The organism is Rhodococcus sp. YL-1 (assembly GCF_001942025.1).
GTDB classification, from domain to species: Bacteria; Actinomycetota; Actinomycetes; order Mycobacteriales; family Mycobacteriaceae; genus Rhodococcus_F; species Rhodococcus_F qingshengii.
This window is the reverse complement of record NZ_CP017299.1, coordinates 5,375,147-5,432,136: the sequence shown is the minus strand read 5'-3', so window position 1 is coordinate 5,432,136 and position 56,990 is coordinate 5,375,147. Positions and strand designations below refer to the sequence as shown.

The 56,990-nt window shown below is 62.6% G+C and carries 54 protein-coding genes (1 of these 54 cut by a window edge); 32 read left to right on the top strand and 22 right to left on the bottom strand.

The features are described 5' to 3' along the window. Window positions 1–191, top strand: partial view of a hypothetical protein gene (locus BH682_RS36800; protein ID WP_223304610.1) — the 3' portion only. 4 nt of this gene lie to the left of the window's left edge; only the last 191 of its 195 coding nucleotides appear in the window; its start codon lies off the left edge, out of view; the stop codon is at window positions 189–191. A 74-nt stretch (window positions 192–265) separates the two neighbouring features. Next, a complete protein-coding gene (locus BH682_RS25190; RefSeq protein WP_058037626.1) occupies window positions 266–544 on the top strand; it encodes a hypothetical protein in 279 nt (92 codons plus the stop codon). Window positions 545–678: 134 nt separating this feature from the next. On the opposite strand, the gene BH682_RS25185 is transcribed toward BH682_RS25190, so the two are convergent. Together BH682_RS25185 and BH682_RS25180 are read right to left on the bottom strand one after the other, a co-directional pair. Continuing rightward, complete coding sequence (locus BH682_RS25185) at window positions 679–2,055, bottom strand: NAD-dependent succinate-semialdehyde dehydrogenase (RefSeq protein WP_039973099.1); 1,377 nt, start codon at window positions 2,053–2,055, stop codon at window positions 679–681. A gap of 99 nt (window positions 2,056–2,154) precedes the next feature. Beyond that, window positions 2,155–3,468 (bottom strand): YhgE/Pip domain-containing protein, encoded by a 1,314-nt coding sequence (locus BH682_RS25180; protein WP_063315745.1) that lies wholly within the window; start codon window positions 3,466–3,468, stop codon window positions 2,155–2,157. A gap of 171 nt (window positions 3,469–3,639) precedes the next feature. On the opposite strand from BH682_RS25180, the gene BH682_RS25175 reads away from it, so the two are divergent. The 9 genes from BH682_RS25175 to BH682_RS25135 all read left to right on the top strand — a co-directional run bounded on the left by BH682_RS25175 (window position 3,640) and on the right by BH682_RS25135 (window position 13,547). After that, window positions 3,640–4,272 (top strand): DUF4178 domain-containing protein, encoded by a 633-nt coding sequence (locus tag BH682_RS25175; RefSeq protein ID WP_050654601.1) that lies wholly within the window; start codon window positions 3,640–3,642, stop codon window positions 4,270–4,272. After that, window positions 4,269–4,769, top strand: coding sequence for a DUF2617 family protein (locus BH682_RS25170; RefSeq protein WP_063315746.1), 501 nt, complete (start codon window positions 4,269–4,271; stop codon window positions 4,767–4,769). The genes BH682_RS25175 and BH682_RS25170 overlap by 4 nt, the downstream gene beginning before the upstream one ends. Continuing rightward, window positions 4,757–5,173 carry a DUF4247 domain-containing protein gene (locus tag BH682_RS25165; RefSeq protein ID WP_037128670.1) on the top strand — a complete coding sequence of 139 codons (417 nt, stop codon included), beginning with the start codon at window positions 4,757–4,759 and terminating at the stop codon, window positions 5,171–5,173. The genes BH682_RS25170 and BH682_RS25165 overlap by 13 nt, the downstream gene beginning before the upstream one ends. After that, the gene (locus tag BH682_RS25160; RefSeq protein ID WP_042448576.1) at window positions 5,170–5,673 is read left to right on the top strand and encodes a DUF350 domain-containing protein; all 504 of its coding nucleotides are present in this window, start codon (window positions 5,170–5,172) and stop codon (window positions 5,671–5,673) included. Before BH682_RS25165 ends, BH682_RS25160 begins: the two co-directional genes overlap by 4 nt. Then, window positions 5,673–7,247, top strand: coding sequence for a polyamine aminopropyltransferase (locus BH682_RS25155; protein WP_007729559.1), 1,575 nt, complete (start codon window positions 5,673–5,675; stop codon window positions 7,245–7,247). Before BH682_RS25160 ends, BH682_RS25155 begins: the two co-directional genes overlap by 1 nt. Window positions 7,248–7,397: 150 nt before the next feature. Further along, complete coding sequence (locus BH682_RS25150; protein ID WP_063316036.1) at window positions 7,398–8,951, top strand: acetolactate synthase large subunit; 1,554 nt, start codon at window positions 7,398–7,400, stop codon at window positions 8,949–8,951. Window positions 8,952–9,000: 49 nt separating this feature from the next. Beyond that, the gene (locus BH682_RS25145) at window positions 9,001–9,678 is read left to right on the top strand and encodes a GAP family protein (protein WP_030537205.1); all 678 of its coding nucleotides are present in this window, start codon (window positions 9,001–9,003) and stop codon (window positions 9,676–9,678) included. 18 nt (window positions 9,679–9,696) lie between these two features. Next, the gene (locus BH682_RS25140; protein WP_075834443.1) at window positions 9,697–11,589 is read left to right on the top strand and encodes an SEC-C domain-containing protein; all 1,893 of its coding nucleotides are present in this window, start codon (window positions 9,697–9,699) and stop codon (window positions 11,587–11,589) included. 35 nt (window positions 11,590–11,624) lie between these two features. After that, entirely contained in the window at window positions 11,625–13,547 is a 1,923-nt protein-coding gene (locus BH682_RS25135) for an SEC-C domain-containing protein (protein WP_223304609.1), read from the top strand. Between the two features lie 36 nt (window positions 13,548–13,583). Here the strand turns inward: BH682_RS25135 and BH682_RS25130 are convergent, their stop codons facing one another. Continuing rightward, on the bottom strand, window positions 13,584–15,014 hold the full coding sequence (locus BH682_RS25130; protein ID WP_063315748.1) for a coniferyl aldehyde dehydrogenase: 1,431 nt from the start codon (window positions 15,012–15,014) through the stop codon (window positions 13,584–13,586). Between the two features lie 109 nt (window positions 15,015–15,123). Here BH682_RS25130 and BH682_RS25125 point away from each other — a divergent pair, with 109 nt between their 5' ends. The 5 genes from BH682_RS25125 to BH682_RS25105 all read left to right on the top strand — a co-directional run bounded on the left by BH682_RS25125 (window position 15,124) and on the right by BH682_RS25105 (window position 20,826). After that, window positions 15,124–15,921, top strand: coding sequence for an enoyl-CoA hydratase (locus tag BH682_RS25125; protein ID WP_003939812.1), 798 nt, complete (start codon window positions 15,124–15,126; stop codon window positions 15,919–15,921). Between the two features lie 45 nt (window positions 15,922–15,966). Next, window positions 15,967–17,487 (top strand): acyl-CoA synthetase, encoded by a 1,521-nt coding sequence (locus BH682_RS25120; RefSeq protein ID WP_047272099.1) that lies wholly within the window; start codon window positions 15,967–15,969, stop codon window positions 17,485–17,487. Between the two features lie 120 nt (window positions 17,488–17,607). Beyond that, entirely contained in the window at window positions 17,608–18,774 is a 1,167-nt protein-coding gene (locus BH682_RS25115) for an acyl-CoA dehydrogenase family protein (RefSeq protein ID WP_042923971.1), read from the top strand. Window positions 18,775–18,816: 42 nt separating this feature from the next. Beyond that, complete coding sequence (gene fabG / locus BH682_RS25110) at window positions 18,817–19,557, top strand: 3-oxoacyl-ACP reductase FabG (RefSeq protein ID WP_003940214.1); 741 nt, start codon at window positions 18,817–18,819, stop codon at window positions 19,555–19,557. A 72-nt stretch (window positions 19,558–19,629) separates the two neighbouring features. Beyond that, window positions 19,630–20,826: a CaiB/BaiF CoA transferase family protein gene (locus BH682_RS25105; RefSeq protein WP_007729534.1), complete on the top strand. Its 1,197-nt coding sequence runs from the start codon at window positions 19,630–19,632 to the stop codon at window positions 20,824–20,826. Window positions 20,827–20,831: 5 nt separating this feature from the next. Here BH682_RS25105 and BH682_RS25100 read toward each other — a convergent pair whose 3' ends face one another. Continuing rightward, window positions 20,832–22,052 carry an acetyl-CoA C-acetyltransferase gene (locus BH682_RS25100; RefSeq protein WP_007729531.1) on the bottom strand — a complete coding sequence of 407 codons (1,221 nt, stop codon included), beginning with the start codon at window positions 22,050–22,052 and terminating at the stop codon, window positions 20,832–20,834. A gap of 310 nt (window positions 22,053–22,362) precedes the next feature. Between BH682_RS25100 and BH682_RS25095 the strand changes: the two genes are divergently transcribed. Further along, window positions 22,363–23,553 (top strand): acyl-CoA dehydrogenase family protein, encoded by a 1,191-nt coding sequence (locus BH682_RS25095; protein ID WP_007729528.1) that lies wholly within the window; start codon window positions 22,363–22,365, stop codon window positions 23,551–23,553. Between the two features lie 64 nt (window positions 23,554–23,617). On the opposite strand, the gene BH682_RS25090 is transcribed toward BH682_RS25095, so the two are convergent. After that, the gene (locus tag BH682_RS25090) at window positions 23,618–25,288 is read right to left on the bottom strand and encodes a chitobiase/beta-hexosaminidase C-terminal domain-containing protein (RefSeq protein WP_042448556.1); all 1,671 of its coding nucleotides are present in this window, start codon (window positions 25,286–25,288) and stop codon (window positions 23,618–23,620) included. A 182-nt stretch (window positions 25,289–25,470) separates the two neighbouring features. On the opposite strand from BH682_RS25090, the gene BH682_RS25085 reads away from it, so the two are divergent. After that, a complete protein-coding gene (locus tag BH682_RS25085; RefSeq protein WP_007729523.1) occupies window positions 25,471–26,361 on the top strand; it encodes a LysR family transcriptional regulator in 891 nt (296 codons plus the stop codon). On the opposite strand, the gene BH682_RS25080 is transcribed toward BH682_RS25085, so the two are convergent. Then, on the bottom strand, window positions 26,295–27,239 hold the full coding sequence (locus BH682_RS25080; protein WP_054188394.1) for a LysR family transcriptional regulator: 945 nt from the start codon (window positions 27,237–27,239) through the stop codon (window positions 26,295–26,297). The genes BH682_RS25085 and BH682_RS25080 overlap by 67 nt on opposite strands. Before the next feature lie 187 nt (window positions 27,240–27,426). Between BH682_RS25080 and BH682_RS25075 the strand changes: the two genes are divergently transcribed. From BH682_RS25075 to BH682_RS25050, 6 genes are read left to right on the top strand one after another with little or no spacing between them, the layout of a single operon-like run. Next, the gene (locus BH682_RS25075) at window positions 27,427–28,986 is read left to right on the top strand and encodes a long-chain-fatty-acid--CoA ligase (protein ID WP_075834441.1); all 1,560 of its coding nucleotides are present in this window, start codon (window positions 27,427–27,429) and stop codon (window positions 28,984–28,986) included. Continuing rightward, window positions 28,983–30,029 carry an MBL fold metallo-hydrolase gene (locus BH682_RS25070; RefSeq protein WP_075834439.1) on the top strand — a complete coding sequence of 349 codons (1,047 nt, stop codon included), beginning with the start codon at window positions 28,983–28,985 and terminating at the stop codon, window positions 30,027–30,029. Before BH682_RS25075 ends, BH682_RS25070 begins: the two co-directional genes overlap by 4 nt. Before the next feature lie 37 nt (window positions 30,030–30,066). Further along, window positions 30,067–30,828, top strand: a complete 762-nt coding sequence (locus BH682_RS25065) for a crotonase/enoyl-CoA hydratase family protein (RefSeq protein ID WP_075834437.1) — start codon at window positions 30,067–30,069, stop codon at window positions 30,826–30,828. Further along, entirely contained in the window at window positions 30,825–31,637 is an 813-nt protein-coding gene (locus tag BH682_RS25060; protein WP_075835472.1) for an enoyl-CoA hydratase/isomerase family protein, read from the top strand. The genes BH682_RS25065 and BH682_RS25060 overlap by 4 nt, the downstream gene beginning before the upstream one ends. 30 nt (window positions 31,638–31,667) lie before the next feature. Next, complete coding sequence (locus BH682_RS25055) at window positions 31,668–32,570, top strand: LysR family transcriptional regulator (RefSeq protein ID WP_007729501.1); 903 nt, start codon at window positions 31,668–31,670, stop codon at window positions 32,568–32,570. A 3-nt stretch (window positions 32,571–32,573) separates the two neighbouring features. Continuing rightward, a complete protein-coding gene (locus BH682_RS25050; protein WP_003939949.1) occupies window positions 32,574–33,470 on the top strand; it encodes a LysR family transcriptional regulator in 897 nt (298 codons plus the stop codon). On the opposite strand, the gene BH682_RS25045 is transcribed toward BH682_RS25050, so the two are convergent. The 5 genes from BH682_RS25045 to BH682_RS25025 form a co-directional block, all read right to left on the bottom strand. Next, complete coding sequence (locus BH682_RS25045) at window positions 33,467–34,372, bottom strand: NAD(P)H-dependent flavin oxidoreductase (RefSeq protein ID WP_256933533.1); 906 nt, start codon at window positions 34,370–34,372, stop codon at window positions 33,467–33,469. The genes BH682_RS25050 and BH682_RS25045 overlap by 4 nt on opposite strands. A gap of 53 nt (window positions 34,373–34,425) precedes the next feature. Then, window positions 34,426–36,081: a class I adenylate-forming enzyme family protein gene (locus tag BH682_RS25040; protein WP_172827034.1), complete on the bottom strand. Its 1,656-nt coding sequence runs from the start codon at window positions 36,079–36,081 to the stop codon at window positions 34,426–34,428. A 41-nt stretch (window positions 36,082–36,122) separates the two neighbouring features. Beyond that, window positions 36,123–36,887, bottom strand: a complete 765-nt coding sequence (locus BH682_RS25035) for an SDR family NAD(P)-dependent oxidoreductase (protein ID WP_007729494.1) — start codon at window positions 36,885–36,887, stop codon at window positions 36,123–36,125. A 54-nt stretch (window positions 36,888–36,941) separates the two neighbouring features. Then, the gene (locus BH682_RS25030; RefSeq protein ID WP_030537190.1) at window positions 36,942–38,072 is read right to left on the bottom strand and encodes a thiolase family protein; all 1,131 of its coding nucleotides are present in this window, start codon (window positions 38,070–38,072) and stop codon (window positions 36,942–36,944) included. 134 nt (window positions 38,073–38,206) lie between these two features. Further along, window positions 38,207–39,670, bottom strand: coding sequence for an MFS transporter (locus tag BH682_RS25025; RefSeq protein ID WP_190287647.1), 1,464 nt, complete (start codon window positions 39,668–39,670; stop codon window positions 38,207–38,209). A 195-nt stretch (window positions 39,671–39,865) separates the two neighbouring features. On the opposite strand from BH682_RS25025, the gene BH682_RS25015 reads away from it, so the two are divergent. Further along, window positions 39,866–41,023, top strand: a complete 1,158-nt coding sequence (locus tag BH682_RS25015) for an acyl-CoA dehydrogenase family protein (RefSeq protein ID WP_003940617.1) — start codon at window positions 39,866–39,868, stop codon at window positions 41,021–41,023. A gap of 66 nt (window positions 41,024–41,089) precedes the next feature. On the opposite strand, the gene BH682_RS25010 is transcribed toward BH682_RS25015, so the two are convergent. From BH682_RS25010 to BH682_RS25000, 3 genes are read right to left on the bottom strand one after another with little or no spacing between them, the layout of a single operon-like run. Next, window positions 41,090–42,310: a CoA transferase gene (locus tag BH682_RS25010; protein ID WP_075834435.1), complete on the bottom strand. Its 1,221-nt coding sequence runs from the start codon at window positions 42,308–42,310 to the stop codon at window positions 41,090–41,092. Window positions 42,311–42,341: 31 nt separating this feature from the next. Beyond that, the gene (locus BH682_RS25005) at window positions 42,342–43,340 is read right to left on the bottom strand and encodes a MaoC family dehydratase (RefSeq protein ID WP_073513349.1); all 999 of its coding nucleotides are present in this window, start codon (window positions 43,338–43,340) and stop codon (window positions 42,342–42,344) included. Then, on the bottom strand, window positions 43,337–44,212 hold the full coding sequence (locus tag BH682_RS25000) for an HpcH/HpaI aldolase/citrate lyase family protein (RefSeq protein ID WP_064687745.1): 876 nt from the start codon (window positions 44,210–44,212) through the stop codon (window positions 43,337–43,339). Before BH682_RS25000 ends, BH682_RS25005 begins: the two co-directional genes overlap by 4 nt. Window positions 44,213–44,412: 200 nt before the next feature. Between BH682_RS25000 and BH682_RS24995 the strand changes: the two genes are divergently transcribed. From BH682_RS24995 to BH682_RS24975, 5 genes are all read left to right on the top strand, one after another. Further along, window positions 44,413–45,564 carry an acyl-CoA dehydrogenase family protein gene (locus tag BH682_RS24995; RefSeq protein ID WP_003940468.1) on the top strand — a complete coding sequence of 384 codons (1,152 nt, stop codon included), beginning with the start codon at window positions 44,413–44,415 and terminating at the stop codon, window positions 45,562–45,564. 31 nt (window positions 45,565–45,595) lie between these two features. Continuing rightward, a complete protein-coding gene (locus BH682_RS24990) occupies window positions 45,596–46,342 on the top strand; it encodes a GntR family transcriptional regulator (protein ID WP_042448526.1) in 747 nt (248 codons plus the stop codon). Window positions 46,343–46,409: 67 nt separating this feature from the next. After that, window positions 46,410–46,862, top strand: coding sequence for a MaoC family dehydratase (locus BH682_RS24985; protein ID WP_003940415.1), 453 nt, complete (start codon window positions 46,410–46,412; stop codon window positions 46,860–46,862). Window positions 46,863–46,902: 40 nt separating this feature from the next. Then, a complete protein-coding gene (locus tag BH682_RS24980; protein WP_063315757.1) occupies window positions 46,903–48,099 on the top strand; it encodes an acetyl-CoA C-acetyltransferase in 1,197 nt (398 codons plus the stop codon). Window positions 48,100–48,159: 60 nt separating this feature from the next. Further along, window positions 48,160–48,549, top strand: coding sequence for an ArsR/SmtB family transcription factor (locus tag BH682_RS24975; protein ID WP_003940184.1), 390 nt, complete (start codon window positions 48,160–48,162; stop codon window positions 48,547–48,549). A 7-nt stretch (window positions 48,550–48,556) separates the two neighbouring features. Here the strand turns inward: BH682_RS24975 and BH682_RS24970 are convergent, their stop codons facing one another. The 3 genes from BH682_RS24970 to BH682_RS24960 form a co-directional block, all read right to left on the bottom strand. Continuing rightward, window positions 48,557–49,054, bottom strand: coding sequence for a hypothetical protein (locus BH682_RS24970; protein ID WP_003940625.1), 498 nt, complete (start codon window positions 49,052–49,054; stop codon window positions 48,557–48,559). 111 nt (window positions 49,055–49,165) lie between these two features. Beyond that, on the bottom strand, window positions 49,166–49,816 hold the full coding sequence (locus BH682_RS24965) for a pyridoxamine 5'-phosphate oxidase family protein (protein ID WP_063315758.1): 651 nt from the start codon (window positions 49,814–49,816) through the stop codon (window positions 49,166–49,168). A gap of 17 nt (window positions 49,817–49,833) precedes the next feature. Beyond that, window positions 49,834–50,787, bottom strand: coding sequence for a DNA-3-methyladenine glycosylase family protein (locus tag BH682_RS24960; RefSeq protein ID WP_042448519.1), 954 nt, complete (start codon window positions 50,785–50,787; stop codon window positions 49,834–49,836). A 45-nt stretch (window positions 50,788–50,832) separates the two neighbouring features. On the opposite strand from BH682_RS24960, the gene BH682_RS24955 reads away from it, so the two are divergent. After that, window positions 50,833–51,384 carry a ribonuclease H family protein gene (locus BH682_RS24955; protein ID WP_075834433.1) on the top strand — a complete coding sequence of 184 codons (552 nt, stop codon included), beginning with the start codon at window positions 50,833–50,835 and terminating at the stop codon, window positions 51,382–51,384. A 5-nt stretch (window positions 51,385–51,389) separates the two neighbouring features. Here BH682_RS24955 and BH682_RS24950 read toward each other — a convergent pair whose 3' ends face one another. The 3 genes from BH682_RS24950 to BH682_RS24940 form a co-directional block, all read right to left on the bottom strand. Further along, window positions 51,390–52,388: an MDR family oxidoreductase gene (locus BH682_RS24950; RefSeq protein ID WP_042923998.1), complete on the bottom strand. Its 999-nt coding sequence runs from the start codon at window positions 52,386–52,388 to the stop codon at window positions 51,390–51,392. 80 nt (window positions 52,389–52,468) lie between these two features. Continuing rightward, window positions 52,469–53,602, bottom strand: a complete 1,134-nt coding sequence (locus BH682_RS24945; protein ID WP_003940612.1) for an oxidoreductase — start codon at window positions 53,600–53,602, stop codon at window positions 52,469–52,471. Between the two features lie 4 nt (window positions 53,603–53,606). Beyond that, the gene (locus tag BH682_RS24940) at window positions 53,607–54,134 is read right to left on the bottom strand and encodes a nuclear transport factor 2 family protein (protein WP_050654616.1); all 528 of its coding nucleotides are present in this window, start codon (window positions 54,132–54,134) and stop codon (window positions 53,607–53,609) included. A gap of 125 nt (window positions 54,135–54,259) precedes the next feature. Between BH682_RS24940 and BH682_RS24935 the strand changes: the two genes are divergently transcribed. After that, entirely contained in the window at window positions 54,260–55,165 is a 906-nt protein-coding gene (locus BH682_RS24935; protein ID WP_190287646.1) for an amidohydrolase family protein, read from the top strand. 22 nt (window positions 55,166–55,187) lie between these two features. Here BH682_RS24935 and BH682_RS24930 read toward each other — a convergent pair whose 3' ends face one another. Beyond that, window positions 55,188–55,931: an SDR family NAD(P)-dependent oxidoreductase gene (locus BH682_RS24930; RefSeq protein ID WP_030537180.1), complete on the bottom strand. Its 744-nt coding sequence runs from the start codon at window positions 55,929–55,931 to the stop codon at window positions 55,188–55,190. Between the two features lie 26 nt (window positions 55,932–55,957). Beyond that, window positions 55,958–56,896, bottom strand: a complete 939-nt coding sequence (locus BH682_RS24925) for a 3-oxoacyl-ACP reductase (RefSeq protein WP_007729451.1) — start codon at window positions 56,894–56,896, stop codon at window positions 55,958–55,960. Window positions 56,897–56,990 lie beyond the last annotated feature (94 nt).

Below are 56,990 nucleotides of genomic sequence, written 5' to 3'. Positions count from 1 at the left end.
CGACAATCGAGACGTTCGGCTCGTTCAACGCTGCTGTCCTGGCAACCACCAGATACGTGCAGGCCGCTCCGTACGGCGTCGTCGGCCCGCTGCTGAGACCCGGAAGGATCGTGACGTCGACTACGTCCGCGGACGCTGAAGTCGCGGAACAGATGGCTGCACTCGCGCAGAGGCAGCGGCGACTACGGTAGTTCGAGCGATTCGTGAAAGTGTCATACCAGCAGGTCGGTTTTATCTGGGTGGGTGTTACAGGCAGACTGACCGGATGCGCGCACTTCACGTTCTGCTGGCCGGCTTCGGCTTCCTGCTGGGGTTCCTGATTATTGTTGTCTCCGGCCTGATCGAGTGGGCGTCCTTCGCCTCCCGAACCGATTTCGCCTTCGTCGGTGACTCCGCCGTGTCGGTTGGTGTTTCCAACGAGGCGATCTACACCGCCGTCGCTGCTCCACTGGTGGGTGCACTGTTGGGCTGGGGGTCAGCTGTCATCGCGACGAGGTTCGGGTGGAGCCTCACTCGTGGGGGTGCCACGCCGGCAAGCGAGTGACCAGGCAGCGGACCCGCTTGCTGGTCCGTGGGTTATGAGGAAAGGCCCCGACCTCCATCGAGGTCAGGGCCTTTCTTTGCGCCGAGCTACTTCTGTGTCGAGCTACTTCTGTGTCGAACTACTTCTGTGTCGAACTACTTCTTCGAGACGCGGAGCAGCTTCTTGTTGACGAACTCGTCCATTCCCCACGGACCCAGCTCGCGGCCGACTCCGGAGCGCTTGACTCCGCCGAAGGGCAGACCGGGCAACGTCGTTCCGTGCTCGTTGACGAACGCCATTCCCACGTCGAGATCTGCAGCGACCGACCGGGCGGAATCGAGATCGCTGCTCCAGACGGATCCGCTCAGGCCGTAGACCGACGAATTGGCAAGTTCCACAGCCTCGCTGGCCGACTTGACCTTGTAGACGACTCCGGCAGGTCCGAACAGTTCTTCGCTGTAGGCCCGCATGTCCGGTGTCACGTCTGCGAGCAATGTCGGTTGAACGTAGGCGCCCGGGCCGTCGATCTTCTTTCCACCGGTCAGCAGCGTGGCACCCTTGGACACAGCGTCGTCGATCTGCTCGATCAGAGTATCTGCCGCGCTCTGCGAAGAGAGTGGACCCAACACTGTGGATTCGTCCAACGGGTCACCGGCAGTGACGGATTCGAAGGACGTCGCCAACTTGTTGGTGAAGTCGTCGTAGAAATCTTCGGTGACGATGAAACGCTTGGCCGCGTTGCAGGCCTGGCCGGCATTGGACAGACGTGCCTTGGTTGCGGACTTGACGGTGGCATCCATGTCGTCGGAATCGAGGACGATGAACACGTCTGATCCGCCGAGTTCGAGGACGACCTTCTTGAGATTGCGTCCGGCAGTTTCGGCGACGCTGGTTCCGGCGCGTTCGCTGCCGGTCAGTGACACACCTTGAACTCGGGGATCGGCGATCATGTCCGCGATCTGCTCGTTGGTCGCGAAGACGTTGACGTAGGCGTCGTCCGGCAATCCGGCTTGTCGCAGAATCTCTTCCATCAGCAGCGCCGACTGCGGACAGTTCGATGCGTGCTTGAGAATGATCGTGTTACCGAGCATCAGATTCGGTGCCGCGAAGCGGGCGACTTGGTAGTACGGGAAGTTCCACGGCATGACGCCGATGAGAGCGCCGATCGGTCGCCGGTACACAACCGACTCCTCGGCCCCGGGAACGTCGAGTCGTTCTTCCTCGAGCAGTGCCGGACCGTGGTCTGCATACCACTGATAGATCGCGGCCGAGAGTTGTACTTCGCCCTTGGCCTCGCGGACCGGCTTACCCATCTCCAAGGAGATCATTCGGGCCAGTTCGTCTGCGCGCTCTGTGTACAGTTCGGCGGTCTTGCTCAGGACTGCCGCACGCTGCTGTGGCGCACTGTTGCGCCAGGTCAAGTAGCCGCGATGCGTGTTCGCAAGTGCGGCTTCAACTCCGGCGTCATCCAAAGTATCGAATTCCCTGACGGTTTCACCTGTCGCGGGATTGACTGTTTTGTAATTAGCCATAGTTGTACAACGTGCGGAAGGGGCTCGAAGATTCCCGAAACGCGCAATCACATTGAATCGGCTCAACAGGTTTCGATCAAATCCCGGCTGGGTACCATGTCACGCCACCTTGGGACGATGGGTGCGCTCGTAGCCCTTGCGGTCGTAGAAACGGGTGGTCACGATGCCGAGTACGACGCCGATCAGTAGCCCCACCAACGTCATCCAGACGGCATGCAGCAGGCCTGCCTCACCGCGTGCGCCGAAGAACAGGATCGATCGCGTGCCCATGTAGATCTGGTGCATCGGCTCGAATTGCGCCAGCCAGGCATACAACCTGGGGCTGGCTTCGAGGGGGATGGTGCCACCGGACGAGGGCAGCGCGAGAATGACGAACACGAACAGGTTGATCAACATGCCCAACGAGCCGAACGCGGCCATCACCGACATCGCCGTGATGCCCACCGCTGTGATGACCAGCGCGCCGTACTCCCACAATGCAAGCCCGTGAGTGACCGGCATTCCGAGGGCGCGACTGATCCACTGGAACAACGCGGAGACTATGCCGGACAACACGATCATGAATGCCCATTTGACGAGCAGCGTTCGAAACCTGTTGATACCCACAACGTCGTTCTGAACGAAGAGTGGACCGAATTCGGTAGGCGCGTATCCGAGCATGCCGTCCACCAAGGAATTGACCACGGTTGCTCCGGTGAATCCCGCAAGGACCAACAGCAGCGCGAAATAGAATGCCACCAAACCGAATCCGGTTCCGTCGGGAAGTGGATCGTGGGCAACCGTGAGTACGTTCACCGGGTTTTCGAGCAGCAGGCGGCTCGCTCCGGAGATCTGGGCTCCGGTGCCTCCCGCTTCCAACTGCGCGGTGACAAGGGCGGTGAGTTGCTCGCCCATGTTCTTGTTGACCGAGGCGAGGGCTGTGGTTCCGATCGACTGGACCAGCGATGCCGAGACGGAACCGGCGCGAGGATTGGTGTAGATCGTGATGATCGGTTGCTCTACGTCACCGGCGACGACGCTGGCCTCCGCCAGGATGATCGTCCTCTTCGTGAAATCACTGGGAATCACGATCGCGCCGTACAGCGTGCCGGAGCTCAACCGCGATTGGGCTTCGGCGATACCGATCTGCTGCAGGTCGATCTTCTGGTGGTCGATTCCGCTTTCGAGGCCGGCGACGATGTCGTTTCCGAAGTTCTTGCGGTCGGCGGGGTCGCCACCGGGGAGGGTGTCGCCCTCGTCCTGGTTGACCAGGGCGATCGGGAACTGGTCCAGGTGTTTCTTGGGGTCGAGTATTCCGCCCATGTACAACGCTGCCAGCGCAGACATCAAGAGGGTGACCACTATCAATGGTGTCAACCAGAATCGTGGTGTGTGCATGACGGTGCGGGCAGACGGCTCCGTGTTCTTGCTCATCGTCAGTCGACCGGCTTTCGTTCGCGCGGAGTTCCTCGGGCTGAGCGTAAACGCAAAGGTGCGCCGGGGCAGTCTTTCGATCTGCCCGCGGCGCTGGAGACCTGTCCGGTCGGCGACAGGCCGGATTGCCGGCAGTCTCATCCGAAAAGGCTGAGAACGGATCGGTAGGGTATGGCCCGCGGCAACCCTGCCGAGACGATTTCGGAGAAACCGTTGACCAACGTGCTGATAGTTGTCCTGATACTCGTAGTGATCGCTGCCGTCGTGTTTGTGGTCCTGCGTGGACGCCAGGGCAAGCCGAATGCTCGCGTCGACCCGCTCGCCGACTATCCCGAGGTGTACGACCCCCACAAGATCGGGGTCGGCGACATCATCACGTACGCGGGTATCGACCATGTTGTTCGAGGGACCATCACGCTCGACGAAGAGGGGTACATCTGGCGTGAGCACCTTCTCGACGGTTCGACCGGTCGTCGTTGGTTGACGGTCGAGGACGACGAGGGCGAATTGGAGATGACTCTCTGGATGCGTCGAGAAGGAACCAACCTGGTCCCGAACGGCGACGTCATTCTCGACGACAAGGTTCACCGCAAGATCGAAAGTGGAACGGCGAAGTTCACGGCCGAGGGTACGACGGGTACGGCCCCTTCCGGCTCGATGGAATACGCGGACTATGCGACCGCCGACAAGACCGGCCTGATTGCATTCGAGAAGTGGGCGCGCGGACAGTCGTGGGAGGTTTCCACGGGACGGGCGGTCACTCGCAGCGAACTCACTGTCATCCACTCGGGCCCCCCGGAATGAGCCTGTATCTACTCGACGTGGAGCCGACCGACGTGGATGCCTCGGCACTGGGGTTGGTACTGGGAGCTCCTGCGCCACCGACCCTCGCCGAGTTGGTGATCGGAACTTCCGACGCGACGCTGACCCTCGGAGTGCTGGGGGCTTCGCACGTGGTGACGGCCTGGGCGTCGGGAAAGAAACTGACCGAACAGGTTTCGTGCGATGCTCTTGCAGTCGGCGGTGAACTACTGCCCGCAGTGGAGTCCACGCAAAACTACCGGTTCGAGTCTTCCTCACTGGTGATGGACCGGGTCGAATTCGACTCGGAAGCTGCGTCGTTGAAAGAGTCCGCCGGCCACGACGGTTGGATCTGCGGATCCTTTCCCGGTGACGACACGGCTTTGACCGCTTTGTATGGCGTGCGAGACCGCCAGGGGTGGAGTTGGCAGAGTTGGCATTTGTACCCGGGGGAGGGGACAGGAGTGATCGTGAAGACACGCAGCAGGTGGCAGCCGTGAGGGGGCGGACGTGGTTGGCTCCGGTGATGCTGGCGGCCGCAATTGTCTTGTCGGCGTGCGGTGGTGGAGCCAAAGACTTCATCGCGGACAACTATTCCAAGACGTCCCAGGATGGCGACGTCGTGTTGTACTCGTCGAAAGATCCAGTGGGCACGACCGTCTCACGGATTGTCGACGCGGACGAACCAGCGGCGCGAAGTGCTGACGGCGGCAACGAATACCTGCGCTACGACGACGACATCGTCACTGTCAGTTCGGCTTCGGGCGGTGGCAGCACCATCAAGGTAGAGGACATCGACGGCACGTATCGCAGCGGCGGATACGCGTACCTGGGACCGGGCTTCAACCCGGGATCCCCGGCGGGTGGAAGCAGTGGCAGCGGCGGCTCGGGTAGTGCCAAATGACGGTAATGCTCAATGAGAAGGAGAACGGCGTGACGAACATCTTTGCATCCACTTCCGTCGAGATCGGGACGGTGGATCCGGCATTGCTCGTCGGGGGCGTTCTCGGCACCCTCGCCTACTTCGTCGTCGGTGCAGCGGTTCTGGCGACGGGATTCCTGGTCCTCGACCTCATGACACCCGGAAATCTCCGCCACCAGGTTTACGTCGACAAGAACCCGAACGCTGCGATTCTGTTGGCCTCCAATCATCTTGCGCTGGCGATCATCGTGGTGACGGCAATCCTGACCAGTTCGGACGGCTTTGCTCAGGGACTCGCCGACTCCGCGGTGTACGGACTGTTCGCGATCGTGTTGCAAGCGATCGCGCTGCGATTGATGAACGCATTCCTTCCCGGCAAGTTGGTTGCGCTGGTGCAGGATCCGAAGATGTGTGGCGCCGCGTGGGCTGTGGGTGTGAGCTTGCTGTCCATCGGTTTGGTGAACGCCGCAGCGCTCACCTGATGGTTGCCGCTGATCCCGATGTGACAGTTGACGAGCGTTCGACGATGCTCGGCCCGCGTGCACGCGTCCTTCTCCTTGCGGCTGTTGCGGCGTGCGCTGCGTGTGGCCTGATCTACGAGCTGGCCCTGTTGACACTCAGCGTGAGTCTGACCGGCGGCGGCATCACCCAGACGTCGTTGATCGTCGCGGGATTTGTTGCGGCTCTGGGTATCGGAGCGCTGGCCGCCAAACCTCTGCTGGGACACGCTGCCGTTTCGTTCGTGACGGTCGAGATACTGCTCGGGCTGATCGGCGGATTCAGTGCCGTCACGCTGTACGTGACCTTCACGTTCTTCGGTTCCAGCGCAGCAGTTCTGGTGGCGGCGACCGCGCTGATCGGCATCCTCGTCGGTGCCGAAGTGCCTCTGCTGATGACGCTCCTGCAGTCCGGTCGCAGCGACAACGACGCACAGAGCACCGGAAAGGTACTGGCCAACCTCAATGCCGCCGACTACCTCGGCGCATTGATCGGTGGTCTGCTGTGGCCGTTCGTACTGTTGCCGTGGGCGGGAATGATTCGCGGTGCCGCACTCACCGGCATGATCAATCTCGTGGCTGCGGCAGTGGTCGCGCTGATACTCCTTCGGTGGCAGCTCAGCCTGCGCGCACGATCGATCGCCGTCGTCGCAATGCTGTTGGCAGCAAGTTTGATCGGATGGTTGCTGATCGCAGCGTCGGACATCGAGACCACGTCGAGGCAGCGGCTCTACACCGATCCCGTGGTGGCCGCCGAGCGATCGGTGTACCAGGAAATCGTCGTCACCGAGCGGGGGAACGACGTGCGCCTGTTCCTCGACGGAGACCTGCAGTTCTCCAGTGTCGACGAGCATCGGTACACGGAGTCGCTGGTGTATCCGGCCCTGGTGAACGACCCCCGGCGCGTGCTGATTCTGGGCGGCGGTGACGGCCTCGCTGCACGGGAAGTGCTGCGAATGAACAGCGTCGAGCAGATCGTTCAAGTGGAACTCGATCCGGCAGTCATCGAGTTGGCCAACACGCGTCTTCGTGATCTGAACGAGGGAGCGCTCGAGGATCCACGGGTGGACGTCGTACTCGACGACGCGTTTCGGTGGCTGCGAGAGCGTCCGGAACCGGGTTTCGATGCGGTGATCGTCGACCTCCCAGATCCCGACACCCCCGCACTTGGCCGCTTGTATTCGATGGAGTTCTACGGACTTGCCGCTGCCGCGATGAATCCGGGCGGGCTGATGGTCGTCCAATCCGGCAGCCCGTACTCGACGCCGGATGCGTACTGGCGAACGGTGTCGACGGTATCGGCTGTCGGACTGAGTGTCTCGCCCTACCACGTTTTCGTGCCGAGCTTCGGTGACTGGGGATATGTGCTCGCGCAAGCGGGATCCACTCCACCCGACCTTCGTCTGCCCGCTGATGTGCCGGAACTACGGTTCCTCGACGAGCCGACGCTGGCGTCGGCCTCGGTGTTTCCTCGCGATCGCCCGAGGCGGGAGTTGGAGCCCTCGACGCTCGACCGGCCACGCATCGTCGACGATATGCGCAAGGGCTACGAACGCTGAACTCCCGACCGAGTAGCTTGAATCGAGACTCTCGGCCACGACGGAGGTACGGATGACTGTTCGGATCGAGGAGCACGCACCGGGAGTTCGGTTGCTCACGATGAAGCGCAGGAAGCATTCGCAGCTTTTCATGAAGAAGAGGTGATCGAAATGAACGGTGCACAGTCGCTTATCCAAAGCCTGGTCGACTCGGGCGTCGAGGTGTGCTTCGGCAATCCAGGAACGTCCGAGATGCATTTTGTCGCCGCACTCGATTCCGTTCCGCAGATGCGTGCGGTACTCGGCTTGTTCGAGGGCGCCGTGACCGGTGCCGCGGACGGCTACGCACGGATCGCCGGAAAGCCCGCCGCGACGCTGCTCCATCTGGGCCCCGGTATGGCGAACGGACTGGCGAACCTTCACAACGCGCGCCGCGCCCACACCCCCATCGTGAACATCGTCGGGGACCACGCGACCTACCACCACGGTTTCGACGCTCCTCTCGAATCGAACATCGATGCGCTGACCGAATGGTTGGAGGGGTGGAGTCGACGTTCCGAATCCACCGCGACCGTCGGTAGCGACGCGGCCGACGCCGTTGCCGCCTCGATGAATCCGCCCGGGCACATTGCCACACTTGTCCTCCCTGCCGACGTCTCGTGGGGCGAAGGTGGAGTTCTTGCGGGTCCTCGGGACATACCGCCGCGGGCGGAAGTTTCTGCAAAACAGATCGACTCGGTGGTGGGCGCGCTCAATGCCGAGGGTCGCGCCACGCTACTGCTGGGCGGCGCAGCCTGTTCCGAAGCTGGGCTGCGCGCCGCTTCCCGAATTGCGGTCGCGACCGGTGCACAGATTCTGATCGAGACTTTTCCAGCCAGGCTTCAACGCGGTGCGGGGCTACCGTCATTCGAGCGCTTGGGATACTTCGCCGAGCACGCCACCGAACAACTTCGCGGAACAACTCAGCTGGTTCTGGCCGGAGCGGTTTCGCCGGTCTCGTTCTTTGCGTATCCCGGAAAACCGAGCGATCTGGCACCGGAGGGTGCTGCGGTGACAACGCTGGCAAGCGTCGGCGACGATGTTGCCGGTGCACTGGAGGCAGTGGCCGAACTCGTGGCACCGGGAGTCGAACCTGTTTTGCAGGAAGCGAATCGGCCGGCGCTGCCGAGCGGGCCTCTGGACGTTCGAAATTGGGCCGACGTGATCGGCGCCCTGCTGCCAGGCGACGCCATCATCTCCGACGAGGCGGCGACTTCCGGTTGGGCGATCCCGATTGCCCTTGCCGGAGCGCCGCGCCACGACGTGCTCACGCTCACCGGAGGTGCCATCGGCCAGGGCATCCCGGTGGCGACGGGCGCCGCTGTGGCAGCGCCGGAGCGACCGGTGATCAATCTCGAAGCCGACGGAAGCGCGATGTACACCATCACGGCGTTGTGGACGCAGGCGCGAGAGATGTTGAACGTCACGACGATTCTGCTCAACAATCGCGCATACGCCATCCTGCGTGGCGAACTGCAACGAGTCGGCGCAGAAGGTGGCGGCGTCGTCGCACAGTCGATGTTGGATCTGTCATCTCCGAACATGGACTACGTCAAGATCTCCGAGGGGTTGGGAGTGCCCGCGTCGCGGGCGAACACAGCGGAGGAGTTGGCCGAACAGTTTGCCGCAGCGCTGGCGGAACCCGGCCCGCATCTCATCGAGGTCATGCTGCCTCCGACGTCGTGATTTCGACCTCGAATCGATCGTCGATCGTGCATTCAACTGGAGGTTTTCGGTGCTAGCTGCGATCGGTTTGTCTCTTCCGATTGCCCTCGGCCTGCTTTTCGTCTCGATGCCCATGGCGGTGATCGTGCTCGTCATGATCACCGCTGGAGCACATCGAGGGGCGGCATCTTTTCTACTCGGGTGGGTCCTCGGAATCTCGGCAGTCGTCGCGGTGACCATCGTGATCGCGGACTATTCGTTTGCGGAGTCGGAGTCGTCGCAGACTTCGGTGTGGTCGAGCGTCGTACGAATCGTGTTGGGTCTTGTCCTGTTCGGCTTGGCATACAAGCAGTGGCGCGCGCGTCCGCGAAACGGGAGTGAGCCGACAGTTCCGAAGTGGATGAAGAGCGTCGACGGGTTGACTCCGCGGAAGGCGTTCGGATTGGCGTTCTTGTCCGCGGCGGTCAATCCCAAGAATGCAGCGCTGGCGGTATCCGGTGCGGCCACTATCGCGGTCGCCACGAATGTCGTTGCCCAACAGATTGTTGCCGCGGTGATCTTCACGGTCATCGCGAGCGTCGGCATCGCGTCGCCGATCCTGGTGAAGGTGTTCTCCGGCAAGCGTGCCGACGAGATCCTCGCGTCCGCGAAGGCATGGATGACCGCCAACAACGCGGTGATGATGACGGTCATCCTGACGATCCTCGGTGCGACCGTGCTGGGCGAGGGGCTCAGTGGGCTGCAATAGGTCGCCTACCATTGGCGGGTGACTGATTTCGACGACGACGCTGCCGGTTCCATTGCCTCCGCTGCTTTGGCTGTTCTGCGCGAGCAAGGCCCGCTGAGTCTCGAAGAGTGGGCGACCCATCTCGAGGAGTACGGAACTGCGACCGAGTTGGCCGATGTACTCGAGTACCTGTCCGAACCGATGCTCGGGTACCTGCCCAACGGAAAGTACGTCGCTCTCGACACGGTCCTCGAAGGGCTCGTGTTCACTCACCGGCTCAGCGAAGTCGAAATTGCGTCGGACATCCTTGACGCGAGCCCCGACCTGGAACCGATCTTGGCGTTCGGCGACGACGACGGGGCGATCCGGGTGGCCCTGGCGGAAGAAGCAGCCTCCGAACGCGGAGCTGCTCCCTTCCGGAGTCGACGAGTTGTGGTACTTCCGGCCGGAACCCTCGGCGAGTGCGCCGACGGTGATCTCGTCGGCTTGGCTGTCGAAGACGGAACACTTGCGTTTCGTCTGGTCGAGATCGAGGACGAACCCGATCTTGCTCCGGCGCTCGGCGAACTCTTCGAGGAGGACGGAGTCGAGGCCCTGGATTCTGTGTGCTGGCAACTCCTGATCGAGGATCCGTCACTCTTCACGGTTCCTGTTGCGCCGCTGGGTGAGATCTTCGAGGTGGCAGGTTACGAGCACGAGCGTGAGCTACTGGCCCGACGGGGATTCGACTTCGACGCCTACGACCTGCAGATTCGGACAGCCTTGGCGGCCAGTACCTACGACCTGACCCACGACGAGGCAGTCTCTGCCGTTGCGTTTGTCGATCTGGCGGACCGCGGATACACCGACGCGGTCATCGCCGACTTCGATATCGCGGACTGGGCCCACCGTCATGTGAGCGCTGCTCCGGACTCTTTTGTCTCACTGGCAGATCCGGGTGCTGCAGTGGCCGTGTTCGATCTCGGATTTCGGAATCAGGACCCGGTGACCGACGCAATCCTCGAAGCGCTTGCCTCCGAACTGGCCGAGCGAGGGCCACGGTCGGTGCGGGCGGCGGCTCATTGGCTCGCCGGTAAGGCCGTCGATCGGCTGGGACGCGTCCTCGAAGCGGAAGCGCACTACGAGAAAGCGGTCCTTGCCGAATCCGGTTGGGGTCCGGCTTTGTTCGAGCTGGCTCAGTTCGCGTCGGACCGGGGCGACGCGACCCGGGCGCTGTCACTGCTCGGGCGGATCGACGGCGGAACCGAAGAGAATCTCTACGCCGTACTGCGGGACTTCGTCCCAGCCGATCACCCGGAACTCGGACGAAACGACAAGTGTTGGTGCGGTTCCGGCCGCAAGTACAAGGTCTGCCACCTCGGAAAGGCCGATGAATCCGTCAAGGCGGACGGTCGGTGGCTGTACAAGAAGGCATGCCTGTTTGCGTTTGCCTCCGAATTCGTCGACATCGTGACCGGGCTCGACGATCTCGAAAACGAAAATCTCTCCGAGGACGAACTGATCGCGGCCACGATCTTCGACGGCTCGGCACTGGACGTCGCTCTGTTCGAGGGTGGAATCTTTGCCGAATTCTTGGCCAGACGCAGCGAACTACTTCCGGAGGCGGAAGTTGTGACAGCCGCACAGTGGCTCGGAATCCGGAGGTCGGTGTACGAGGTGATCGAAACGTCCGACACCGGCGTCGTGCTGCTCGATCGTGGGTCCAAGGAGACCGTCACGGTTGCTCACTCGGTCGAAGGCAAGCCAGGTGATGTGATCAGTGCTCGGGTCCTGACGGCCCCCACTGGCGCGTTTGCGGTGGGTGTTGTGGTCATGGCAACGGAATCGCAGGCTGCGAGGGTGCTCGAGGTTCTCGCTTCCGAAGATCTCGAGGCCGAAGAACTGGTGCGCGAGTTGCGTGGAGGCGCCGATCACTCGACCGATGACCGGTGACGATGTATCGAGTCGACCCCGTTAAAGTTGGATAGGTGAACGAACCGATGGATGCCAATGACTTGATCGCCGAAGCCGCGATGGAGTTGTTGCGTGAGCACGGCCCGCAGACAGCGGCGGACTGGGGCACCCTGTTGGCTGACGCCGGGCACGGTACAGCCGAGGACATGACCGAATTCGTCGAGTACGTCGAGGACCCGTTGCTCGGATACTTGAGTGAGGAACGGTACGCCGCCCTCGACACGTTGTTCGAGCATCGAGTGTTGACCCATCGGCTCACCGAAGCGGAAATCAGGTCCGGCGTTCTCGACGCGAACCCCGATCTGATGATGCTGCGGGTTTTCCTCGATCGTGACGACGACGAAATCCACGGCATCAGCGTCGTGCACCGCGGGACCGACGACGATCTATTGGCTGATCGTGGGATCGAAGATCCGGAGTTCCCACACGACGAAGGCTTTCTGCTCGACACCGACACCCTTGCCGAGTGCTCGGAAGGTGACTTGATCGGATTGTTCGTCGCTGACCGTGAGCTGACGCTCTGCACCATCCCCGAGGTACTGGATCCCGCACCCGGATTCGGCGAGCACCTGGCGACGGTCCTTGCCGACATCGGTGCTGACACCCTCGATGCCATTGTCTGGCAGTTGATGCTCGACGAGCCGTCGCTGTTCCGTCAGCCGACCGCCCCGCTGGGCGAGATGCTCGAGGCGTCAGGTTACGTCCGCGACGGTGACTACGTTGCGGTCGACGGATTCGATTTCGAGGCATACCACCTGGCGAACCGGGCCCGCATGCTCGAGGTCCGCGAGAATCTGCACCCCGAAGAAGCCGCGTCGGTGATCGCCTTCGTCGATGTGGTCATGGCCGCGAAAGCCGAAGGCGTCGACGATGTCTCGGACTGGGCGCGCAAGCAGATCAAGGAGGATCCGCAGGCCTTCGCAGGCCTCGCCGAGCCGCCCGCGGCTGCGGCAGCGTTGGAGCTGTTGTCCGAACTCGACGATCATGATTCCGTATTGCATTCTGTTGCAACTGCTCTCGCCGAAAAAGGGTCGCGTCGTGTCAAGCCGGCAGCGCACTGGCTGGCGGGCAAGGCTTCGGATCGTCTCGGCAAGATCCTGGCCGCTGAGGCGTCGTACGAAACTGCGCACGATCTAGATCCCGACTGGACTCCCGCGATCTTCGATCTGGCGCTACTGGCCGCCGATCGAAGCGATGTGACGCGCGCGCTGGCTTTGCTGGGCCGAATCGAGGGTGGCGAGTCCGAGGTTCTGCACGAGGTTCTTCAGCGCTACGCCCCGGCCGAGCACCCCGAACTCGGACGAAATGACAAGTGCTGGTGCGGTTCCGGTCGAAAGTTCAAGGTTTGCCATCTCGGTAAGTCCGAGGTGACGTTCGACGACCGGGCCAGCTGGCTCTACGTCAAGGCTCAGTTGTTCTCGCGCACGCCGGAGTACTTCGACGCCGTGTTCGATCTTGCGCTCATCCGTGCCGAGCAGTTCAACAGCGAAGAAGCACTGACGCTGGCCGTCGAAGGTGGTTTGGCCGTCGACGCTGCCTTGTTCGATGCGGGTATTTTCGCAGCTTTTGTCGAGCGCCGCGGAGAACTGCTGCCTGCCGACGAACGCGAACTGGCCGATCAGTGGTTGTCGATTCCGCGCTCGGTGTACAAGGTCGCCTCGACGGAGCCGGGACAGTTGGTGACCCTCAGCGACGTCCGCAACGGCCATCTGGTGAAGGTCACGGACGAGTGGGGCTCGCTGAACCTCGAGCCAGGCACACTCGTGTGTGCTCGTGTTCTTCCGGCCGGGTCCACGATGCGCACGTTCGGTGGCATCGAACCGCTTGCGGTAGAAGACAAGAAGGAGTTGATCCAACTGATCGAGTCGGTGGATACCGAACCGGGTCAGCTGGTGGAGTTCCTCAGCCGCGGCCTTGCCGGTGCGCCTTTCCGGTAGCGCGAACTACCAAAAAGGCGCACGGGGCCGGAGGCCCTAGGGCGTTACCTGAGCCAACATCATCTGCTCGAAACCCTCACCGTACGGCGGGAGCATTCCCCATTCACCGCGTGGGTCATGCTGCGCTGCTTCGAATACCGTTCGCGCGTGACTGAACTCCAGGAAACCCTCACGGCCGTGGTAGTGCCCGATGCCCGAAGCCCCGACGCCGCCGAAGGGTGCGTCGCTCAGCCCGGGGTGAGACATCGCGTCGTTGATGGTGACGCCGCCCGAGACGGTGCGTTCGAGTACGGATTCCTTCTCGTCCAGATCGGTTCCGAAGTAGTACAGCGCCAACGGTTTCGGTCGTGAATTGATGTCGGCGACGACGTTGTCGAGTTGGTCGTACGGCAAGACGACGACGGCCGGCCCGAAGATCTCCTCCTTCATGATCTGCGCGTCGGTCGGAGGGTCGACCACGATTCGCAGTGGGCGACGACGAGTGTCTGCGGAGAGTTCTTCGTCGGGAACGGTGATGATTCGTGCCCCACGTTCTTCGGCGTCCGCGATGTACCCCTCGATGCGTGCGAGGTGACGATCGCTGACTATCGAGACCATGTCTTTGTTGTCGGCAATCGTGGGAAACAGTCCCGTGAACTGGTCGGTGAACGCGTCGATGAATGCTTCCGTGTTCTCGCGCGGAACGTAGATCAGATCGGGAGAGACACAGAGTTGACCGGCGTTGGTGGACTTCGCGATAGCCAAACGCGAAGCAGCAGAGCTGATATCGGCACTGCGGCTCAAGACGCTCGGTGACTTGCCGCCGAGTTCGAGGGTGACCGGCACCAGGTTCTTCGCAGCATTGGCCATGACCAGCTTTCCGACGGTCGTGCTGCCGGTGAAGACGAGGTGGTCGAAAGGCAGCGACGTCAGCAGATCAGCGACTTCCGGGCCGCCGGTCACCACCGCGACCTCCACGGGGTCGAGAGTTCGACGAGACGCCTCGGCCAGGACGGCCGCAGTATTGGGCACGATCTCCGACGGTTTGAGAACGGCGCGATTTCCTGCTCCGAGGGCGCAGGCGAGCGGGCTCAGGAGAGTGAACAGGGGAGCATTCCAGGTTCCGATGATGCCGATCGAACCCTTCGGCTGGTACGACACGTACGCCGTGGCACCCAACTGGTCCTGCATCGCTCCGGTAGCTCTCGGTGAGCGAATCATCCACTCTTCGAGCGAATCACGAACGTGCTTGAGTGAAACCATCGACCCGAGAACGTCATTCATCACCGAGTAGGCCGGGATTCGGCCGCCGAAGTCTTCGTTGATCGCCTCGGTCAGATCCTTGTGGTTTGCCACCAGGAGATCGACGACGCGTTGAATGCGCTCGCGTCGTGTCTGCGCGGACGGAAGACCAGCGGCTCGAGTTGCTTCCTGCTGAGCGCGCAGAATCTCTTCGAGATCAGTGGTGACGGCGGCATCGGTGCTCATGGGCACTCCTCGTAGTGGCGAAGTATTGACCGGACCGTATCGACGCGGTGCGAGTGGATGTCCTTTTCGTCTCGTTGACCGGGACGGATTCGATTGGTAGAGAGAACACATGTCGCAGACACAGGTAGAAGACACTGCAGTGAAGATTTCCGTCGAGGAATCGGTGGGACTCGGTTTCCTGACGCTCGATCGGCCGGCGCGGCGCAATCCGCTCTCGGCGGAGACCATGCGTGAGGTGACGGCTGCCCTTGTCGAATTGTCTGTAGACGAGCGCGTGCGGGTCGTGATCGTGCGCGCCGAAGGCCCGGTGTTCTCCGCCGGACACGATCTGACGGAGATGATCGGGAGAACCCTCGAGGACGAGCGGGCGATCTTCGACGGCTGTACCGAGATGATGGAGACCGTACAGCGGATTCCGCAGCCGGTGATTGCCGCAGTACAGGGCCCGGCTATCGCGGCGGGCTGCCAACTGGCCGCGTCGTGTGATCTGGTTGTTGCTGCGTCGAATGCTGTCTTCGGCACGCCGGGCGTCAAGATCGGACTGTTCTGCTCGACGCCCATGGTGGCGCTGAGCAGGGCAGTAGGGCGCAAGCGCTCGATGCAGATGTTGCTCACCGGGCAGACGATCGACGCCGACACCGCTGCGGACTGGGGTCTGGTGAACTTCGTCGTCGCGCCCGAAGACCTGGACCGAGAGGTGCGCGAACTGGCCGCCAAGATCACGACGGCCAGCCCCTTGACGGTGAAGATCGGTAAGCAGGCGTTCTATCGCCAGATCGATCTGCCACAAGCGCAGGCGTACGAGGCGATGGCGGAAACTATGGCAACCAACGCCGTGACCTGCGACGCTCAGGAAGGTATGCAGGCCTTTGTAGACAAGCGAAAGCCCGAATGGCGCAATAAGTAACGATCGCTCTTCCGGTTTAGTTGGACGTCCTATAACCTGAGGCGCATGAGCCTGGATCCACGCACCAACACTGTCGACGGAGTGCTTCGGCGCTCGGCAGCCAAGTACCCCGACCGTGTAGCCGTCGTCTTCGAAGATCGCACTCGCACCTACCGCGAACTCGACGACGCGGTGACGCGGGTCGCCGCCTACTTGCTCGGTCTGGGGCTCGAACACGGCGACCGCGTCGCGGCATACGGAACCAACTCCGACGCCTATGCAATCGGATTTCTTGCCTGTGCACGAGCAGGTTTGGTGCATGTTCCCGTCAATTACGCACTGAAGGGGGAGGAACTCCGGTACCTCGTGGCGCAGTCAGGCGCCCGCGCGGTGTTGGTGGATCCGGCATTGGCGCCGACACTCGACTCGGTACGCTCCGACCTCGATCTCGATCACGTGATCGCACTGCGGGACGCGGAACTGTCCGTCGTCACGATCGGTGAGGCAGGCGAGGTGCCGGTCTTCGAACCGCGTGCGACGTCGACCGATCTGGCGCAACTCCTGTACACCTCGGGCACCACCTCGAAGCCCAAGGGCGCCATGATGTCTCACGGTGCACTGGTTCACGAGTACGTGTCCTCGGTGATCGCGCTCGGCCTCGACAAGAACGACAACCCGCTTATCTGCATGCCGATGTACCACTCCGCGGGCATGCACGTCTTCATGCTGCCGTACCTGTCCGTCGGCGCGACGGTCAGTCTGATGCAGGCGCCGGACATCCCGGAAATCCTGCGCCGTGTCGAAGCCGAAAAGATCGGATCGCTGTTCCTGGCGCCGACCGTGTGGGTACCGCTGGCCAACCATCCGGACCTCGAGACCCGCGATCTGTCGTCGCTGAAGAAGGCGCAGTACGGCGCCTCGATCATGCCGGTCACCGTGCTCAATCGTCTGCGCGAGCGCTACCCGGACATCGGTTTCTACAACTGCTTCGGCCAGTCCGAAATCGGCCCACTGGCAACAGTTCTCCAGCCCAGCGAGCATGCTGATCGCCCGTCTTCCTGTGGTCGCGCGGTGTTCTTCGTCGAAACCCGCGTCGTCGACGCCGACGGAAACGATGTCGCCGACGGTGAGTCCGGCGAGGTTCTCTACCGCTCACCGCAGCTGTGCAACGGCTACTGGGAGAATCCGGAAGCCACCGCCGAGGCCTTCCGTGACGGCTGGTTCCATTCGGGCGATCTGGTCGTGCGGGACGAAGAAGGTTTCATCACGGTCGTCGACCGGATCAAGGACGTCATCAACACCGGCGGCATCCTGGTGGCGTCACGCGAGGTCGAAGATGCGGTCTACACGCACCCAGCCGTGGCAGAAGTTGCCGTGATCGGTACGCCCGACGACAAGTGGATCGAGGCCGTCACCGCGATCGTCGTGCTCAAGGACGGCAACGACGAGTTGACGCCCGAGGCGTTGATTGCCCACGTCAAGGAGCGAATCGCTCCGTTCAAGGTGCCCAAGCATGTCCGTTTCGTGGCCGAGCTTCCGCGCAACCAGAGCGGCAAGCTACTGAAGCGGGAACTGCGCACCGTCTGAAGCTTGCTATAGGTTCTGCCTTACCTTCGGTTCGTTTTCAGGTCTTTGACTCCGATTGCCTCACGGTATTGACTTCGGGGGACGGCATGGACTTCGGAAACAGCAAGGTGAGTGGTGGGAATGCAGGTCGACGCAGATGACTTCGCAGATATCTTGGCGACTGCGCGGGAGTTCATCCGTAAGGAAGTAGTTCCGCGTGAGCAGGAGATAGCCGACACCGACGCCATTCCTGAGGACATACGCAAGAAGGCCGCAGCTATCGGGCTCTTCGGTTACGCGATCCCTCAGGAATGGGGTGGGCTCGGACTCGATCTCGCCCAAGACGTCGAACTGGCAATGGAATTCGGCTACACGTCTCTGGCGCTGCGTTCGATGTTCGGTACCAACAACGGAATTGCCGGACAGGTGCTGGTCGGCTTCGGTACCGACGAGCAGAAGGCTCAGTGGCTCGAGCGCATCGCCTCCGGTGATGTCGTGGCTTCCTTTGCTCTCACCGAACCGGGCGCGGGCTCCAACCCGGCCGGCCTTCGGACCAAGGCAGTGCTGGATGGATCCGACTGGGTGATCGACGGCAACAAGCGGTTCATCACCAATGCTCCACTGGCGCAGCTGTTCGTGGTGTTCGCGCGCACTCGCCCGGCGGATTCCGATGGTCCGGGAATTGCAGTGTTCCTGGTTCCGGCTGACACGCCAGGTGTCACGGTCGGTCCCAAGGACAAGAAGATGGGTCAGGAAGGTGCTTGGACCTCCGAGGTCACCTTCGACAACGTCCGAGTTCCCGAGTCGGCCCTCGTCGGTGGCGACCAGGACACCGGATACCGCGCAGCGATGACGTCTCTCGCGCGCGGACGAGTCCATATCGCGGCGCTCTCGGTGGGAGCAGCACAGCGAGCGCTCGACGAATCTGTCGCGTTCTCCGTGGTCACGGAACAGGGCGGCACCGCGATCGGCGACTTCCAGCTGGTTCAAGCGATGCTGGCAGACCAGCAAGCCGGTGTGATGGCAGGGCGCGCGATGGTGCGCGAGGTGGCCGCGCGGTACGTCAGCGGTGAGGATCGCCGTCTCGGGCCTTCGGCGGCAAAGCTTTTCTGCACCGAGATGGTGGGCAAGGTCGCAGATCTCGCCGTGCAGATCCACGGGGGCAACGGGTACATGCGCGGTGTTCCGGTCGAACGCATCTACCGTGAAGTTCGCCTGTTGCGCCTGTACGAGGGAACCAGCGAGATCCAGCGTCTGATTCTCGGTGGTGGGCTCGTGGCGCAAGCGAAAAAGCAAAACCAGCGCTGACACATTTTCCAGACGAGCTTTAACCTCACGAACGGAGTGGACATGGGATTGTTGGACGGCAAGGTTGCGGTAGTGACCGGCGGAGCCCAGGGCATCGGGCTCGAAATTGCGCGCACCTTCATCAAGGAAGGCGCGACCGTCGTTCTCGGCGACATCAACGAAACCGTGGGAACGGCTGCGGTCGCCGAACTCGGTGGAGAGTCGGTCGCCCGTTTCGCTTCCTGCGACGTGCGTGACTCCGGACAGGTCGAGGCCATGCTCGATCTGGCCGAAAGCGCTTTCGGTCCAGTCGATGTCATGGTCAACAACGCCGGCATGACGCGCGACGCCACGATGCGGAAGATGACCGAGCAGGACTTCGACGACGTGATCGCCGTTCACCTCAAGGGCGCCTGGAACGGAACACGCGCTGCCGCCGCCCGCATGCGCGAGCGTGAGACGGGCGCGATCGTGAACATCTCGTCCATCTCCGGCAAGGTGGGCATGCTCGGGCAGACCAACTACTCGGCCGCGAAGGCCGGGATCGTCGGTCTGACGAAGGCCGCGGCAAAAGAGGTCGCGTTCAAGAACGTTCGCGTCAACGCCGTTCAGCCCGGACTGGTCCGCACGGCGATGACCGAGGCGATGCCCGAACGGATCTGGAACGAGAAGCTTGCCGAGATTCCGATGGGGCGCGCAGCCGAGCCTTCGGAAGTTGCTTCGGTTGTGCTGTTCCTCGCGAGCGACCTCTCGAGCTACATGACCGGCACGGTTCTCGAGATCACCGGCGGCCGCCACATCTGATCCGTCCTGTTCGAGTGCAAGAATTCAGAGTGTGAGAATTCTGGGTGTAAAACTTCTGGGGTGACTACTGACATGGGACAGCCGAACTCGGATCTTCCGCTCGACGGAATCACCGTAGTTGCACTCGAACAGGCGGTGGCGGCACCGCTCGCCACCAGACATCTCGCGGACATGGGTGCGCGGGTGATCAAGATAGAACGCGTCGGCGAGGGTGACTTCGCGCGTCACTACGACCAGGCGGTTCACGGTCAGGCATCACACTTCGTGTGGCTCAACCGTTCCAAGGAATCGATCGCCGTCGACGTGAAGTCGGAAGCCGGCCGGCAGATCCTTCTCGATCTGGTCGCGCGAGCCGATGTGTTCCTGCAGAACCTGGCTCCCGACGCAGCCGCGAGACTGGGGTTCGGCGCGGAGGAACTGCGCGATAAATACCCACGGCTCATCGTGATCGACATGTCCGGCTACGGCAGTGCCGGCCCGCGGCGCGAGCGCAAGGCCTACGACATGTTGGTCCAAGCCGAGACCGGAATGATCTCCGTGACAGGCACACCGGAGACGGCCACCAAGACCGGCATCCCGGTCTCCGACATCGCGGCAGGAATGTACGCGCTGACTTCGATTCTGAGCGCCCTGTTCCGTAGAGAGCGAACGGGCAAGGGAGCGCTCGTCGAGGTCTCGATGTTCGATTCCACCGTCGAGTGGCTGGGCCATCCGATGTACATGAAAATGTATGCGGACAAGCAGATTCCACGTGTCGGTCTCGGCCATGCCGCGATCGTTCCCTACGATTCGTATCCCACGGCCGACGGCGAAATCCTGATCGGCGTCCAGAACGATCGTGGATGGCGAGCGCTGATGGTGGACGTGTTCGAGCGAGAGGATCTGGTCGATCATCCGCGTTACCGCACCAACATCGTGCGCGTCGAAAACCGTGGCGAGGTAGACGAATTGGTGGGCTCTCTGACGCGTCTGTACTCGACGACAGATCTGGATCAGCGTCTGGCCGCCGCTGGTGTTCCGGCCGCGGCACTCAACGACATGGCCGGTCTGCTGGAACATCCGCAGCTGGAGAAGCGTGCCAGGTGGCGGTCCGTGGGCACCGAGAACGGTCCGATCGATGCCGTGCTGCCTCCGATGACGTATTCGGATGTCGAAATGCGCATGGGTGACGTTCCAGCACTCGGCCAGCAGACGGATTCTCTGCTGGCCGAGTTGGGACTTACGGGCGACCGGATCGCGGAACTTCGCCGCGACGGATCGATCGGTTAACGCTTCTAGCGTCGCAGGTTCTCGAACACCGCGGCAATCCCTTGTCCGCCACCGATACACATGGTCTCGATCCCGTACCGTGCCTGGCGCCGGTCGAGTTCGCGCAGCAGATTGGCGAGGATCCGCCCACCGGTAGCGCCGACAGGATGTCCGAGCGAGATCCCGGAACCGTTGACGTTGAAGCGCTCCTCGATGTCCTGCGCGCTCAATCCCCAAGCCTTGGCGCACGCGAGAACCTGGGCGGCGAAGGCCTCGTTGACTTCGATGAGGTCGATGTCGTCCAGCGACAGATCGACACGGGAGAGAGCCTTCGCCACGGCAGGCACCGGTCCGATGCCCATCCGGTTCGGCTCCACACCGGCCACACCCCAGCTGACCAGTTTCGCGAACGGCCGCAGGCCCAGTCGTTCGGCGTTGGCCGCAGTGGTGACGATGGCCGCGGCTCCGGCGTCGTTCTGGCCGCAGGCGTTTCCGGCGGTGACTGTTGCTTCAGGGTCGACGCGACCTCGAATGGGGCGCAGTGCAGCAAGATCGGACAGTTGTATCCCTCGGCGCGGATGCTCGTCTTGGGTGACGACTGTCTGCTCACCACGGCGTCCGGGCACCGAAACGGGAATCGTCTCGTCGTCGAAGTACCCACTGTCTTGGGCGTGAACGGCCCGTTCGTGCGATCGCACCGCGTATCGGTCCTGCTCGTCGCGGGTGATCGAGTACTCCCGGCGCAAGTTCTCGGCGGTCTCGATCATGCCGCCTTCCACCGGAAAGTTGACTCCGCCGGAGTTCGTGCGCGGTTTGGCCAATCGGTCGTGGAACTCGACGGAAGGGCGCTTTGTGCCCCAACGCATGTCGGTGGAGTAGAACTCGGTTCCGCTCATGCTCTCGGCGCCGCCGGCGATGACCAGATCACTCATCCCGGTCTGTACCTGCATCGCGGCGTAGATGATCGCCTGCAATCCCGAACCGCAACGGCGATCGAGTTGTATTCCGGGAACGGACACGTCGAGACCGGCGTCGAGTGCCGCGATTCGCCCGATGGCCGCGGCCTCTCCGTTGGCGTACCCCTGACCGAAGATGACGTCGTCGACATCGGTGGACGCAATGCCGGTTCGTTCGACGAGGCCACGCACAACAGTGCCGGCGAGAGTGGTGACGGGAACGTCCTTGAAGACTCCGCCGAATCCGCCCACCGGGGTGCGAACGGGTTCACAGATGACTGCGTCGTGCATGGAATGCGCCTGTCTCGAGGAGAGGTGGGGAATGCGTCGCGTGAACGGGCCGATCGAAGGGCCCGTCGCGACCTGGCCACTCGAATATCCAGCACGCGTGGCGCGGTTGTCAACAGCAGGAACGACCTGTTCGGACATAGTTTCCGCCATACGGTTCGTATGCGAAATCGACTTTGACACATATACCCTTCGGGGATTGAATGGATACAGCGTCTCTGCCGCACACACGTCGCGGCGGGATGAAAGTTCCTGGAGTCGAATCAATTTCGTCGACCGGGAGGGCACGAAGTACCGACTGACAGGTGGAACAGTGACTCGTTTGGCGCAGACGGCGGGATTGACCGAAACTCAGACCGATATCGTCGGGGCGGTACGCGAGTTCGTCGATCGTGTGGTCATCCCCGCGGCGCAGGAACTCGAACACTCGGATACGTACCCGACCGACATCGTCAAGCAGATGAAGGACATGGGTCTGTTCGGACTGACCATCGACCCCGAGTACGGGGGTATCGGCGAATCATTGCTCACCTACGCGCTGTGCGTCGAAGAATTGGCCCGTGGATGGATGAGCGTGTCCGGTGTCATCAACACGCATTTCATCGTGGCTCACATGATTTCGGCGCACGGGACGCCGGAACAGAAGGCGAAGTACCTGCCGCGTTTGGCTTCCGGGGAACTCACCGGTGCATTTTCCATGTCGGAGCCTGCCCTCGGTTCCGATGTTGCTGCCATATCGACCAAGGCGAAGCGGACGGACTCCGGCGATTACGTGATCACCGGCCAGAAGATGTGGCTGACCAACGGGGGTTCCTCGACCTTGGTGGCAGTCCTGGTCAAGACGGACGAGGGCGCGGAGAAGCCGCACAACAATCTGACGACGATATTGATCGAGAAACCCGCAGGTTTCGGCGAGGTACTCCCGGGCCTGACCATTCCGGGCAAGCTCGAGAAGATGGGGTACAAGGGAATCGACACCACGGAGATGATCTTCGACGGTTTCGAGATCGGAGCCGAGGAGGTTCTCGGTGGCACCCCTGGCTCGGGATTTCGGCACATGATGGACGGCGTCGAGGTCGGCCGGGTCAACGTCGCCGCGCGTGCCTGCGGAATTGCCCAGCGCGCTTTCGAACTGGCTGTCACCTACGCCAAGCAACGCGAGACTTTCGGCAAGCCGATCGCCGAGCATCAGGCCATCGCGTTCCGGATCGCCGAGATGGGCACCAAAGTCGAAGCGGCACATCTGATGATGGTCAACGCTGCCAGGCTCAAGGACTCGGGTGAGCGCAACGATGTCGCCGCGGGTATGGCGAAGTATCTGGCGAGTGAATTCTGCTCGGAGGTCACCCAGGACAGCTTCCGTATCCACGGCGGATACGGCTATTCCAAGGAATACGAGATCGAGCGGTTGATGCGTGAGGCGCCGTTCCTTCTGATCGGTGAAGGCACCAGCGACATCCAGAAGCAGATCATCAGCAAGGGCCTGCTTCGCACGTACAACTGAGCCGAGAAGCGGCACCGCGAATATGCGCGGTGCCGCTTAGTCGTGTCGGGTCAGCGGGAGGACGTCAGCGGGTGAAGGCCAGGGTTGTCACCGGTGACCGGTTGCCGTATGCGTCAACGGCTTCGACGCGGGCTTCGTATGCGGTGCCCGCTGCGGCATCGGGAATCGGAATGTCGAGGCTGTTCGGCCGCGGCATGAAGTAGAAGTCCGAGAGCACCTTCGACGAGACCACCTTCGCTCCGGTGGCTGTGTCCGTGACCTCGACGGCGTAGTGGTGCACCATCTGATCGTCCTTGGCCTGCGCGATCCTCAGTGCGGTCGCACCGTTTTCGCCGGTCGTCACCGAGAGCGGAGTGCTCGAGGTGAACTCCGGCGCGTGCGTGTTCCGTGCGCCCGAGGTGTAGCGGAAGTTGTCCTTGATCTGCTGGTTGGTCGACCCGTCGAGTTCGACCGTCCACCCCGAACCGCTCAGCGTGCCCGCGCTCGAGTACGGCGGCTGCCAGTTGGCTGACCACGCGCCACCGGCGTAGATGTCGTGCTTGTCTGCCGCCATGTTGATTCGGTTGATTTCCGTGCGGTCCTGGTAGACCTCGACGAAGAGCGCTTGGGCAGTGGGTGATTCGAAACGGTTCGCGAGACCGGACTCGGTCACCATCTGGTAGCCGTGATCGATTTCGATGTACGACATCGAGCCGTCGTTGACCGACGTGAAGTCACGCTGATGGATCGACCGGTCGTCGTTGTTGTTCAGATGTGAGTGCCCGGAGAAGAAGATTGCCTGAGGGAAGGCACTCAGGTCTTCGGTCAATCGAGGGTTCGACGCCTGCTGCCCGTCCATGGCTGTGTTGCTTGCCGGCCGGTGTCCCTGGACCAGGATCGGCTTGGTCAGGTTCCCGGACTCCGCGGTGATTTCGGTCAGGCGGGACTTCAGCCAATTGCGTTGCGCTGAATCATTGTTGTAGGTTTCGGTGTTGACCGTGAAGAGATGGACACCATTGACGTCGGATTCGTAGTATCCGCCACCGGAATCCGGGAACCACTCCGCCGGATATCCGGCTCTGATCGCCGCGAGACTTGCATCGTGATTGCCGTTGGAGATCAGGAGTTGTGTGTCGTTCATGCCCTTCCGGGCGAGGTTTGCCTGGAAGATTTCTGCGACGATCTTGTGGTCGGGCCCCTTGCCGTCTCCGTTGTCGTTGATCATGTCCCCGTTGGAGAGGATAGCGTCGGGTTTCGGGAAGATGGAACCGATTGTGTCGAAGAAGCTTTCGTACTTCTTGTCGTTGTTCGCGTGATCGCCGACGTGGACGTCGGACATCACGACGACCTGAGCCAGCGGCTTTTCCGAGGTCTTGATCAGGTAGCCGAACGAGACGGCCGCGCTCGCGTGATCGCCTCGGAAAGCTGCGACAGTGACGTTGGTGTCCTGTGCGATGTGCAGCGGACGTCCCGGCGTGGCAGCTTGGCTGTCGGTGGTGGGTGTCGTTCCGTCCAGGGTGTAGCGGACGGTGGCGCCGCGCTCGGCGGTGAAGGTCAGGTCGACGGGGTGCTCGTACCGTCCGCCGGGGACGCTGACGCCGGGCGCTGCGGGCGGCGTGTTGTTCTCGCCCGAAGAGCTGCCCCATTCGAAGGACGAACTGCCCCAGCCGGGTTCGGCGTGGGATTCGGCGGGGGCGATGCCGGGAACGGCGAGAGCCGCGGTCACGGCTGCTATCGCGATGGTCGTACGTCTCACGAGGATTCCTTGTCTTCGACGCGGTGGTTCAGACCTATCCGTAATTGGTCTGGACCAATTACGGTAGGTGGCGCCGGGTAGAAGAAGGTGTGTCCTGAATGTCCGATTAATGAAGCGTGTGTGAACACCCTGCAGTGCTTGGTACCGGTATACCTGTCTGCGTTTATGGCAAAGTCGATGGAGTGGACCTACGTCAGATCGAGTACTTCCTTGCCGTTGCCGGTGGTGAGTCCTTGTCGACGGCTGCGCAGAATCTGTCGGTCACCAAGCCGTCGCTGTCGCAGGGTATTCGTGGCCTCGAGCGCGAACTCGGAGTCGAACTGTTTCACCGTGTCGGTCGCGGTTTGGTGCTGACGGCAGCAGGTCGGGCGTTGGTAGGGCCGGCGAGGCAGATGACTCGCAGCAGCGCGGCCGCGTTCGACGTCGCGATCGGTACGGCCGACGAGCCTCGTGGCCGGCTCGACATCTGCTCCGCGGCACATGGTCTCGAAGGTCCGATCGCACGCATCGTGGCGGACTTTCGTGAGCGGTGGCCTGCTGTGACCGTTCGGGTCGGTGAGTTGCCGCAGGGTGCAACGTCTGAGCAGGTGTTGGCAGACGGCGCGTGCGAGGTGGTCTTCAGTTACTGGCCACCCGACATGTCGGCGCTGTCCACGAAAGTGTTGGGGGTGAACGAGTACTGGCTGGCAGTGCCGTCGGGGGTTCATCCCGACGTCTGGCCGAATGGTGTGAAACCCGCTGCGGGAGAGCCGGTGTCATTGACGGCATTGCCCGATCTCCCCGTGGTGGGTGTGCTCAAACACTCGCGGGCTCGCCTTGCCATCGAGTCGTCTCTGCAGGCCGCCGGGGCCCGGACTCGGATGTCGACGGAGTTGGCGCAGCGGGAGACCGTCGGCGCGTTCGTCTTTGCTGGTTTGGGCATGGCATTCATGGAGCGTTCGTTGGCCGAGAGATCGGTCGCGTCCGGCGCGGAGATATTTCCGGTGGAGCCGCCGATCTCACTGAATTACGGCGTCGAGTTCGATCCGGAGACGCTCTCGCCGTTGGGCAGGCTGTTCGTGGAGGGCTTGTGACGTGGGGAGATGTTCTCGATGTACGCAGACCCGGCCGGTGAGAGCGGGCCGTCGCGGTAGACCAAGATCGTCTGCCGGGTGATCGGTGGGAAAAGCGAGCGAACCTCAGATGCCGGTGAGTCTTGTTCGGCGATCGATCTGGGCAGCAGCGCGGCGCCTACACCTTGCCCGACCATTTCCCGGACAGCAAGGCGATCTGGCACTTCCACGACGACGTCGGTGAGTTCCAGATCGTCGTCGATCGAGTGCCCGCGCCGAACTGCGGATGCCTCGACCACCATTGGCAGGCGCGCGACCACGGTGCGCGGAACCGGATCGGGGAGGTCTGTGGCCAGGCGAATGGGGATCGACAAGACCGTTTCCTGGGTGCTCACGGCAATTTCTCGAAGCCCGTCGGAGACTTCGGTACCCGGGTGGGTCTCGAGAAACCCGAGTTCACACGTACCTGCTCTGACGAGCGCGCGCACGTCCTGTGCGTTGGCGGAGGCGTTCGTGGAGAACCGAATTCCGGGTGCCGTCAGATGGAGGCGTCCGGCGACCTCTGCAACAGGGTCGATGGCGAGATCGGACTGAACTGCTATGGCGAGTTCCCCGGCGCGCAAAGCGGTTACCGCAGCCACCGCGGCCTCGGCCCGAGCAACGTCGGCGAGCAACGTACGGGCAGAATCGGCAACTGCCAGTCCGACCGTGGTGGGAGCCAGACCGCGAGTGGTGCGCTCGAAGAGTGTGGCTCCGAGAGCTCGTTCGAGGTTGCGCACGGCCTGCGAGAGGGACGGTTGCGAGATACGCAGGACGTCCGCGGCGGCAGTGACGCTGCCGTGATCGACGACCGCGACGAGATACTGCGCGCTGCGTATGTCCATGCCGGGTGCCTGCATCTGACGAATTCTCCCAGATGACGGAGCCTTGGCGGCGGTGACTTGCTGCGACCTGCGGACATAGGTCTGAGCTATGGCTCTGTGCGCCTTCTCGTCTTTGTGGCGCAGGCCATAGCGATGGTCGACTGTTCCAGTACCACCGACCGCGGTTCGTGCTCGGTGAGTACCTGGAACACAGGAGCGTGATGTGAGCGAGCTTCACCTACCCAACCGGATACGCCACTCGGCGTCGACACGGCCGTCCGATCCGGCAATCACGTGCGGCGACCGAACGCTGACTTGGGCTGAGCTGGATGGCGAGACCAGCACCTTGGCGAGTGCGCTGGCAGAAGTGACCACAACGGGTGCTCGTGTCGGTGCGCTACTGCGTATGGGGCTCGAAGGTGCGGAAACCTTCATCGCATGTGCGAAGGCAGGCGCTGTGTTCATACCGTTGAACTGGCGGCTCAACCCACTCGAACTCGTCGACATCGCCGAGGACGCGGAGCTCGACGTCTTGATCGTCGATGACGAGTTCGCCGCGGGGGCGGCGGCGATGTCCGCAGCGTTGCCGGACATCGAGGTCATAACCGTGGGAGCTGCAGGGGTCCTGCCGGATTCGCGAACCTGGGCGGAGTTCGTGGCATCAGGGACCGGTGTCGACCCCGGACACGGGCACGATCCGGACGCAGCAGTTCTGCAGCTGTACACGTCCGGGACAACCGGCCGGCCCAAGGGCGTCGTGGCCACGCACCGGAATCTGTACAACGAGCCCGAGGGGTTCGATGTCTACGAATTCGGTTCGAATGCAGTCGCACTCGATGCACTTCCCCTCTTTCACATCGCCGGTGCCGGCTGGATGAGTACATGCTTGTCGGCCGGAGTGCCTTTGGTGCTGCTCGGAGACATGGCGCCTGCTCGGGTCGCTGATGCCATCGCGACCCACCGCGTCACCCACGCATTTCTGGTGCCTGCAGTCATTCAGACGCTGGTAGATCTGCCGACTCTCGACAGTTTCGATCTGACCAGCCTGGAGGTGGTCGCCTATGGGGCGTCACCGATCACTCCGGCGCTCCTCGCCCACGCGATGACTGTCTTGAACTGCAAATTCGTTCAGCGATACGGGATGACCGAGACGACGGGTTCGGTATCCGTCCTTCGTGCTTACGACCATCATGTGAGCGGGCCGCGTTCGGAGTTGCTTCGCTCTGCGGGCAAGCCGATGATCGGCGTCGAGATCTCGATTCGAGACGTCACCACTGGTGAGGAATTGCCGCCCAATAGTTCCGGTGAGATCGTCGCGCGCAGTAGAAACAACACTCGCGGATACTGGCGACGTGACCGTGAGACCGCCGAATTGTTCACCCACGACGGTTTCCTCCGAACGGGGGACGCCGGCCATCTGGACGACGAGGGGTATCTGTTCGTCACCGATCGACTCAAGGACATGATCATCACCGGCGGAGAGAACGTCTATCCGATCGAGGTGGAATCCATTCTGGCCGAGCACCCCTCGGTCGCCGAGGTCGCGGTGGTCGGGGTTCCCGACAAGCGCTGGGGTGAATCCGTGACCGCAGTGGTCAAACTGGTCGACGGTGCCGACGTGCCGAGCGTCGACGAGTTGATCGCTTTCAGCACAGCGAAGTTGGCGTCGTACAAGAAACCTCGCCAGATCCATTTCGTGGACTCCCTACCTCGCAACGCGAGCGGAAAACTGCTCAAGTCGAGCCTGCGGACCATGCTGAACGCGAGCGGAGAAGCATCATGATCGTGACCGAAGACGTCGGTGTCGCACAACGTGAGGCATGGGCGAACAAAGTCCTTCCACCGGTCGAACAGGTGCGGGACGGATTGTGGTCGATCCCTGTTCCCATGCCGGACAACCCTTTGCGCTACGTACTCGTCTACGCACTCGCGCTCGACGACGGACTTGCCCTCATCGACGTCGGTTGGGATCACGAACAGTCCTGGCAGGCTCTCGTCGACGGCATAGCATCGATCGGATACCACGTTTCCGAAGTGCGCTATGCGGCAATCACGCACCTGCATCCCGATCACTTCGGCCTGGCGCCGCGTCTTCGGCAGGTCAGCGGCGCAACGCTTGCGATGCACGTGGCCGACGCGACGCTCCTCGGGTACCACGGGCCCGAACAGACCCGCGACGACATCAGTGGCTGGAACCTGCAGTTGTCCGAACTCGGCGCACCGGCCGAAGTGCTCGACGCGTCTCGGGTCGACCTGGTGCGGTTCGCCGAGCACGAAACCATCGACATTATTCTGGGAGAAGGGGATTCACTCGACCTACCCGGTTGGAATCTCCGCGCCCAATGGACACCGGGGCACACTCCCGGACATCTCTGTTTCGTGGAAGAGGACAGAGGCTTGTTGTTCAGCGGCGATCACATGCTGCCGAGGATCAGCCCGAACATCTCCACGATTCCCGGTGAACTCGAGAACCCACTTCATCGTTATCTTCTCTCGCTCGAGGCGACGACAACACTGGGCGAGTGCGAAGTGCTTCCGGCACATGAATATCGATTCCGTGGGATCGCCGATCGTGCACGTCAATTGATGGGGCACCACGAGGGGCGATTGGCGGAGATCGTGGCTGCGGTGCAGGATGAGCCTGAATCCACGGCCTGGGAACTCTCACGCACGATCTCCTGGTCTCGCCCGTTCGAACAGATGTCGCCGCGACTACTTCGCTTGGCAGTCCGCGAAACCCATGCTCATCTTGTTGTTTTGGCCAAGCGGGAGATCGTGACACCGTCCGGCGGCACACCCGTGCGCTGGAGCATTCGCGCGCAGTGACCTTTCAAGAATCTCATCACGGAAGTAGGAACCGAACATGAGCGTCGTGCTCACCGACTTCGCCGACGGCGTTGCCGTCATCACCCTCAATCGTCCCGAGGCCAAGAACGCGGTCAATCTCGAACTTGCCGAAGCCTTGGCTGCGGCCATCGACGAGTTCGAGGAACGCTCCGATCTCACCATCGGCATTCTGACCGGAGCTGGTGGAACCTTCTGCGCCGGTATGGATCTGAAGGGATTTGCGCGCGGAGAGCGGCCATCGCTACCGGGTCGTGGTTTTGCCGGTCTGACCGAGGCTCCGCCGTCGAAGCCGCTGATCGCAGCCGTCGAAGGTTGGGCACTCGCCGGCGGTTGCGAACTGGCCTTGGCGGCCGACTTGATCGTGGCGTCCACGGACGCGAAATTCGGCCTGCCCGAAGTGAAGCGGGGACTTGCCGCGGCCGCCGGCGGACTCCTACGTCTGCCGAAAATTCTTCCGTATCAGTTGGCCATGGAAATCGCGATCACGGGGGATCCACTCAGTGCCACCGTGGCGCATCATCACGGCTTGGTCAATCGGCTCGCCGAACCGGGACACGCGCTGACCGTCGCACGCGAGCTTGCGGCCCGAGTAGCGGCTAACGGTCCACTGGCTGTTCGCGCGACCAAGCAGGTACTGGCAATGTCCGCCAAGTACACCGATCCGGATGCCTTTGTCGCGCAACGCGAATTCATCGATCCGGTCTTCACCTCTCGTGATGCCAAGGAGGGCGCCACGGCATTTGCCGAGAAGCGCTCTCCCGTGTGGAGTGGTTCATGAGTGCCGAGACGATCGAGCGTGCGGCCGTAAGCATCGAACGAGACGGTGCTGTCGCGACGATTGTTCTCTGTCGGCCGCACCGCCGCAACGCTCTCGATCTCGACGCCTGGATCGCTCTACGTGAAGCAGTCCTCGAACTGCAAGAGGACGCGCAGATTCGCTCGGTGATCCTGACCGGCGCGGATGGGACCTTCTGCGCGGGCTCCGATCTGGACAAGCGTGGCTCGTCGCACCCGCTCGATCGCATGCGTGTCATCAACGCAACGGCAATCGCACTGAGTGAGTTTCCCAAACCTCTGGTGGCGAAGGTCGACGGGTTTGCCGTCGGAGCCGGATGGAACATGGCGTTGCTCTGCGACTTCGTCGTGGCGGCCAAGGGTGCGAAGTTCAGCCAGATCTTTGCCAAACGGGGGTTGTCTGTCGACTTCGGTGGTTCGTGGATCCTGCCGAGACTGGTCGGCCTCCAACAAGCCAAGCGACTGGTGATGCTTGCCGAGACGATCGACGCACAGGAAGCCTACGAACTCGGGTTGGTGACTTATCTGGTCGAACCGGCCGAGCTGGACGAACACACGTCAACACTGGCGCAGCGGCTCGCCGCCGGCCCGCCGGCCGCACTGAGTCAGTCTGCCGCCATGCTCGAACATCACACCTCCCTCTCGTTGCGGGAGGCCTTGGACAACGAGGCGAGGGCGCAAGCGGTCAATTTTGCGACGGATGCCACCGACGCGGTTCGTGCCTTCGTAGAAAAGCGGGAGCCGATCTTCACCGGAGAGTGGGCCGTACCAGGGGCAACTCGGGTGGACTGAGCGACGGATCGCTGGTCGTATGATGGATGAGTGGATCTGCACTTCGTCACCTACTTCGTCGCTGTTGTCGACCACGGTGGGATAACGAAGGCCGCTCAGGCTCTCTACATTTCGCAGCCCTCGCTGTCACAGGCAATTCGTACGCTCGAGCGTCGGCTCGGCGCCACGCTGTTCGACCGGACGGGCAGGCGGTTGGTTCTTACCGACGCGGGCCGCACGTTCGATCTCGCGGCCAGGAGAATCCTTGCCGACGTCGAGCGCGCGAAGGCGAAAGTGACCGCCGTTCGCGAACTCGAGTTCGGTCGTGTCGACGTCGTCTCGTACTCGGCGTTCTCGATCGATCCGATGGTCGAGTTGGTCCGGCGATTCCGGGCCAACTTCCCGAAGATCGTCGTGCGTGTTCTCGACACGTACGGCCCGGCCGGGGTCGACAATGCGTTGCGGCGAGGGTCGGCCGAGGTCGGCGTCACCGATCTGAGTATCGGGTACGAAGGTTTGGTCACGGCTCCGATTGCCACTCAGGAGTTGGTGCTAGCCACCCATGCGTCGTTGTCCGGCCGACTTGCAACGCCGTTGGCGGATCCGGTTCCGCGAGCGCTCTTGCACAGTTTGCCGCTTGTGGTCGATCTCGGTGATCAATCGAATCAGTTCCGGGGCTTGCTCAGCGAAGGCGCCGAGAACGTAGTCGTGGACTGTGTCCACCCTGTGACCACGTGGGAACTCGTGCGTCGAGGAATCGGCGCCACTGTAGTGCCGAGAAGGGTTGCACAACAGCAGATGACAGACGTCTGCGCCTTCTCCTTCGATCCGCCGCTGACACGCGACGTCGGTATCGTCTATCGCTCGGGCGAGCAATCCCCGGCGGCCGCTGCATTCATCGCGACGGCTGCGGAAATGGCCACCTCCGCCGTTCCGTCCACGGAAGAGGAGTGAACTGTGGAGTTCCGGCAGATGGAGTACTTCCTCGCAGTGGTCGAGAACAAGGGGATCAACGGCGCCGCAGCGGCTCTCGGCGTTGCTCAGCCGACCGTGTCACAAGCGTTGCGCGGGCTCGAACGTGAACTGGGAGTGAGGCTGTTCCACCGCATCGGGCGCGGCATGGTGCTCAGTGCTGCCGGTCGCAGTCTGGTCGGCCCGAGTCGACAGGTTTTGCGAGACGTAGCTGCGGCGGCTGAACAGTTGACGGCATCCGATGGCGCCATCGTCGGTCGCCTCGACATCATGGCTTTCCCTGCACTGACTTCGGGGACGATCGTCGATCTGATTGCGGAGTTCTGTCGACGGTATCCGCAAGCACGAGTCAGATTCTCGGAACTCGAGCGTGAGGACAATCTGGAAAGTCTCATCCGGGACGGCCACTGCGAATTCGCGGTGGCTCATCTGCCGCTCGAGGCGGGCGAAGGGCTCGAAATCGTCGAATTGGGGGAGCAGGAATACCGCCTGGTCTACCCGGCTGGAACGGAACTACCCGAGGGGCCGGTACGCCTTTCGGAAATGCCGGACATTCCCATGGTATTCGTTCCTCGCGGGGCAGCGATGGGTGACGCGATCGAAGATTCGATCCGAAAGGCCGGTACCAGAACGGAACTCGCGGTGGTGACCGAGCAACGGGAGTCGCGGCTCCCGATGGTCATCGCCGGACTCGGCGGTTCGTTGGTCGAGCGCTCGGTGGCGAAATCGATGCCTGGTCAGGTGGTGGAACGGGCCTGCGAGCCGAGATTCCTGCGTGCGTACGGTCTCGCCTTCGACCCCTCGACGTTGTCGCCGGTGGGACAGGTATTCGTGAACCTTATCCACGAGTACCTGTCCGACGAACGCCGGTCACAGCACTAGAGTCGGCAGATTCGTTCTCGCGCGGCAGAGTACTCGGCGGCGAGACGCTCTACTACTGCATGCGTCGGAAGGACTGCATCGATCGCTCCGATGCCCTGTCCGGCGCCCCAGATGTCACGCCAGGCCTTGGTATCGGTGTCGTTGGTCGCGAAACTCATTGCGGATGGATCGGATTCGGCCAGGTTGTCGGGGTCCAAGCCGGCGGCAACGATGCTGCCCCGCAGGTAGTTTCCGTGTACTCCGGTGAACAGGTTGGAATAGACGATGTCGGAGGCCCCTGAACCCACGATCATCTCCTTGTACGCAGGATTCGCGTTAGCCTCTTCGGTTGCGATGAAAGCTGATCCGACGTATGCCAAATCGGCCCCGGCCGCGAGCGCAGCGAGAATCGAATCACCATGAGCGATGGCACCTGACAACAGCAGTGGACCGGCGAACCACTCACGAATCTCCCGAATCAGGGCAAACGGTGACTGCCTACCGGCATGACCACCGGCCCCGGCAGCTACCGCGATCAGTCCGTCGGCGCCCTTCTCGATCGCCTTGCGTGCAAAGCGATTGTCGATGACGTCATGGAGAACGATTCCGCCGTATGCGTGGACTGCGTCGTTGATGTCGGTGCGAGCGCCGAGGGACGTGATGACGATCGGAACCTCGAACTCGGCGATGGTCGCCAGATCCTCTTCCAGGCGGTTGTTGGACCGGTGGACGATGAGGTTGACGGCAAATGGCGCCGACGGATTCTCCGGGTGCTCACGATCATGTTCCTCACGAGCCACGGTGATCAGTTTGAGCCAATCCCGAAGTGCCGACTGCGGACGAGCATTCAGTGCCGGGAAGGACCCGATGATGCCAGAGGTGCACTGCGCGATGACGAGGTCAGGAGTCGAGATGATGAACATCGGTGAAGCGAGAACCGGGACACGCAGTTGCGACGTCAGGTCTGCGAAGGTCGTCACCTGGAACCGCCTTTCTGATCGACGGATTCGAGAAGTCTCGAGCGGAGGTCGGTCTTGAGGACCTTACCGGCAGCCGATGTCGGAAGGAGTTCTACCTCGACGACTTCGCGAATCTTCTTGTACGGCAGCACCTGCTCGGCGACGAACGCCTTGATCTGCTCGGCGTCGAACTCGGCACCCGGAATCATCACCACGAAGGCTACGGGCTCCTGGCCGTTGCTCCCCACTTCGCGGCCGACAACCGCGGCAGTCGAGATCGCCGGGTGCGAAACCAGAATCTCTTCGAGTTCCCGCGGATAGACGTTGTACCCCTTGTAGATGAGCATGTCCTTGGCCCGGTCACAGATGAAGAGGTATCCGTCCGAGTCCAGGTACGCGATGTCTCCCGTGTCCAACCAGCCGTCGACGAACTGTTCTGCGGTGGTTTCCGGGTGTCCGAGATAGCCGTCGGTGACCTGAGGCCCACGCACCCACAGTTCGCCGCGTTCGTTCTCGCCCAGAACGGTCTTCCGGTCGAGCTGATCGCGAATCTGGATTTCGGTGTCGAAGATCGGGAGGCCGACGCTGCTCTGCCGATATTCCGAGCCGTTGATCAGCGGAGCGGCCGTGACCACACAGGTGGCCTCGGTCAGCCCGTACCCTTCGACGACGAGCGCTTTGGGAAATGCCCGGCGGAGTGCGGCGAGCGTGACACTGTCGATCGGGGCGGCACCCGAAGACACGACGCACACGCTGTCGGTGTTGCGCACCGTAGCGTCGGGATGAACCGACAGTGCGTGCCACATGGCGGGAGACCCGGTGAGATAGGTGGCCTCGTGCTTTTCGATCAGCTCGAGCATCCGGCCGGGTTCGAACCGACCGGCGAACACCTGGGTGAGACCGGAAATCAACAGGAACGACGTGTTGAGCAACGAATGTGCGTGGAAGAGAGGGGAGACCACGATGGTCGCCCCGGTCCCGGGCGTCGGACCGAGCACGTCGAGGCCGTCGATGCGTCGAGGCGTGACGAGACCGTCAGGACCTGCTTCCAACTCGTGACCGGTTCTCCACCCACACATCTGCGTGATGTTGCCGACGACGTTGCGGTGAAGAACACGAACACCTTTGGAGACTCCGGTGGTTCCGCCGGTGAACGCGATGTGTGCGATGTCGTCGCTACGAACCGAGGCAGGGGTGAATTCGGTGGGTAGATCGGCGATGAAGGAGTCGAATGCGACGACCGACTCCGGTGTGTCGAGCGCGCCCTCGGTGTCCTGGACCATCACGATCGTACGCACGGAGGTTCCTGAAGCGGCCGCGAGCAGTACGTGCAGCTGCGAACTCTGAGTCACTGCAGCAACGGCGGACGTCTCTTCGATCTGCTTGCGCAGGCCGAGCTCTGGCTGCAGTGGGTTGACCAATGTGACTGTCGCCCCGGCCTGTAGGCATCCGTAGTAAGCCTGGAGGAACTCGACGCAGTTCCCGAGGTGCATCAACACCACGTCGCCGACGCCCACCCCGGCTTGCCGCAGTGCGCCGGCGAATTGCGCACTGCGCTGACCGAGTTCGCGGAAGGTGCACGTACGCTCGCCGTCCACGACGGCGAGGCGGTCACCGTAGAGCGCCGCCATGCTGGGCGCCCAGTACGCCATGGTGGTATCCGGGTAGTGCATGTTGTGCCGCAGTTGTGGATTGGCGATCACGCTGGTGCCCGTCACCGGGGAGCCATTCGGATAGCGCCGTCGAGTCTGATGGTCTCGCCGTTGAGGTAGCCGTTCTCGAGCATCGAGACGGCGAGCTGGCCGAACTCGTCCGGACGACCCAGTCGTGAGGGATTGGGAACAGAGGCTTCGAGGGCCGTGCGCACGTCTTCGCGTAGGCGCGCCAGCAGGGGAGTGTCCATGATGCCGGGAGCAATGGTGTTTACGCGGATTCCGCGGCTGGCGAGATCGCGGGCAGCGGTGACCGTCATACCGACGATGCCGGCTTTGGACGCTGTGTAGTTGATCTGACCGATCTGACCTTCGAATGCTGCGACCGACGCCGTCATGATGATGGCACCTCGCTCACCGTCCACTGCGTCGAGTTCCGCCATCCGCTCGGCGCCGAGACGGAGTGCGTTGAACGAACCGACAAGATTCAGCTTGACGACGAACTCGAAATCTTCGACCGATCCGGCTTTTCCGTCCTTGTCGAGAATGCGCATACGACGCCCGGCACCCGCGCAGTGGACGACGCCGCGGAGGCCGCCGCGCTCGTGCGCCGCGTCGAGTGCTTCGGCGAATTGTTCGCTGTCGGTGACGTCGGCCGGGGCGAATTGTGCGGCAGCACCGAGATCGGCCGCCACCTGCTTACCGTCGGACGAAGGCAGATCGATCAACGTGACCTGCGCTCCGGCGTCGAGCAACCGTCGAGCGGTTGCCAGGCCGAGGCCTGAAGCGCCGCCGGTGATCGCGGTGGAAAGTCCCTCGAGTTTCATGAATCAATTCTTCTTTCCTGCTGGATGACGTGTCGGCCCGAAAGCGTTGTCGGGTCAGATCAATTCGAGAATGGTCGCATTGGCCATGCCGCCGGCCTCGCACATCGACTGGAGACCGTATCGAATTCCGTTGTCGCGCATGTGATGTGCCAGGCGAGTCATCAAGATCGCACCTGATCCGCCGAGTGGGTGGCCGACCGCGATAGCGCCGCCGAGCGGATTCACACGATCGATGGCTGCGCCGGTTTCAGCCTGCCAGGCAAGCGGGACGGGGGCGAATGCCTCGTTGATCTCGAAGGCGCCGATGTCGTCGATGGACAATCCGGAGCGGTCCAATGCCTTTGCGGTGGCGGCAATCGGACCGGTGAGCATGATGACCGGGTCGTCGGCTGCGACCACTGCGGTGTGAATACGAACGAGCGGCTTCCACCCGCGTGCCCGGGCGTACTCGCTGGTCGTGACGAGTGTGGCGCCCGCCCCGTCGGAGATCTGAGAAGAGTTGCCGGCGTGGATGGCACCGTCGGTGTCGAAGGCCGGGGGCAACTTCGCGAGCGACTCCACACTTCCGCCTCGCCGAATGCCTTCGTCCTGGGACAAGCCCGCGATCGGAGTGATCTGCCCGGTGAATGCCCCTTCATCGGTGGCACGGGCCGCGAGTTCGTGTGAGCGGAGGGAGTATTCGTCCAGAGCTGTTCGTGTGAGTGCCCATTTGCGGGCCATCATCTCGGCGCCGGTCCCCTGGCTGAAACCGTCCACCCCGTAGCGTTCGAGTACCGAAGCCGGAAAATGCTCACCGTTCTTGCTGGCGGTACCCATCGGTACTCGTGACATCGATTCGACGCCTCCGGCTACGACCACGTCGTTCTGACCGGAGATGACGGTGGCCGCAGCAAAGGAAACTGCCTGCTGGCTCGATCCGCAGGCCCGGGTCAGCGTGACGCCGGGAACGCTGTCGGGCCAGCCGGCAGCGAGTGCCGCTGTGCGGGCGATGCTTCCGGCCTGCTCGCCGACCTGACTGACGCAACCCCAGATCACGTCGTCGACCGTCGCCGCGTCGAGTCCGGTCCGTTCAGCGAGCGCACGCAGTACATGGGCGGACAACTCGGCCGGATGGATCTCCGAGAGGGCGCGGCCGCGACGGCCGATCGGTGTACGTACTGCGTCGACGATGACGGCATCTCGCATGTATCTCTCCTGCTGTTCGTGCCCGGTTCTGCGACTGTGCGGTCGGGGCGTGTCTCGAGTCGATCACGAGCGGGTCGACCCGGCAATGTCTTTCGGTGAATGGCTTTGTTAGCGAATGGCTATACGTGGAGTACTCAGCCTCGGATGAGCTTGCGATCGCGCTCGGGATTGGCGAAGACGAGGACCAGAACCGCGGCGATCACTCCGATGACGCCGATTGCCTGGAAGGACTGGGCGTAACCGTCGGCCGGGGTTGCAGCGTTGTCCACGATGACTCCCGTTGCGTAAGGAGCAATCAGGCCACCGATCGACATGATGGCGAGGAAGAATCCCATCGTTCCGGCAGTCTGCTGCGGCGGGCACAGCTCCGAGATCGCAGCGTTGATGAGCGGGAAGGTGATTGCCGAGAACCCGTAGCCGATCGAGACCATGGCGACAGCGACGATGGGAGTGGAGATCTGTGGCTGGAACAGGAGAATCGATCCGCAGATCAGAACGCCGACACAGGGAACGATGACGCGAACCGTACGAGAGGTGAAGCCGCGGCCGATCAACTTGTCCGTGACGGAACCGGAGGTGATCATGAGGACGAGACCGACGATCGAGGGCAGCGCGAACATCGAACCGGCCTGCATAGCACTGTATCCGAGGCCGACCTCGAAGTACGACGGCAACCAGGTGAGAACGACGGTGGTCAGCGCGTAGATGGTCGCGATGAGGAAGCAGCAGCTGACGAAGGTGCGGGAGAGCAGGATCTTGCGCCACGGAACGTTGGGCTCGGTGACCGCCTTCGTGGCTGTCCCGGCTGCCTCGGGTGCTTCTGTATCTGCAGTCTTGGTCGCCTTGACGGCCTTGCTCGTGTACGGGCCCTCGGACCAACCGGCCAGCCAGCAACCCATCCACACGAGACCGAGAACGGAGAGCGAGAGAACCGCTGCGCGCCAGCCGTAATGAACGGCGATGAAGGTCAGTACCGGCGCGAGGGCGATCTTTGCGACAGAGGCGGATCCGGCGAGCATTGCGCCGGGAAGGCCGCGCTTGGCCGGCGGGTGCCACGAGTACGCCGCGGTGTGCATCAGCGCCGAACTGGGGCCTTCGGCAAATCCGAGGAGCATGCGCGAGACGATCAACATCGCGAGGCTGGCGCCGAGAACGAGGGGGAGCATGACCACGGACCAGATTGCGGCCAGGATCAACAGCGCCCAACGCAGGGTCAGGTACTTGTTGAGCGGTCCGGCGAGGAATCCACCGATGCAGAACATCAGGAAGAAGAGCGAGCCGACCATGCCGATTTGCGAAGACTTCAGTCCGAGCTCACGAGCGAGGGGCTGAGCGATGATTCCGAGGACTGCCTTGTCCGCGTAGTTGACGATGTAGAGGAAAACGACGAGCCCGGTCATCGTCCACGCACGCTTGCGGGTACCGAAGACGGGAACTGCTGACGAATCTGGCGTTGCTGTTGCTTCGGGCTGGACGTCGTTACGCTGTGGCGCGATGGGGGTCACGTGGCGTCCCTTCGAGACTGGTGGGCGGATGCGATCGTGCTCGAAGCGCGGCCTCGAAGCGATCGATGGTGGTGTGTTTGCCGGCTGACTCATTCAACGTGTTCTGGATCACTTTGAGCAATGTCGCGTCGATGATCGGAACGATAGCGGTTGCCTATGTATCGCAGGTCAGGCCATATTGGTACGCCCTATCGGACGCATAGCCGATGAGTGTTGGATCGAATGCGGAACATTGAGGCAAGGTGAGATCAGGATCACCCTGTCCCCTTGACCGACTGGAGTTCATACATGCAGCGCACCGTGTTCAACGAGGATCACGAGGCATTCCGGGCAACCGTTCGCGATTTCATCGCGAAGGAAGTAACCCCGGTCCACGAGAAGTGGGAAGAGGACGGTCACCCGCCCCGTGACTTCTACCGACGACTCGGAGAGCTGGGCGTACTCGGAATTCAGGTGCCGGAGGAATACGGCGGAGGCGGCGAGAAGTCGCTCAAGTTCAACGTCGTCGTCGCCGAGGAAGTTGCTGCCGCCGGGGCGTCGTTCGGCTCGCAGTCGGTGCATACGAACCTGATCCTGCCCTACCTGCTCGAGTACGCGAACGAAGAACAGAAGAGCCGCTGGTTGCCGGGCTTCGCTTCCGGAGATCTGATGTTCGCGATTGCGATGACCGAACCGGGAACAGGATCGGATCTGGCGAACATCGCGACCACGGCCAAGCTGTCGGAGGACGGTACGCACTACGTGGTCAATGGTTCCAAGACGTTCATCACCGGTGGAGTACTTGCCGACCGCGTCCTGGTGGTGTGCCGTACCGCGCCCAGCACAGCGGAGAACCGGCGCACGGGGTTGTCGATTCTGGTGATCGATACGTCGTCGCCCGGATACTCGGTGGGGCGCAAGATCAACAAGATCGGGCTCAAGACCTCCGACACTGCGGAGCTTTCGTTTGTCGACGTCAAGGTGCCCGTCGAGGACCGACTTGGAGAAGAGGGCGACGGCTTCAGCTATCTGACCCACAACCTGGCTCAGGAGCGGTTGACCATCGCGTTCGGAGCGGCCGCCACTGCCAGTGCAGCGCTTCGCTTTGCCATCGACTACGTCAAGGACCGCAAGGTGTTCGGCAAGCCGGTCGCGGCCTTCCAGAACACCAAATTCGTTCTGGCCGAATGCGCTACCGAGGTTGATGCCATCCAGCTGGTGTCCGACAACGCACTCGAATGTCATGACCGCGGCACTCTGACGATTCCCGACGCAGCGAAGGCGAAACTGTTCTGCACCGAGGCGGCAGGTCGAGTGATCGACAAGTGCCTCCAATTGCACGGCGGGTACGGCTACATCACCGAGTATCCCATCGCGCGTCTTTACGCAGACACGCGTGTCACACGAATCTACGGTGGCACAAGTGAAGTCATGAAGACCATCATCGCGAAGGATCTTGGTCTCTGACGCACTCTCGACATGTTCTCGGCCTCGGAACAAATGTTCCGAGGCCGAAAACATCTTCCGGGTAGGTCAGTTCGCCGGAACCCCGACGACGCCGTCCGCGATCAGCGTCGAGGCGTGATCGGCGTTGGTTCCGAGGATGTCGGCGAGCACCGCGATCGAATCGCCGCCGACCTCGGAGGCGGGTCCGGTACCCAGGTGTGCGCCGTCGAACGAGGCAGGATTGGCGGCAGCCAGGTAGCTTCCGATTCGAGGTTGATCGAGTGCGGAGAACATCGGGTTGTTCTCCAGTTCGCCAGATTTCACCACTTCCTCGAAACTGCGGTACCTCTCGAACAGAACCGACGATGTGTCCAGCGCTGCAGCGATCTCGGCGCCGTTGTGTTCCCGGAACCAATGTGAGAACAGAGCAGTGAGTACCTCTCGATGACGGTAGCGATCCGCTTCGGTGGAGAAGTCGGCTCCGAGTGCAGCTTCGACAGCGTCGACAGCCGCCGTGGTGCCGGTGACCGACGCGAGGTCGCGGAAATGGCGGGTAGTGAGTGCAACGATCATGAACCGGTCGTTGTCGCTGGAGACGAAATCGATTCCGTACGTGCCGTAGACGGCGTTTCCGCCGGACTCGCGACTGCGACCGTTCACTTGTACCTCGGTGAGGTAACCGAGGGTTCCCGCGGTGGCCAATGCGACGTCTTCGAGTGGGAGCGTGATCCGAGATCCATGTCCGGTCGAGTCACGTTGGCGCACTGCGGCAGTGATCGACAGGGCGGCGTAGAGCCCGCATGCGACGTCCCAGGCGGGCAGTGCGTGGTTGACAACTCCGGCGTAGTCGGCGGGGCCGGTGATCTGTGGAAATCCCAAGGCGGCGTTGACCGTGTAGTCGACTCCGGGGCTGCCGTCGCGGCGTCCGAGGATCTCGAGGGTGATGACGTCGCTACGCAACTGGGCCAGGGAGTCGTGGCTCATCCACTTACGGCCGCCGGCGTTGGTGACCAGGATTCCGCCGCCAGGTCCCGGCGCCGTGACCAGTTGGCGTATCAGTTCTTGGCCGCGTTCGGCGCGCATGTCCACTGACAGTGACCGTTTGCCTTTGTTGAGTCCGGTCCAGTAGATGCTCTCGCCCTTGTCTGTGACGGGCCAGCGATTGTAATCGGAGGCACCTCCGATCGGGTCGATCCGGATCACCTCGGCGCCGAGTTGGGAGAGCGTCAGTCCGCACAGCGGCGCGGCGACAAAGCTCGAGACCTCGACGATGCGAAGCCCGGACAGCGGGCCTGGGCTATGAGTCATGTGTGGTCCTCCGTGATAGAAGAGTGTGTGCTCATGCCATCAACACGGTGAAACGCCAGTCGAGAACCGGAGTTTGTGTTGCAGAAGCATTGTGGGAGAACACGAGCGAACGCAGTTGCACTGCAGTTCCGTGTTCGAGGGGCGACGAGTTTTCGACGTGCAGTTCGCTCGTGAGGGTATCGCCCTCGTGAACGGGTCCGGTGTGATTGCACGAGTGCCACCCGAGAACCGTCACCACGTTGGGCAGAGCGCGAGTCGCCTGGGCGAGTGCGATCCCGATGGTGTGGCCGCCGTAGACGAGGCGACCGTGGGCGCCGACGCGATCGTCGTGGTGCGTCGCTGCGATGTTCAAGCTCAGCCGGGCAAGTTCGGGTGCGCTGGAGACGACGTCGCCGCTGCTGTGGAAGACGGAGCCCACCAAATCGGAATCGAAGTGCCTGCCGGGTACCCGCTCTCGATACGTGTCGAGGTCCCAACCGTCAGGTGATACGTACGGAGCCGGTTCGGACGGACCGATCGCCCCGAGGTCGTCGGCGTGGCGAGTTCTCGCCTCGATCGGGTCGGGGCTCAGGGGGAGCATGGCGCAGCGGTAGAAGTCGAGGACCGTGTTGCCGTTCTGATCAGCAGACGTCATCCGTAGCGCGGCAAGTCCGGTGGCGCCGCGTCCCGGCTTGGCCGAGTTCTCGCGTAGACCGACAACCTCGGTGCGCGTGTACAGGGTGTCGCCGAGTACCGGGAAACGGTGGAATCGCAGTCCACGGTAGAAGAGGTTCGCCTTGACGTGGTGTGTGACCACGGTTGACTGGCCGATGGCGATGTCGGTGACCAGTCCTGGATTTGCCACTGGTGCACCGGAACCCGTGACGCTCGACGACAAGTGTGCGTCGAGAGGCAGGCGCATGCGGTCACCGAGGATCGCCTGATGGGAGGCGGCGAGTCCACTGGTCAACGTCACCGCGGGGGCTTCGTCGAAGATCTGACCATGGGTGAGCTCGTCGAAGTACGGGCCTCCCACGTAGTGCTCGCTCATACGGTGACTCCTTCGGCTCGGGCAACCGTACGACGCGCTGCCACGGCCACAGCTTCGTCGAGCATCTGGCCGTCGAGTTGGGCGGCACCCGAACCCAGGGTTTCGGCTTCTTCGAGTGCGGTCAGTACCCGTCGGGCGTCATTGACGGCGTCGTCCGAAGGAGTGAATGCGGTAGTGGCCGAGTCGATCTGTGCCGGGTGGATGACCCATTTGCCGTCGAACCCGAGGGCGCTGGTCCAGTGCGCGGCATGGCGGAAAGCGTCGTCGTCGGTGATGCCGAGAAAGGGCCCGTCGATGGCTGCGACGCCGGCTGCGCGGCAGGCGATCAGAATTCTGTCCTGGACGGCAAGCCAGTGTTCAGGCAGTGCCGAGCGTGAACGGCCAAGCGCTGCACCGAGATCGGCGTATCCGATGATTGCGGCTTGGAGACGAGGAGTCGCGCGGGCGATGGAGTCGGCATTCTGGACGCCGAGCGGAGTTTCGATCAGGGCTTGCAGGGTGGTGTGGTGCCCACCGGCAGTGAAGAGGATGTGCTCGGCCTCGAGTAGTTCGTCGGCGGACTCGACCTTCGGGACGATCACGCTCGTCAGCGATTCTCCGAGGGCGCCGCAGGCGATCAGGTCGTCGCGGGCCCATGGTGTGGTCAGGCCGTTGATTCGGACCGAGATGGTGCGCGCCCTACCGAACTCGTGCACCAAGGTGCTCACGAGGGTTCGCGCCAGGTCCTTGTTCGTCGAAGTGACGGCATCTTCGAGGTCGAGAATCACCTCGTCTGCGTTCGAAGAGAGTGCTTTGCGTGCCTTGCGCTCGTCTGAACCCGGCGCGACCAGGGACGCGCGACGTCTGGTGGCGCGGTAGTGGTTCTCGTCCATAGTGTGTCGATTACCTCGATCTGGAAATCAAATGTACGGCCAGTTGTGAAGTGGATGAGCTGCCGTGAACGGCGTTGATGTGCACCGAACTGCCTCGATGCTGGCAGTTGCTGCGTATCGATGTCAAGGCGCGGTATTGACATTGCGCGAACAATATCGAAATATGGCCGTACAAATTTATTTCAAGTCGAGGCGGATTCATGCTCAAGCTCAACGACGAAGAGACATTCCTGATCGAAACCGTGCGCCGGTTCGTCGACCGAGAGGTCAAGCCCACGGTCCAGGAGGTGGAGCACGCGAACGAGTATCCCGAGAAGTGGATCGATCAGATGAAGCAGATCGGGATCTACGGGCTCGCGATTCCCGAGGAGTACGGCGGATCGCCGGTGTCCATGCCCTGTTATGCGCAGGTGACGCAAGAACTGTCGCGCGGATGGATGTCCCTGGCGGGAGCGATGGGCGGGCACACTGTGGTCGCCAAGCTCATCTCGCTGTTCGGTACCGAAGAGCAGAAGGTGAAGTACCTGCCGCGAATGGCAACCGGCGAGATCCGGGCAACGATGGCCCTCACCGAGCCCGGCGGAGGTTCCGATCTGCAGGCCATGACAACCAACGCCAAGAGCGACGGCACAGATCTGGTCGTCAACGGCGCCAAGACATGGATCACCAATGCCCGCCGATCCGGCGTGATCGCCTTGCTGTGCAAGACCGATCCAAGCGCAAGCCCTCGTCATGCGGGCATCTCGATCGTTCTCGTCGAGCACGGCGAAGGGCTGACCGTCTCCCGCGACCTCCCGAAGCTCGGATACAAGGGCGTCGAGAGTTGTGAACTGTCCTTCGACAATTACCGCATCTCCGAGTCGGCCATTCTGGGCGGTACTCCCGGAAAGGGTTTCGGTCAGATGATGAAGGGGCTCGAGACCGGCCGTATCCAGGTGGCTTGCCGTGCACTGGGCGTCGCCACGGCCGCACTCGAAGATTCACTTGCGTACGCGCAGCAGCGCGAGAGCTTCGGCCAGCCGATCTGGAAGCACCAGTCGATCGGCAATTACCTCGCCGACATGGCAACGAAGCTGACGGCCGCACGGCAGCTGACGTGGCACGCGGCGCAGATGTACGACAGCGGCGAGCGGTGCGACATGGAGGCGGGCATGGCCAAGCTGTACGCCTCCGAGGTGGCGATGGAAATCGCGTTGTCCGCCGTCCGCATCCACGGCGGTTACGGCTACTCGACGGAGTACGACGTCGAGCGGTATTTCCGTGATGCACCACTGATGATCGTCGGGGAGGGAACCAACGAAATTCAGCGCAACGTGATCGTTTCGCAGCTGGTTGCCCGCGGCGGTCTGTGACGGACCGGTGAGCAAGTAGGATCATGTCGCTATGAGCGGTAAGGAAAGAGAGACGGAGCCGGCGTACCAACGCCTCTCTCGTGAGCTTCGTCAGCAGATCTCTGCCGGTACCTACCGCGACGGCATTCAACTGCCCACCGAATCCGAACTGGCGCAGCATCACGGCGTGAGTCGGCAGACGGTCCGCCGAGCCTTTCACGATCTGGTTGCCGAGGGCATCGTGTACCGAGTACCCGGGCGCGGAACGTTCGTGACCGAGAACAGCGGCCGCTATCTCCGTCATCTCGGATCCATCGAAGATCTCATGAACCTTTCGCGGGACACGACGATGGAAGTGGTGTCACCGCTGCACCGGCGCGTGGACATCGAGGCGGCCAGTCGGCTTCGGCTCGACACCGACGTCGTGTACACCGTGGTCTTCCGGCGGATACACGAGGGAGTTCCGTTCGTGCAGACGACGGCGCATCTGCCGGAGGCGATCGCGCGGCAGATCATCGACCTGCCCGCCATGGCGGCCGGTGCGGTGAGCGCCAATACGGTGATCGGCTTGCTGGAACCGCTGATCGACAGTCCGATTGTCGAAGCAGCACAATCGATCACGGTGTCCCCGGCCACGGCGGACGTTGCCAGGGACGTCGATTGCGAAATCGGCCACGCCATGTTGCGGGTGGACCGTTTGTACTCCAACGCGCAGGGCGTTGCCAACGAGTTGTCGGTGAGCTATTTCTTGCCGGAGCAGTACACGTATCGGGTCACGCTGCGCCGCGGCGCACATTGACGCTGCGCCGCGGCGCACATTAGCGCTGCACTTTTCTTTGCTGTTCAACACCTTTCAGGAGAGAACTATGCGAATTTTCAACGGAATCGACGAAGTAGAGACGGCTGTCGGTGAGCACTTGGGCTACAGCGCGTGGTTCCCGGTCACACAGGATCGGATCGACAAGTTCGCCGACGCCACCGAGGATCACCAGTGGATTCACGTGGATCCCGAGCGCGCAGCGCAGGGTCCGTACGGCGGCACCATCGCCCACGGCTATCTGACTCTTTCGTTGTTGCCGGTGCTCGGCGCTCAGGTGATGCGTGTCGACGGAATCTCCATGACCGTGAACTACGGAAGCAACAAGGTGCGATTCCCCGAACCGGTCAAGGTCGGTTCTTCGGTGCGGGCAGGTGCGGAGATTCTTTCCTTCGAGCGCACCGCGAAGGGCGCGACGATAGTCGTGCGGTACACGATCGAAATCGAAGGAGCGGGTAAACCTGCGCTGGTAGCGGATACCGTGCGCCTGTTGGTCTCCTGAATCCTTTTCCATTCTTCCAGAACGAGATTCGAGGTCAGTTGTGAAACGAGCAGCATTGGTCGCGCCGGTCAGAACCGCGGTGGGCCGTTTCGGAGGGGCACTTCGTGACGTGCCTGCGGAAAGTCTGGCTGCCACCGTCGTCAAGGAGACCGTGCGTCGTAGCGGAATCGATCCGTCCCGCATCGACGACGTCGCGATGGGGCAGTCGTATGCCAATTCGGAGGCACCGTGCATCGGAAGGTGGGCGGCGCTCGAGGCCGGGTTGCCGATTTCGGTAGCCGGCTTCCAGACGGATCGCCGATGTGGAACGGGTCTGCAGGCCATCGTTTCCGCGGCCATGATGGTCCAGACGGGTGCGGCCGACGTGGTTCTCGCGGGTGGCGTCGAATCGATGAGCGGGATCGAGCACTACACCACCGGAGCGCGGTGGGGCACCAGATCCGGTGGGCTGCAACTGTTCGACCGCCTCGATCGTGGCCGCGAGCGCTCGCAACCCGAGTGGCGATTCGGTCGGATCAGCGGAATGATCGAAACGGCCGAGAACGTCGCGACACGCTGCGGGATCACGCGGGAAGAGTCGGACACCTTCGCCGTCGACAGCCACCGAAAGGCAACACTGGCAAGAGAATCCGGCCGCTTCGATGCCGAAATCGTCGCCGTCGAACTGACGGATCGAAAAGGGAACGTCACACAGTTTCGTGCTGACGAGGGGATTCGTCCGGATACCTCACTCGAAACCCTGGCACGGCTGCGTGCGGTGACCGAGGGAGGCGTCGTGACCGCCGGTAACGCCAGCCAGCAGAACGACGCTGCGGCAGCGATGTTGGTTGTCGCCGAGGATCGTCTGGACGAGCTGGGGCTGGAACCCATCGGGTTCCTCGACAGTTGGGCCGCGGCCGGTTGTGAACCGGCGCTGATGGGCCTCGGGCCGGTTGCCGCCGTCTCGAAACTGTTTGCTCGCACCGGGGCACGCTTTGCCGATTTCGATCTGGTCGAGCTGAACGAGGCGTTTGCGTGCCAGGTTCTCGGCGTCGTGAAGGAATGGGGATTCGAGGACCTCGATCGCCTGAACGTCAACGGTTCCGGCATCTCGCTCGGGCACCCCGTGGGAGCGACGGGTGCGCGTATGGCAACAACCGCGCTTCACGAACTCGGCCGACGCGGCGGCGGAAAAGCGCTGTTGACCATGTGTATCGGCGGTGGCCAGGGTATGGCGGCCGTGGTGGAGTCTGCCTGACGAGGTTCGCTTCTGGGTACACTTGCGGCGGGGGATCGGAAGTTCTACGGAGGCAGTCGGTTGACGAATGCAGGCGCAGCAGACACCAGTGGCGCGCTGAGCGTCGAGGATGTTCGTCGCGCCAGGGCCGCACTCGAGGGTTTGGACGTCACCAGTTGGTCCGGTCGCTTCGAGCTTCTCTCCGACACCAATCGTCTGCGTCTGTTGCTCTGCCTTCATCACGCACCGGGTATCTGCGTCACGGATTTGTCCGTGGCGCTGGGGATGAGCGGCACAGCCGTCTCACATGCGCTGCGGCTACTGCGTAGCCAGGGGTGGGTGAGCGCGACCCGCGACGGCCGATCGATGCGATACCAACTGGCGGACGACACCGTTCACCAGCTGCTGCATTCGATCGGCGCCACACATTTTCACGACGAGACACCCACCCCCGGGCACACGCACAGCTGAGCGCTACTCAAGGAGTCGCGAAGAACTTCTCGACGGCCGGCGCAGCGTTCGGGTTTCCGTTGGTGATTCCTGCGCCGACTCCGGCAACCGTGCCGATGACTCCACCGACGATGCAGCCGGCGATGAAGTTCGGGAAGATCGACAGGCAGCCGATTCCGACGCCGAGGTTGGCTCCGATCAGGGTCGACTGCAGACCACCGTTGTTCCAGCCGATATTGACCTCGTTGGCCATCGTGTCGAACGCGGCCTGCTTCGGATCGTTACCGGGGAAGAGCATCAACGCCGCCTGGCTGTTCGACTCTGCGGTCGGTGTCAGTAGGGGTTGGGACGGATCGAAGCCCGCATTCGGGGGCGCTGCGACCGCGGTGCCGGCTCCGGCGCCGACTGCGGCGACGACGAGTACGGACATGGTGAGAGTTCGGGACAGTTTCATGGGGACGGCCAATCTGTCTGTGTGGAACCAGTCGTGAATGGTGGCGGTGCAGTTCGTTAACCAGAACTCCACCGTCTGGATCGATCGTGCGGACCTCCTCGGGCACAACGGGACCCGTCGTCTCCGCGCGACGGGCCGTGTTTGGTGGCTACCCGACTCCGAGTGCCCTGAAACCGCCTAGTCTCATTCGTTTTTCGACAACCGCGCACGCAATTCTTCGACCTCGGCACTAAGCCGATCTACCTCGGCTTGCAGGGGTTGGCGTGCCAGAGCGAGGGATTCGTCCATGCGCTCCTTGTCGAAGCGTGGCGTGATGTTTCGACTGCAGTTCCAGTCGAACGCTTCGACGTCGATGACGATGGAACGCTGGGCTTTTGCCGTCATGGTGCCGCCGGGGACTTGCAAGAGCTGTTGCAGTAGTGCAGGGTCCTCGTCCGCTTCGATCACCTGCGCACGCCCGTAGATCTTCAATCTCGTTCGCGTCGGGTAATCGATGACGAACAGCGAGATGCGATTGTTCTCTTCCAGATTGCCGAGCGTCACGAACTGCTGATTGCCGGGGAGATCGGCGAATCCGATTCGATTCGGGCCCAACACATGCAGGAATCCGCGCGGGCCGCCGCGATGTTGGACGTACGGCCAACCGTCGGGCGTCACCGTGGACATGAAGAAGGAATCCACGGATTTCACGAATCCCTGCGCGCGGAAATCGAATTCCATCGGGCCTTCGTCGGGCTGATCGAGTTTCGAACCGTACACGGTGAAACTTCCGGTCGACCGCTGACGCTCCACCGCAGCGGGGGAGAAGGCGATGTGTGCGTATCGGGTCGACATTTTCCAACTCCTGATGCTCAGTGCCAACGGTGGTCGGCAACGGCAGTTCGCGGACCGAACTTGGGTTTGACGGCTTGCCCGCTGACCTGCAGGAGCCTCACGGCGCGGTATCGATGCGGTTGAAGGGGAGCGAGGTACTGCACCATCTGGGCGTCGTCGATCGGTTCACCCAGCAGTGACCACCCGACGACGGCAGAAAGGTGGTAGTCGCCGACCGAGAGTGCATCGGAATCGCCGAATGCACGCTGAGCCACTTCGGCGGCAGTCCAGATCCCGACGCCGGGTACCGCTCGCAACCGTTTGGTCGCCTCGGTCCTGGGGAACGTGGATGCCTGCTCGAGGCGGTCGGCGACGCGAGCGCACTGAACGATCGTCTTGGACCTCGCTGGATCGACGTTCGCGCGATGGAATTCCCATGACGGCATTCGACGCCATTGGTCCGCGGTGAGTGGAACTCGCATTCCGTCGGGCGCGGGGCCGGGTGGGCGCTCCCCGAACTTGGTCAGCAGGCGGCGCCACGCGGCAAATGCGTCGATGCCGTGGACTCGTTGCTCGAGGATCGCGGGAACGAGAGCTTCCATGACGCGGCCGGTGCGGCCGATGCGCAGATGAGGGAAGCGTCGATGAGCTTCGGCGAGCTTGGGATGTTCGGGGGCAAAATCTTCGGCCTCGTCGTCGAGACCGAGCAGCGCTTCGGCGCCGGTCAGGAATTCCGTGGCGCCGGGACCCCAGGCCTGTACCCGGACCGTATGGCGATCCGACTGGGTGATGCGGTAGGTCACAGGACCCGAAAGTTGGCGGGAAACTCGCCAGATCGCTCCGTCGGCTGACCGTCGATGTGCGGGGTCGCCGGGTCCGCGCTGATGCGGGCTGAGCGTCAGCGCGGCATCGAGTGGTCGCTGAGAAGTCACCGTGACTTCGTCGACCGGAGATAGCGGCGTCATCGAGGTCAGCGTATCGCCACCGTCCATCCTCCGTTAAGGCGTGTGTCGGTGGCGCAACGTATTGTCCGAGCCATGATCATCGTGAGCACCGACGGATCCTGTCTGCGAAACCCCGGTGGGGCTATCGGCTGGGCGTGGGTCAATCACGAGGGTCCGAGCATGTCCGGCGGAGAAGCGTCCGGTACCAATCAGATTGCCGAGTTGCGTGCGCTCTTCGAGGCCGTCGTCGCCCATCCCGGTACTGATCCTCTACTCATCGAATCCGACTCGCAGTACGCCATCAAGTGCGCGTCCGAATGGTTGCCCAGTTGGAAGCGCAAGGGCTGGAAGACCGCGAGCGGCGGGGCGGTCAAGAACCTCGAACTGGTGCAGAGTATCGATCGAGCCATCACCGATCGAGTCGGTCCGGTGCGCTTTCGCTGGGTGCGCGGGCACGTCGGCAACCACTACAACGAAATGGCAGACAAGCTGGCCGGCGAAGCCGCACGCGCCATCGTCTCGGGGGACATCGCATCGGTCCCGCTTGCTGCCCCGGTGAAGAAAGAACCGACCGCCGTGAACTCTCCTTACAAGGAGAAGTCCACGACGGTCGAAGAACCGGCAGATCTGTTCACACTTTTCTGAGCGGTTCAGAATCCGTCGGCAACCTGAACCAGCGCCCGGCCGGTGTACTTGCCTTCGCGGACCTGATCGATCACCGAGACGACGTCGCGGACGGCAACGAGGTTCGTGATCTCCTTCAGATGACGTGGGGCCAAGTCGGAGCCCAGACGGGCCCACAGCGCGCGACGGGGTTCGATCGGCATCAATACCGAGTCCATGCCCAGCAGTGAGACTCCGCGGAGAATGAACGGCAGCACGGTCGTAGGCAGCGCGGCGCCGCCGGTCAATCCGCTGGCGGCCACAACACCGCCGTAGTTGATCGTGCTCAGAACGTGAGCGAGGGTCTTTCCACCGACGCAGTCGACGGCCGCCGCCCACTGAGATTTTCCGAGCGGGCGAGGCTTGGCGTCGGGATCTTCGGGGAGCCGGCCGATCACCGAAGACGCACCGAGTGACGTCAGAAGGTCTGCCGCGCCTGGCTTACCGCTGGAGGCGACCACGTCGAAGCCCGCGCTTGCCAGAAGGTCGACGCTGACGGTGCCGACTCCGCCGCTCGCACCCGTCACCAGGACGGGACCGTCGGCGGGCTTCACTCCGCTGGCCAGAATGGCTTGGACACTCATGGCCGCGGTGAATCCTGCCGTGCCGATCGCGGCAGCGTCGGCGGTGGAAATGCCGTCGAGCTTCACGACCCACTCGGCAGGCAAACGGGCGATCTCGGCGTAGCCGCCGTTGCGGGCGGTCCCGATCTCGTAGCCATGTGCGACGACCTTGTCTCCCGGGGCGAATGCGTCGGACTCGGAGGCGATGACCTCGCCGGCGACGTCGATGCCGGGGACGATCGGGTACTCGCGAACTACCCCGCCTTTCGGCGTGACCGCGAGCGCGTCCTTGTAGTTGACGCTCGAATACTCGACGCGAATGGTGACCTCACCTGCCGGGAGGAAGGATTCGTCGACGGTTTCGGGGGCGAAGTCGATGGTGCCGTCGCTGTCGCGGGCGACCCAGGCGTTGAAAGTAGTCATGGGTCGAACATAAAGGCCTTCGGCCCTGTGCGCCTTTTTGGTAGTGCGAACTACCGGAAAGGCGCACAGGGGCGGAGCCCCTAGATCAAGCTGCCCTCATGCACCGCTCGATCGAACGCCGGTAGCGGGCCACCGGCGCGCAGGGTAGTTGCCAATGCCGGATCGGCGAGATGGAGACGGCCGATCGCGATCAGATCGAACTCTCCGCTGCCGATGCGCTCCTCGAGCTGTGGGATGTTGTCGACTACAGGTGCGACGCCTTCGATGCGGCTGTCCCGCAGCGACTTTCCGATACCGACGCTGCCGACGGCCATCGTGACGGCGCCGGTCAGCTTCTTCGCCCAACCCGCCAACGAGAGATCGCTGCCTTCGAAGGCCGGCACGTCGAAACGCCTGATGCTGGCGTCGAGAACGTCGACTCCGGCGTCGACCAGCGCGCCCAGGATGACGCCCAACTCTTCGGGGGTTTCGGCGATCTTCGCGGTGAAATCTTGCTGCTTGTGCTGTGAGAAACGGTAGATGATCGGCAGATCCGGTCCGATGGCCGCGCGGATCGCGGCGACGACGGCGGCCGGGAACCTGGTACGACGCTCCAGGTCGCCTCCCCACGCGTCGTCGCGCTGGTTGGTGCCCTCCCAGAAGAAGGAATCGAGGAGGTAGCCGTGACCGCCGTGGATCGCGATGCCGTCGAAGCCGAGTTCGACGGCGTGCTTCGCGCTACGGACGTACGCGTCGATGACGTCCTGGATGTCCTGCTCGGTCATCGCTTCGGTGCTGGCCTGTGCGCGTTCGACGTAGGCAGCGGAGTACGAGGTGACGCCGAGCGGGCCCCATTCGCCAGAGGGGCGCATCGGCTTGAGTGAGGGGTCCATCTGCGTCATCGCGCCCCACAGAGGTCCGACGTGCCAGAGTTGAGGCACGATCTTGCCGCCCGCAGCGTGCACGTCGTCGACTACCTTCCGCCATCCGGCCTGAGCAGCGGGAGTGTGGAGGTTGGGGACGTTGGCGTGGTCGACAGCAGTCTCGTGATCGATCGCGACGCCTTCGGTGACGATCAGTCCGGTGCCGCCCTCAGCTCGTCGGCGGTAGTAGTCGGCAACGTCGCGGCCGGGCACGCCCTCGATGGAGTACGTGCGCGTCATCGGCGACATGACTATGCGGTTGGACAGTTCGAGCGAACGGATGCGGAGCGGTTGGAACAGCGGGTTGGTCACTTCGTCACAGCGCTTTCATGAATCGGAAGAATCCGGGGTCCTGGTCGACACGGAGCCGGGTGAGGGTTCGGTAGCTGATCAGCCACTTGCCGTCTTCTTTGCGGTATTTCTCGTGGTAGTGGCCGTAGCCGTGTAGGTGCAGTTCTTTCTCGCCGTCGTTCCACCACAGCATGTCCTCCATCGCCCAGATGCCGGTTGCGGTGGTGGGCGAGGTCAGCACGATTTCGGGAGTGTGTGCGTGGTGCGCCGTGGTGAGGGGGATTTCGCCGTCGAGCATGTTCCGAATTGCCGCGGTGAGTTTGTCGATGCCCACTACCTGGTTCGAGGTGTCGCCGGTCTTGGGTTGCTTGTCTGTCGGGAGTCCGCCCCACGTCTCGCTGACGACGTCTGCGGTGTGCAGGGTTGGGTAGACGTGCCACTGCTTGGTGTCCATGCAGCGTAGGCGCGCGGCGAACACACGCTTGATTTCCTCGATTGCGAGCAGTTCCTCGACGGCACTGATCGACCCCACTTCGGACTCGGCCTGAGACATTCAACCTCCAACGGTGATCGGCAAGATGGGTTCACATTCGGGTGCTCCGGGCGGGCCGTCAACGACCTGTCCCGGTGAGCGCGACGGCACTCGGTATGGTCGAGCGAACGAAAGGGGTGTCAGACGTGTGTACCGAAGAGGTCCCATCGACCGGACCGGAGGAGATCGCCGAGGTTCGGGCTTTTTGGCGCGAGTTGGGTGTTCCTGGCGTGATCGACGTCCATACCCATTTCATGCCGAAGAGCGTCATGGACAAGGTGTGGGGCTACTTCGATTCGGCGGGACCGATGATCGGTCGACCATGGCCGATCGCGTACCGACTTGCCGAGGAGGAGCGGGTACACCGTCTCCGCGAGTTCGGTGTCCGGGCTTTCACGTCGATGATCTACCCGCACAAGCACGCGATGGCCGAGTGGCTCAATCAGTGGGCCGTCGAATTTGCCGCGCAAACGCCCGATTGCCTGCACACGGCCACGTTCTATCCCGAGGAGTCGGCGGCGTCGTACGTCGGCAAGGCATTGGAGTCGGGCGCGCGAATCTTCAAGTCCCACATCCAGGTCGGAAACTACGACCCGAACGACCCTCTGCTCGACAAGGTCTGGGGGCAACTCGAGGACTCCGAGACGCCCATCGTGATCCACTGTGGATCGGGACCGGCGCCGGGGGAGTACACGGGACCTGATCGCATTGCTTCGCTGCTCGCACGGTACCCGCGCCTGTCGTTGATCGTCGCCCACATGGGGATGCCCGAGTACAGCGAATTCCTCGATCTGGCAGAGGCTTACGGCAACGTCCGCCTGGATACGACCATGGCGTTCACCGACTTCACGGAAGAGCAGTGTGCCTTCCCGAAGGTAGACGTATCACGGCTCGTCGACATGCAGGACCGGATTCTGTTCGGTAGCGACTTCCCGAACATTCCGTACCCGTATCTCACAGCCTTGCAAGCGGTTACGCGCTTCGATCTCGGAGACGAATGGCTGCGAGCCGTCGTGCACGACAACGCCGCCAAGCTCTTCTCGGTGAGCTGAGCTCACCGAGAAGAACTTCGACTCAGCGCAGTTTGATGCTGCCGCCGTCGGCCATCAACGTCTGACCCGTCATGTACTTGGAATCGTCGCTCGCCAGGAACACCACGACGGGAGCGATGTCGGTTTCGGGATCACCGATGCGTCCGAGAGGCACCTTGGCAACCGATGCGGCTGCGCGCTCAGGGAAGGCTTCCTGCCACTTGACGACGCCTTCGGTGGCGGCGAACGGGCAGACCACGTTGACCCGAATGCCTTCCGGCGCCCACTCGTTGGCGACGACGCGCGTCAGGCCTCGCACAGCTTCCTTGGCCGCAGCGTAGGACGTCTGGGTCGGCATTCCGTCCAAACCTGAACCCGACGCGAAGTTGACGACGGAACCCTTGGTCTTCGCGAGTTCGTCGTGGCACGCCTGCATGAGGTGGACAACGGGGTAGAAACCGGTGTTGAAGGACAGGTCGAACATGTCCTGCGTGGTTTCGAGCAACGGAGCCTGACGGGACGCGTGAGCGTTGTTCACCAGGATGTCGAGCTTGCCGAAAGCCTCGAGCGCGGCGTCACGGATCTGCTCGGCCGAACCGGCGGCAGCAAGGTCGACGTTCAGGAACTTGCCGGAGCCGGCCAGTTCTTGTTCGAGGGCCTGGCCCTGCTCGTCGTTGATGTCGACGAACAGGACCTTCGCGCCTTCACGGGCGAAGACTCGGGTGATGGCACGACCGATTCCACCGGCGCCGCCGGTGACGATCGCTACCTTGCCGTTCAACCTCATGAAACGCTCCTCTTCGTAAGTGCTGCTCAAACTGTTGCGGTCTCGTCGACTGCAAGTGCAATCTTTTCGAGGCCGGCGATGCTGTAGGCGGCGTAGGTCTCGTACGGCCCACGGCCGGAGAAGTAAGACGAGAGCTGGCCACCGAGTTCTTCGACGGTGAACGCGGATCCGGCTGCGTCGAAACGGTTCTCGACCTTGGGTGCTTCCATCAACGCCACCATCTTGCCGTAGACGACGAAGACCTGTCCGTTGATCTCGTCGGAATCGGGGGATGCGAGGTAGCTGACCAGGGTCGCGACGCGCTCGGGTGCAAGCGGATCGAGGCCGACGACGCCGGTGTTGTTCTCGCCGAAGGCTTCTGCCGTCATGGCGGTGCGGGCACGGGGGCAGATCGCGTTGGTGCGGACGCCGTAGCGGGAGAGACCTGCTGCGCTCGAGAGCGTCAGAGCGGTGATGCCGGCCTTGGCTGCCGAGTAGTTGGGCTGTCCGGCGCTGCCGAAGAGGAAGGCCTCGGAAGAGGTGTTGATGATGCGGCCGTAGACCGGTGCGTCGGCTGCCTTGCTGGCTGCGCGCCAGTGGACTGCGGCTGCGTGCGAGGTGGCGGCGTGGCCCTTGAGGTGCACGCGGATGACGTCGTCCCAATCGGATTCGGTCAGGTTGAAGATCATCTTGTCGCGCAGGATGCCTGCATTGTTGACGAGGATGTCGAAGGATCCGAAGTTCTTGACAGCCTCTTCGATGATGCGCCCGCCGAGCGACCAGTCGGAGACGTCGCCGGTGATGGCGAGTGCCTGTCCACCTGCGGCCTTGATCTCGTCGACCACGTCGTTGGCCGCTGCACCCATGTCGTTGACGATGACGGCTGCACCGGCAGCCGCGAGTCCGAGTGCTTCGGCGCGACCCAGGCCGGCGCCGGCGCCGGTGACGGCGGCAACTTTGCCTTCCAAGCTCAGTGATTGCGTCATGTCGTGCTCCTTCGATCCGGGCGGTCGGGTACGTCTTGCAAAATTAGTATTCATTCTAATTTGAAGTCGAGAGTTCGGTAGTCGTTCCGAAAAA

Bases quoted from the DNA above. Each gene is read 5' to 3' on its own strand.
- BH682_RS25000 (WP_064687745.1), bottom strand. From the start codon at position 44,212: ATGGACGAGAACCACTACCGCGCCACCAGACGTCGCGCGTCCCTGGTC.
- BH682_RS25125 (WP_003939812.1), top strand. From the start codon at position 15,124: ATGTCGCAGACACAGGTAGAAGACACTGCAGTGAAGATTTCCGTCGAG.
- BH682_RS25040 (WP_172827034.1), bottom strand. From the start codon at position 36,081: ATGCACTACCCGGATACCACCATGGCGTACTGGGCGCCCAGCATGGCG.
- BH682_RS25160 (WP_042448576.1), top strand. From the start codon at position 5,170: ATGACGGTAATGCTCAATGAGAAGGAGAACGGCGTGACGAACATCTTT.
- BH682_RS25030 (WP_030537190.1), bottom strand. From the start codon at position 38,072: ATGCGAGATGCCGTCATCGTCGACGCAGTACGTACACCGATCGGCCGT.
- BH682_RS25170 (WP_063315746.1), top strand. From the start codon at position 4,269: ATGAGCCTGTATCTACTCGACGTGGAGCCGACCGACGTGGATGCCTCG.
- BH682_RS25185 (WP_039973099.1), bottom strand. From the start codon at position 2,055: ATGGCTAATTACAAAACAGTCAATCCCGCGACAGGTGAAACCGTCAGG.
- BH682_RS25100 (WP_007729531.1), bottom strand. From the start codon at position 22,052: ATGCACGACGCAGTCATCTGTGAACCCGTTCGCACCCCGGTGGGCGGA.
- BH682_RS25120 (WP_047272099.1), top strand. From the start codon at position 15,967: ATGAGCCTGGATCCACGCACCAACACTGTCGACGGAGTGCTTCGGCGC.
- BH682_RS25015 (WP_003940617.1), top strand. From the start codon at position 39,866: ATGCAGCGCACCGTGTTCAACGAGGATCACGAGGCATTCCGGGCAACC.
- BH682_RS24925 (WP_007729451.1), bottom strand. From the start codon at position 56,896: ATGACGCAATCACTGAGCTTGGAAGGCAAAGTTGCCGCCGTCACCGGC.
- BH682_RS24965 (WP_063315758.1), bottom strand. From the start codon at position 49,816: ATGTCGACCCGATACGCACACATCGCCTTCTCCCCCGCTGCGGTGGAG.
- BH682_RS25045 (WP_256933533.1), bottom strand. From the start codon at position 34,372: ATGTTCATCATCTCGACTCCTGACCTCGTCATCGCGCAGTGCACCTCT.
- BH682_RS25005 (WP_073513349.1), bottom strand. From the start codon at position 43,340: ATGAGCGAGCACTACGTGGGAGGCCCGTACTTCGACGAGCTCACCCAT.
- BH682_RS25070 (WP_075834439.1), top strand. From the start codon at position 28,983: ATGATCGTGACCGAAGACGTCGGTGTCGCACAACGTGAGGCATGGGCG.
- BH682_RS25010 (WP_075834435.1), bottom strand. From the start codon at position 42,310: ATGACTCATAGCCCAGGCCCGCTGTCCGGGCTTCGCATCGTCGAGGTC.
- BH682_RS24950 (WP_042923998.1), bottom strand. From the start codon at position 52,388: ATGACTACTTTCAACGCCTGGGTCGCCCGCGACAGCGACGGCACCATC.
- BH682_RS25130 (WP_063315748.1), bottom strand. From the start codon at position 15,014: ATGAGCACCGATGCCGCCGTCACCACTGATCTCGAAGAGATTCTGCGC.
- BH682_RS25180 (WP_063315745.1), bottom strand. From the start codon at position 3,468: ATGAGCAAGAACACGGAGCCGTCTGCCCGCACCGTCATGCACACACCA.
- BH682_RS25115 (WP_042923971.1), top strand. From the start codon at position 17,608: ATGCAGGTCGACGCAGATGACTTCGCAGATATCTTGGCGACTGCGCGG.
- BH682_RS24940 (WP_050654616.1), bottom strand. From the start codon at position 54,134: ATGTCTCAGGCCGAGTCCGAAGTGGGGTCGATCAGTGCCGTCGAGGAA.
- BH682_RS24930 (WP_030537180.1), bottom strand. From the start codon at position 55,931: ATGAGGTTGAACGGCAAGGTAGCGATCGTCACCGGCGGCGCCGGTGGA.
- BH682_RS25105 (WP_007729534.1), top strand. From the start codon at position 19,630: ATGGGACAGCCGAACTCGGATCTTCCGCTCGACGGAATCACCGTAGTT.
- BH682_RS25190 (WP_058037626.1), top strand. From the start codon at position 266: ATGCGCGCACTTCACGTTCTGCTGGCCGGCTTCGGCTTCCTGCTGGGG.
- BH682_RS25175 (WP_050654601.1), top strand. From the start codon at position 3,640: ATGGCCCGCGGCAACCCTGCCGAGACGATTTCGGAGAAACCGTTGACC.
- BH682_RS24955 (WP_075834433.1), top strand. From the start codon at position 50,833: ATGATCATCGTGAGCACCGACGGATCCTGTCTGCGAAACCCCGGTGGG.
- BH682_RS24995 (WP_003940468.1), top strand. From the start codon at position 44,413: ATGCTCAAGCTCAACGACGAAGAGACATTCCTGATCGAAACCGTGCGC.
- BH682_RS25025 (WP_190287647.1), bottom strand. From the start codon at position 39,670: ATGAGTCAGCCGGCAAACACACCACCATCGATCGCTTCGAGGCCGCGC.
- BH682_RS25155 (WP_007729559.1), top strand. From the start codon at position 5,673: ATGGTTGCCGCTGATCCCGATGTGACAGTTGACGAGCGTTCGACGATG.
- BH682_RS24960 (WP_042448519.1), bottom strand. From the start codon at position 50,787: ATGGACGGTGGCGATACGCTGACCTCGATGACGCCGCTATCTCCGGTC.
- BH682_RS25035 (WP_007729494.1), bottom strand. From the start codon at position 36,887: ATGAAACTCGAGGGACTTTCCACCGCGATCACCGGCGGCGCTTCAGGC.
- BH682_RS25065 (WP_075834437.1), top strand. From the start codon at position 30,067: ATGAGCGTCGTGCTCACCGACTTCGCCGACGGCGTTGCCGTCATCACC.
- fabG (WP_003940214.1), top strand. From the start codon at position 18,817: ATGGGATTGTTGGACGGCAAGGTTGCGGTAGTGACCGGCGGAGCCCAG.
- BH682_RS25060 (WP_075835472.1), top strand. From the start codon at position 30,825: ATGAGTGCCGAGACGATCGAGCGTGCGGCCGTAAGCATCGAACGAGAC.
- BH682_RS25080 (WP_054188394.1), bottom strand. From the start codon at position 27,239: ATGCAGGCACCCGGCATGGACATACGCAGCGCGCAGTATCTCGTCGCG.
- BH682_RS25150 (WP_063316036.1), top strand. From the start codon at position 7,398: ATGAACGGTGCACAGTCGCTTATCCAAAGCCTGGTCGACTCGGGCGTC.
- BH682_RS24985 (WP_003940415.1), top strand. From the start codon at position 46,410: ATGCGAATTTTCAACGGAATCGACGAAGTAGAGACGGCTGTCGGTGAG.
- BH682_RS24990 (WP_042448526.1), top strand. From the start codon at position 45,596: ATGAGCGGTAAGGAAAGAGAGACGGAGCCGGCGTACCAACGCCTCTCT.